40 protein-coding genes and 2 tRNA genes (2 of these 42 running past the window's edge) are annotated in these 57,671 nt (G+C 45.3%); 24 read left to right on the plus strand and 18 right to left on the minus strand.

The features are described from left to right. The 5 genes from gltB (J4N42_RS11545) to J4N42_RS11565 all read left to right on the plus strand — a co-directional run. Positions 1–1,350, plus strand: the end of a protein-coding gene (gene gltB, locus J4N42_RS11545; RefSeq protein ID WP_252028101.1) for a glutamate synthase large subunit. It extends 3,198 nt beyond the left edge of the window; only the last 1,350 of its 4,548 coding nucleotides appear in the window; the start codon falls outside the window, past its left edge; it ends in the stop codon at positions 1,348–1,350. Beyond that, a complete protein-coding gene (locus J4N42_RS11550; protein WP_252028102.1) occupies positions 1,350–2,819 on the plus strand; it encodes a glutamate synthase subunit beta in 1,470 nt (489 codons plus the stop codon). The genes gltB (J4N42_RS11545) and J4N42_RS11550 overlap by 1 nt, the downstream gene beginning before the upstream one ends. Before the next feature lie 348 nt (positions 2,820–3,167). After that, on the plus strand, positions 3,168–7,631 hold the full coding sequence (gene gltB, locus J4N42_RS11555; RefSeq protein ID WP_252028103.1) for a glutamate synthase large subunit: 4,464 nt from the start codon (positions 3,168–3,170) through the stop codon (positions 7,629–7,631). 19 nt (positions 7,632–7,650) lie between these two features. Continuing rightward, the gene (locus J4N42_RS11560) at positions 7,651–9,063 is read left to right on the plus strand and encodes a glutamate synthase small subunit GltD family protein (RefSeq protein ID WP_252028105.1); all 1,413 of its coding nucleotides are present in this window, start codon (positions 7,651–7,653) and stop codon (positions 9,061–9,063) included. 125 nt (positions 9,064–9,188) lie between these two features. Then, positions 9,189–9,617: a DUF1499 domain-containing protein gene (locus J4N42_RS11565; protein ID WP_252028106.1), complete on the plus strand. Its 429-nt coding sequence runs from the start codon at positions 9,189–9,191 to the stop codon at positions 9,615–9,617. Positions 9,618–9,692: 75 nt separating this feature from the next. Here the strand turns inward: J4N42_RS11565 and truB are convergent, their stop codons facing one another. The 12 genes from truB to rlmE all read right to left on the minus strand — a co-directional run bounded on the left by truB (position 9,693) and on the right by rlmE (position 21,909). Continuing rightward, entirely contained in the window at positions 9,693–10,640 is a 948-nt protein-coding gene (gene truB, locus J4N42_RS11570) for a tRNA pseudouridine(55) synthase TruB (protein ID WP_252028108.1), read from the minus strand. Next, positions 10,640–11,053, minus strand: a complete 414-nt coding sequence (rbfA, locus tag J4N42_RS11575) for a 30S ribosome-binding factor RbfA (RefSeq protein WP_252028110.1) — start codon at positions 11,051–11,053, stop codon at positions 10,640–10,642. Before rbfA ends, truB begins: the two co-directional genes overlap by 1 nt. Before the next feature lie 104 nt (positions 11,054–11,157). Beyond that, positions 11,158–13,842: a translation initiation factor IF-2 gene (infB, locus tag J4N42_RS11580; RefSeq protein ID WP_252028112.1), complete on the minus strand. Its 2,685-nt coding sequence runs from the start codon at positions 13,840–13,842 to the stop codon at positions 11,158–11,160. Between the two features lie 21 nt (positions 13,843–13,863). Then, on the minus strand, positions 13,864–15,351 hold the full coding sequence (gene nusA / locus J4N42_RS11585; protein ID WP_252028114.1) for a transcription termination factor NusA: 1,488 nt from the start codon (positions 15,349–15,351) through the stop codon (positions 13,864–13,866). Between the two features lie 50 nt (positions 15,352–15,401). Further along, positions 15,402–15,857, minus strand: a complete 456-nt coding sequence (gene rimP, locus J4N42_RS11590; protein ID WP_252028116.1) for a ribosome maturation factor RimP — start codon at positions 15,855–15,857, stop codon at positions 15,402–15,404. A 210-nt stretch (positions 15,858–16,067) separates the two neighbouring features. Then, positions 16,068–16,144, minus strand: a tRNA-Met gene (locus J4N42_RS11595). Positions 16,145–16,198: 54 nt separating this feature from the next. Further along, positions 16,199–16,282, minus strand: a tRNA-Leu gene (locus J4N42_RS11600). Between the two features lie 33 nt (positions 16,283–16,315). Next, positions 16,316–16,648 carry a preprotein translocase subunit SecG gene (gene secG, locus J4N42_RS11605; RefSeq protein ID WP_252028118.1) on the minus strand — a complete coding sequence of 111 codons (333 nt, stop codon included), beginning with the start codon at positions 16,646–16,648 and terminating at the stop codon, positions 16,316–16,318. A gap of 262 nt (positions 16,649–16,910) precedes the next feature. Beyond that, complete coding sequence (gene glmM / locus J4N42_RS11610) at positions 16,911–18,251, minus strand: phosphoglucosamine mutase (protein WP_252028120.1); 1,341 nt, start codon at positions 18,249–18,251, stop codon at positions 16,911–16,913. Between the two features lie 41 nt (positions 18,252–18,292). Further along, positions 18,293–19,123, minus strand: a complete 831-nt coding sequence (gene folP / locus J4N42_RS11615) for a dihydropteroate synthase (RefSeq protein ID WP_252028122.1) — start codon at positions 19,121–19,123, stop codon at positions 18,293–18,295. A gap of 68 nt (positions 19,124–19,191) precedes the next feature. Next, positions 19,192–21,171 carry an ATP-dependent zinc metalloprotease FtsH gene (gene ftsH, locus J4N42_RS11620; RefSeq protein WP_252028124.1) on the minus strand — a complete coding sequence of 660 codons (1,980 nt, stop codon included), beginning with the start codon at positions 21,169–21,171 and terminating at the stop codon, positions 19,192–19,194. 108 nt (positions 21,172–21,279) lie between these two features. Continuing rightward, complete coding sequence (rlmE, locus tag J4N42_RS11625) at positions 21,280–21,909, minus strand: 23S rRNA (uridine(2552)-2'-O)-methyltransferase RlmE (RefSeq protein ID WP_252028126.1); 630 nt, start codon at positions 21,907–21,909, stop codon at positions 21,280–21,282. A 119-nt stretch (positions 21,910–22,028) separates the two neighbouring features. On the opposite strand from rlmE, the gene yhbY reads away from it, so the two are divergent. Continuing rightward, a complete protein-coding gene (gene yhbY, locus J4N42_RS11630; RefSeq protein WP_252028128.1) occupies positions 22,029–22,325 on the plus strand; it encodes a ribosome assembly RNA-binding protein YhbY in 297 nt (98 codons plus the stop codon). 92 nt (positions 22,326–22,417) lie between these two features. On the opposite strand, the gene greA is transcribed toward yhbY, so the two are convergent. Beyond that, the gene (gene greA / locus J4N42_RS11635; RefSeq protein WP_252028130.1) at positions 22,418–22,891 is read right to left on the minus strand and encodes a transcription elongation factor GreA; all 474 of its coding nucleotides are present in this window, start codon (positions 22,889–22,891) and stop codon (positions 22,418–22,420) included. Between the two features lie 569 nt (positions 22,892–23,460). On the opposite strand from greA, the gene J4N42_RS11640 reads away from it, so the two are divergent. Both J4N42_RS11640 and dacB read left to right on the plus strand, forming a co-directional pair. Then, complete coding sequence (locus tag J4N42_RS11640; RefSeq protein ID WP_252028132.1) at positions 23,461–24,453, plus strand: porin; 993 nt, start codon at positions 23,461–23,463, stop codon at positions 24,451–24,453. Positions 24,454–24,632: 179 nt separating this feature from the next. After that, entirely contained in the window at positions 24,633–26,048 is a 1,416-nt protein-coding gene (gene dacB, locus J4N42_RS11645; protein WP_252028134.1) for a serine-type D-Ala-D-Ala carboxypeptidase, read from the plus strand. Here the strand turns inward: dacB and J4N42_RS11650 are convergent. Then, positions 26,027–26,872, minus strand: coding sequence for a magnesium transporter (locus J4N42_RS11650; protein ID WP_252028136.1), 846 nt, complete (start codon positions 26,870–26,872; stop codon positions 26,027–26,029). The genes dacB and J4N42_RS11650 overlap by 22 nt on opposite strands. Positions 26,873–27,287: 415 nt before the next feature. On the opposite strand from J4N42_RS11650, the gene J4N42_RS11655 reads away from it, so the two are divergent. Continuing rightward, the gene (locus tag J4N42_RS11655; protein ID WP_252028138.1) at positions 27,288–27,689 is read left to right on the plus strand and encodes a YbaN family protein; all 402 of its coding nucleotides are present in this window, start codon (positions 27,288–27,290) and stop codon (positions 27,687–27,689) included. Positions 27,690–27,715: 26 nt separating this feature from the next. Here J4N42_RS11655 and tyrS read toward each other — a convergent pair whose 3' ends face one another. Further along, positions 27,716–28,903, minus strand: a complete 1,188-nt coding sequence (gene tyrS / locus J4N42_RS11660; RefSeq protein WP_252028139.1) for a tyrosine--tRNA ligase — start codon at positions 28,901–28,903, stop codon at positions 27,716–27,718. Positions 28,904–29,032: 129 nt separating this feature from the next. Between tyrS and shyC the strand changes: the two genes are divergently transcribed. Beyond that, entirely contained in the window at positions 29,033–30,325 is a 1,293-nt protein-coding gene (shyC, locus tag J4N42_RS11665; RefSeq protein WP_252028141.1) for a peptidoglycan DD-endopeptidase ShyC, read from the plus strand. 57 nt (positions 30,326–30,382) lie between these two features. Here shyC and J4N42_RS11670 read toward each other — a convergent pair whose 3' ends face one another. The 3 genes from J4N42_RS11670 to erpA all read right to left on the minus strand — a co-directional run bounded on the left by J4N42_RS11670 (position 30,383) and on the right by erpA (position 35,034). Next, positions 30,383–33,499 (minus strand): efflux RND transporter permease subunit, encoded by a 3,117-nt coding sequence (locus J4N42_RS11670; protein ID WP_252028143.1) that lies wholly within the window; start codon positions 33,497–33,499, stop codon positions 30,383–30,385. Between the two features lie 8 nt (positions 33,500–33,507). Beyond that, positions 33,508–34,602, minus strand: coding sequence for an efflux RND transporter periplasmic adaptor subunit (locus J4N42_RS11675; protein WP_252028145.1), 1,095 nt, complete (start codon positions 34,600–34,602; stop codon positions 33,508–33,510). Positions 34,603–34,692: 90 nt separating this feature from the next. Then, the gene (erpA, locus tag J4N42_RS11680) at positions 34,693–35,034 is read right to left on the minus strand and encodes an iron-sulfur cluster insertion protein ErpA (protein ID WP_252028147.1); all 342 of its coding nucleotides are present in this window, start codon (positions 35,032–35,034) and stop codon (positions 34,693–34,695) included. A gap of 280 nt (positions 35,035–35,314) precedes the next feature. Here erpA and hemL point away from each other — a divergent pair, with 280 nt between their 5' ends. From hemL to J4N42_RS11750, 14 genes are all read left to right on the plus strand, one after another. Continuing rightward, complete coding sequence (hemL, locus tag J4N42_RS11685; RefSeq protein ID WP_252028149.1) at positions 35,315–36,607, plus strand: glutamate-1-semialdehyde 2,1-aminomutase; 1,293 nt, start codon at positions 35,315–35,317, stop codon at positions 36,605–36,607. Positions 36,608–36,857: 250 nt separating this feature from the next. Then, positions 36,858–37,943, plus strand: coding sequence for an AI-2E family transporter (locus J4N42_RS11690; protein ID WP_252028151.1), 1,086 nt, complete (start codon positions 36,858–36,860; stop codon positions 37,941–37,943). Positions 37,944–38,032: 89 nt separating this feature from the next. Beyond that, the gene (rsmC, locus tag J4N42_RS11695) at positions 38,033–39,058 is read left to right on the plus strand and encodes a 16S rRNA (guanine(1207)-N(2))-methyltransferase RsmC (protein WP_252028153.1); all 1,026 of its coding nucleotides are present in this window, start codon (positions 38,033–38,035) and stop codon (positions 39,056–39,058) included. Between the two features lie 191 nt (positions 39,059–39,249). Then, positions 39,250–42,636 (plus strand): response regulator, encoded by a 3,387-nt coding sequence (locus J4N42_RS11700; protein WP_252028155.1) that lies wholly within the window; start codon positions 39,250–39,252, stop codon positions 42,634–42,636. 767 nt (positions 42,637–43,403) lie between these two features. Continuing rightward, the gene (locus J4N42_RS11705; protein ID WP_252028157.1) at positions 43,404–45,077 is read left to right on the plus strand and encodes an ABC transporter substrate-binding protein; all 1,674 of its coding nucleotides are present in this window, start codon (positions 43,404–43,406) and stop codon (positions 45,075–45,077) included. 167 nt (positions 45,078–45,244) lie between these two features. Further along, on the plus strand, positions 45,245–46,231 hold the full coding sequence (locus J4N42_RS11710) for an ABC transporter permease (protein WP_252028159.1): 987 nt from the start codon (positions 45,245–45,247) through the stop codon (positions 46,229–46,231). Between the two features lie 2 nt (positions 46,232–46,233). Then, entirely contained in the window at positions 46,234–47,259 is a 1,026-nt protein-coding gene (locus J4N42_RS11715; RefSeq protein WP_252028160.1) for an ABC transporter permease, read from the plus strand. Positions 47,260–47,261: 2 nt separating this feature from the next. After that, the gene (locus J4N42_RS11720; RefSeq protein ID WP_252028162.1) at positions 47,262–48,245 is read left to right on the plus strand and encodes an ABC transporter ATP-binding protein; all 984 of its coding nucleotides are present in this window, start codon (positions 47,262–47,264) and stop codon (positions 48,243–48,245) included. Between the two features lie 45 nt (positions 48,246–48,290). Then, positions 48,291–49,286 carry an ABC transporter ATP-binding protein gene (locus J4N42_RS11725; protein WP_252028164.1) on the plus strand — a complete coding sequence of 332 codons (996 nt, stop codon included), beginning with the start codon at positions 48,291–48,293 and terminating at the stop codon, positions 49,284–49,286. 86 nt (positions 49,287–49,372) lie between these two features. Further along, a complete protein-coding gene (locus J4N42_RS11730; protein WP_252028165.1) occupies positions 49,373–51,097 on the plus strand; it encodes a glycoside hydrolase family 9 protein in 1,725 nt (574 codons plus the stop codon). Positions 51,098–51,099: 2 nt separating this feature from the next. Beyond that, positions 51,100–51,975, plus strand: a complete 876-nt coding sequence (locus J4N42_RS11735) for a glucosamine kinase nucleotide-binding domain-containing protein (RefSeq protein WP_252028167.1) — start codon at positions 51,100–51,102, stop codon at positions 51,973–51,975. Positions 51,976–51,982: 7 nt separating this feature from the next. Then, positions 51,983–53,896 (plus strand): beta-N-acetylhexosaminidase, encoded by a 1,914-nt coding sequence (locus J4N42_RS11740; RefSeq protein ID WP_252028169.1) that lies wholly within the window; start codon positions 51,983–51,985, stop codon positions 53,894–53,896. 91 nt (positions 53,897–53,987) lie between these two features. Then, on the plus strand, positions 53,988–56,393 hold the full coding sequence (locus tag J4N42_RS11745) for a glycoside hydrolase family 94 protein (RefSeq protein WP_252028171.1): 2,406 nt from the start codon (positions 53,988–53,990) through the stop codon (positions 56,391–56,393). A gap of 50 nt (positions 56,394–56,443) precedes the next feature. After that, positions 56,444–57,671: the 5' portion of a phosphoglucomutase/phosphomannomutase family protein gene (locus J4N42_RS11750; RefSeq protein ID WP_252028173.1), read on the plus strand. Its footprint extends 185 nt past the window's final position; the window shows 1,228 of its 1,413 coding nt (coding positions 1–1,228); it begins with the start codon at positions 56,444–56,446; its stop codon lies beyond the right edge, outside the window.

Here is a 57,671-nt window from a genome sequence, read left to right on the forward strand (position 1 = left end):
TCCTCTATCCGTCACACAGGTCTGCCTTGGGAGCTTGGTCTAGCAGAAACACACCAAACGCTTCTTAAGAACGGCCTACGTAACCGTATCGTGGTTCAATCTGATGGTCAGATGAAAACTCCTCGCGACCTTGCAGTAGCAACACTTCTGGGTGCAGAGGAATGGGGTGTAGCAACAGCAGCTCTGGTTGTTGAAGGTTGTATCATGATGCGTAAGTGTCATAAGAACACCTGTCCTGTTGGTATCGCAACACAGAATAAGACTCTACGTGAGCGTTTTGACGGCCGCGTAGAAGACGTAGTGACATTCTTCCAATACATGGCTGAAGGTCTACGTGAAGTAATGGCTGAACTTGGTTACCGCACTATCGATGAGATGGTTGGTCAATCGCACAAACTGAAAGTGCGTGAAGACATCCAACACTGGAAATACAAGAACCTAGATCTGTCTCCTGTGCTTCACATCGAGCAAGCTCGTGAAGAAGATGGCGTTTACAACCAAACACAGCAAAACCACAACCTAGAAGAGGTTCTAGACCGTAAGTTGATTCAAGCGGCTATCCCAGCACTTGAGAAAGGCGAAGCAGTCAACGCTGAATTCCCTATCATCAACACGGACCGCTCTGCAGGTACCATGCTGTCGAACGAAATCTCTAAGGTTTATAAAGACGCGGGTCTACCACAGCCAATGAACGTGAAGTTCAACGGCTCAGCAGGTCAATCATTCGGTGCCTTCCTAGCTAAGGGCGTGAAGTTCGAAGTAGAAGGTGATGCGAACGACTACTGGGGTAAAGGCCTATCTGGCGGTACGCTAGTGCTTTACCCTGATGCGAAGTCAACCATCGTTGCTGAAGATAACATCGTTGTAGGTAACGTATGTTTCTACGGTGCGACCTCTGGTGAATCATACATCCGCGGTATGGCGGGTGAGCGTTTCTGTGTACGTAACTCAGGCGCGAAAGTAGTTGTAGAGGGGGTTGGTGACCATGGTTGTGAATACATGACTGGTGGTGTCGCTGTAATCCTTGGCTCAACAGGTCGTAACTTTGCAGCAGGTATGAGTGGCGGTGTGGCTTATGTTTGGGATACTGCTGGTGACTTTGAAACTAAGCTGAACCCAGAACTAGTCGACCTAGACCCAATCGAAGCAGAAGATCGCGAACTACTGAAAGAGATGCTAACTAAGCAAGTAGAGTTCACAGGAAGTGAAGTTGCTCAGTCTTTCCTAGACAATTTTGAAGCTAGCCTAGAGACCATGGTCAAGGTTATGCCGCGTGATTACAAAGCGGTACTTCAAAAGCGCAAAGCTATCGCTGAGCAAGCACAAACGGAAGAAGTGGAGGCAGTATAATGGGTAAGCCTACTGGATTTTTAGAGCATGGTCGTGAGCTTCCAAAGAAGCTCGATCCATCGGTTCGTATCGAAGACAACAAAGAGTTCGTACTCAACGAAGAGTTTGGTGACAAAATCAATACTCAGGCTTCTCGTTGTATGGATTGTGGTGTCCCTTTCTGTCACAGCGGTTGTCCGATTGGTAACATCATTCCAGAATTTAACGATGCGGTTTACCGTGACAGCTGGGAAGAAGCTTGGAATATTCTAAGCTCAACCAATAACTTCCCAGAATTTACAGGCCGTGTATGCCCATCACCTTGTGAGAGCGCATGTGTTCTTGGTATCAACCAAGATCCAATCACCATCTGTAACATCGAGAAAACTATTGTAGAAACTGCGTACCGTGAAGGGTACGCCAAACCTAAAACACCTCGTTCACGCACAGGTAAAACAGTTGCAATCGTTGGTTCTGGCCCTGCTGGTCTTGCTGCAGCTGAGCAGCTAAACAGCGCAGGCCATTCAGTCACTGTATTTGAGCGCGACGAGAAAGTTGGCGGCTTACTGCGCTTCGGTATTCCAGACTTTAAGCTGGGTATGGACGTGATTGATCGTAAGATCAACCTGATGGCTGAAGCAGGCGTTGAGTTCAAAGTAAACCAACACATCGGTGTTGATGTGAACGCTCAGCAGCTTCGTCAAGAGTTCGATGTAGTACTACTAACAGGTGGCTCAACGGTTCCGCGTGATCTGCCAGTTCCTGGTCGTGAGCTAAAAGGCGTTCACTTCGCAATGGAATTCCTAGGTCAAAACAACCGCCGCGCAAACGACATGGATCTTAAGGGTGAAGAAATTCACGCGAAAGACAAGCATGTTGTGGTTATCGGTGGTGGTGATACAGGCTCGGACTGTGTTGGTACCTCTAACCGTCATAAAGCAGCAAGTGTTACTCAGGTTGAGATCATGCCGATCCCACCAGAGAAACGCCCAGCAAACATGCCTTGGCCTCAATACCCAATGATCATGAAGACAACAACTTCTCACGAGGAAGGCTGTGATCGTCATTGGAACATCCTGACTAAAGAGTTCATCGGTAACGATGAAGGTCAGGTAACAGGTCTACGCATCGCTGACATCGTATGGAAAGATGCAGCACCAGGTGAACGCCCTACTTTTGAAGAAGTTGCGAACTCTGAGCGTGTTATCCCATGTGATATGGCATTTCTGGCTATGGGCTTCCTACACCCAGAACCAACAGGCGTGCTCGCTCAACTAGATATCAAGTTAGACGAGCGTGGTAACGTAGCAACTGCAGGCTTTGCAACCAACCAAAAAGGTGTGTTCGCAGCAGGTGATATGCGCACTGGCCAATCTCTAGTGGTACGTTGTATCAACGAAGGTCGTGAATGTGCGATTGAAATCGACCAATACCTAATGGGCGGTTCCAACTTAGAAGCGAAAGCCGATTCACTGATGCTATCCGCTTAATAAACAACAATTCCTTCCTTTATATTTTGGCCAGCAATTCATTGCTGGCCTTTTTTATCTTCAATTTTTATTGTTAAAAATATGTAACAATAAGAATCCTATATGTTTGATATTAAATAGCATTTCCAGTGTAATACGTGGTAAATCGCATACCAGCGTGATTATTCACCAAGAACTTGACCTTTTTCATAATAACCTATACGTTGTGAAGTCGATGAAAAATAAAACCATCTAATTTGTTAAATATTCAAAGAGTTTTTATAAGCTAATACGTAAAGAAAATAATAAGAATAACAAATAGTTAGTCATTTACTGTCTGGACGACAGCGAAGCAAAGGGAGAATTGCAATGGCTCTATATGATCCAAGTTTAGAAAAAGATAACTGTGGATTCGGCCTGATCGCGCATATGGAAGGCGAGCCGAGCCACAAGCTAGTTCGCACCGCAATATCAGCACTCGATCGAATGACCCACCGTGGCGGTATTGCAGCCGACGGAAAAACGGGCGACGGTTGTGGACTACTACTTCAAAAGCCAGATACTTATCTGCGTCTTATCGCCGAAGAAAACGATTTCAAACTCGGAAAACAGTATGCGATCGGCATGGTGTTTTTCAGCAGAGACCCCGTCAAAGCACAATCGGCTAAAGACATAATCAATAAAGAACTAGCACAAGAGACACTGACAGTTTCGGGCTGGCGGACAGTCCCTACTAATTCAGATGTTCTTGGCCCGATAGCTCTAGACTCAGTACCCGATATCCAGCAAGTTTTCATTTCTGCTCCAGCAGGTTGGAGAGAAAGAGACATCGAGCGCCGTTTGTACATTGCTCGCCGTAGAATTGAAAAACAGATTACTGACGATAGTGATTTTTATATCTGTAGCCTATCGACACAGGTTATCGTCTACAAAGGCCTATGTATGCCAGCCGATCTGCCAAGATTCTATTTAGACTTAGCAGACTTACGCATGGAATCTGCCATTTGCTTGTTCCACCAGCGTTTTTCCACCAATACGCAACCACGCTGGCCACTGGCTCAACCATTCCGCTACCTAGCGCATAATGGCGAAATTAATACCATTGAAGGTAACCGCCAATGGGCGCGCGCGAGAGCCTATAAGTTTGCCTCTCCATTGTTACCCGACCTGCAAACCGCTGCTCCATTTGTGAACGAAGTCGGTTCGGATTCTTCCAGCTTGGACAATATGCTCGATCTGTTTCTGGCGGGAGGCATGGACGTATTCAGAGCGATGCGTATGCTTGTGCCACCAGCATGGCAAAACCACCCAGATATGGATCCAGATTTACGCGCTTTCTACGACTTTAACTCTAAGCACATGGAACCTTGGGATGGCCCAGCTGGTATCGTCTTATCCGATGGTCGTTATGCTGCCTGTAACCTTGATAGAAACGGGCTTCGCCCAGCGCGCTACGTCATAACCAAAGACAAGCTCATCACACTAGCCTCTGAAGTCGGGATTTGGGATTACGCACCTGACGAAGTCTCAGAGAAAGGCCGAGTTGGTCCAGGCGAACTACTGGTGGTCGACACTCGTCGCGGTAAACTATGGCAATCGAGCGAGATCGACAATGATCTAAAATCTCGTCACCCTTATAAAGAATGGATGGAAGACAACGTTCATAAACTCACGCCATTTTCGCAAATGAGTGAAGAGCTCGTTGGACAACGCAGTTTCGATGAAGATCAACTCAAGACTTATCAAAAACAATTTGCGATGAGCAACGAGGAAGTCGATCAAGTGCTGCGTGTTCTTGGTGATATGGGTCAAGAAGCTGTAGGCTCTATGGGTGACGATACGCCAATGGCAGTATTGTCTTCCAAAGAGAGGCTAGTTACGGATTACTTCCGCCAGAAATTTGCTCAAGTGACGAACCCACCGATCGATCCATTACGTGAAAAACACGTGATGTCTTTGGCAACCAGTGTGGGCCAAGAAATGAATGTGTTCTGCGAAACGGATGGTCACGCCTATCGAGTCACGTTCGACTCTCCTGTATTGCTATATTCCGACATGCAGCAGTTGCTCGAACTCAGTGACAAACACTACCGAAATACGATCTTAGATATTAACTACGATCCAGAGCACACAGACTTAAAACAAGCCATCCTTGATTTGTGTGATAAAGCGGAACAAGTTGTTCGAGAAGGCACTGTTTTAGTTGTACTTTCAGATAGAGCACTGACCAAAGGGAAGCTTCCAATTCCCGCCGCTATGGCAGTGGGGGCAGTACAAACACGCTTAGCCGATGCAAGCTTGCGTTGTGATGCCAACATTATTGTCGAAACCGCGACAGCTCGAGATCCACACCAATTTGCTGTTCTACTCGGGTTTGGTGCGACCGCTGTCTACCCATATCTAGCCTATGAAGCTTTGGGTAAGGTCATCGATGATGGCGCCATTGATAAAACATATCGTGAAGTGATGCAGAACTACCAATACGGCATCAACAAAGGTCTGTATAAGATCATGTCGAAAATGGGGATCTCGACCATCGCTTCTTACCGTTGCTCTCAATTGTTTGAAGCTGTTGGCCTTAATTCCGATGTGGTTGAACTGTGTTTCAAAGGTGTGACAACACGTATTCAAGGGGCCGACTTCTCCGATTTCCAGCAAGATATCTATAATCTTTCACGTAAAGCATGGGCTAAGCGTAAACCGATCGAGCACGGTGGTCTTCTTAAATATGTCCATGGCGGTGAATACCACGCTTACAATCCGGACGTGGTCGGCACTCTGCAAACCGCCGTCAAATCAGGTGATACTTCAGACTATAAATCTTTCGCTAAACAGGTGAACTCACGCCCTGTCGCGATGCTACGTGATTTGATGCAATTGAAAAAAGCGGACTTTCCTCTTAGCTTAGATAAAGTCGAACCTAACAGTGAACTGTACAAACGCTTTGATTCCGCTGCTATGTCTATCGGTGCACTCAGTCCAGAAGCGCACGAAGCGTTAGCAACGGCAATGAACAAGCTAGGGGGTTACTCTAATTCCGGTGAAGGTGGTGAAGATCCTCGTCGATTCGGTACAGAGCGTAACTCTCGTATTAAACAGATTGCTTCAGGTCGTTTTGGTGTAACACCACACTACCTGACCAATGCTGATGTACTGCAAATCAAAGTGGCGCAAGGTGCAAAACCAGGTGAAGGCGGGCAACTTCCGGGTCACAAGGTAACGGCAGAGATCGCTAAGCTGCGCTATTCCGTGCAAGGTGTCACCTTAATTTCACCTCCACCACATCATGATATTTATTCGATTGAAGATTTAGCGCAATTGATCTTCGACCTCAAACAAGTCAACCCGAACGCTCTCGTTTCGGTCAAACTGGTCTCAGAGCCAGGAGTAGGTACGATAGCAACGGGGGTTGCCAAAGCTTACGCTGATTTGATCACCATATCCGGTTACGATGGCGGCACGGCAGCGAGCCCGCTGACTTCAGTCAAATATGCAGGTTGCCCGTGGGAACTAGGCCTAGCTGAAACTCAACAAGCACTGGTTGCCAATGGACTGCGCCATAAGATCCGACTTCAAGTTGATGGCGGATTAAAAACCGGTTTAGACGTGGTAAAAGCGGCAATTTTAGGTGCGGAGAGTTTTGGTTTTGGTACTGCTCCAATGGTTGCAATGGGTTGTAAATTCCTACGCATCTGTCACTTGAACAACTGCGCGACTGGTGTTGCGACCCAGGACGAAACACTGCGTAAAGAGTACTTTAAAGGCTTACCTGAGATGGTAATGAACTACTTTATCGGCTTAGCTGATGAGGTAAGGGAGCACTTAGCAGAGCTTGGCGTTGAGAAACTAACCGACTTGATTGGCCGAACGGATTTACTACAAACCGTAGAAGGCATGACCGCCAAGCAAAGTAAGCTTGATCTCTCTGGCATTTTGGAAGCACCAATCTCGCCAGAAGGTCATCCGCTCTATTGGACCGAGCCAAACGCACCGTTTGACAAAGCGCAGCTAAACCAAACGATTCTCGATGATGCCATCGCCGCTATCGAAGCCAAACAAAGTACAAACCTTTACTACGATGTCATCAATACCGATCGTTCGATTGGCGCTCGCCTATCAGGAGAAATAGCGAAACGTTACGGCAACCAAGGAATGGCAAGTTCGCCAATCAAGTTGCATTTGAACGGCACAGCAGGGCAATCCTTTGGTGTTTGGAACGCTGGCGGAGTTGAACTCTACCTGACTGGTGATGCAAATGACTATGTTGGTAAAGGCATGGCGGGCGGAAAAATCGTTATCAAGCCGCATCTAGGTACAGCATTTAGCTGTAACGAAGCAACCATTGTAGGTAACACCTGTCTGTATGGCGCAACGGGCGGTAAGATCTTTGCGGCTGGTACTGCCGGTGAACGCTTCGGTGTTCGTAACTCAGGTACTATCGCGGTTATTGAAGGCGCCGGTGACAACGCTTGTGAATACATGACAGGTGGCATTGTCGCTATCTTGGGCGCTACAGGGGTTAACTTTGGTGCGGGTATGACAGGCGGATTTGCTTATGTGCTCGACCAAAATGACGACTTTAATGGCCGAGTGAATACCGAGTCAGTCGAAGCAATTTCTCTTTCTGACTTAGCCATTCACCAAGAGCACCTTCGTGGGCTTATTGCCGAGCACCTCGACGAAACAGGCTCAGCCCACGCAGAAAATATCCTAGCGAACTTTGATGAATGGATTCCAAAGTTCTACTTAGTTAAACCTCAAGCAGCAGATTTACGCACCCTACTTGGCCACCAAAGCCGTAGCGCCGCTGAACTGCGCGTTCAAGCACAATAAATTGGAAGGAGCCTAAATTATGAGCCAGAACGTTTACCAATTTATTGATGTTAACCGTGTCGACCCAGCGAAGAAGCCGGTTAAGATTAGAAAGATTGAGTTCGTAGAAATCTATGAACCGTTTACCAAGCAGCAAGCGACAGCGCAAGCCGACCGCTGCTTAGACTGCGGTAACCCATATTGTGAATGGAAATGCCCAGTACACAACTATATTCCTCAGTGGTTAAAACTCGCCAATGAAGGGCGAATCATCGAAGCTGTGGAGCTCTCCCATCAAACCAACAGCCTGCCAGAGGTATGTGGGCGTGTGTGTCCACAAGACAGACTATGTGAAGGTTCTTGTACTCTAAACGATGATTTTGGCGCGGTTACTATTGGTAACATCGAAAAGTACATTACTGACAAAGCGTTTGAGATGGGCTGGAAGCCTGATATGTCCAAAGTAGAGTGGACAGATAAGAAAGTCGCGATTATTGGCGCTGGCCCTGCCGGATTAGCGGCGGCTGATATTCTGGTGCGCAACGGCGTTAAGCCAGTTGTTTATGACCGTTATCCTGAAATAGGTGGTCTGCTCACATTTGGTATCCCCTCTTTTAAACTCGAAAAAGGCGTCATGGAAAACCGTCGTCGAGTCTTCAGTGAAATGGGTGTTGAGTTCCAGCTGAACATCGAAGTAGGTAAAGATATTCAAATGCAGCAATTAGTCGATGACTATGATGCTGTTTTCTTAGGCGTTGGTACCTACAAAAACATGCGAGCTGGGCTTGAGAATGAAGATGCAACAGGCGTTTATGACGCACTTCCTTTCCTCATTTCAAATACCTACAAAGTTATGGAGCTAGAAACCAGCGAACCATTTATCGATATGGCTGGGAAAAAAGTTGTCGTTCTTGGTGGTGGTGATACAGCAATGGACTGTGTACGTACTTCTATTCGTCAAGGCGCTGACAACGTAATTTGTGCCTATCGACGCGATGAAGCCAACATGCCTGGTTCAGTACGTGAAGTTAAAAATGCCAAAGAAGAAGGCGTAAACTTCATGTTTAACCTCCAACCTTTAGGTATTGAAGTTGACGCTGCAGGCAACGTAACCGGAGTAACGGTTGTAAAAACCGCGCTGGGTGAGCCGGATGAAGCAGGACGTCGCCGCCCTGAACCAGTTACAGGAAGCGAACATACGCTTGAAGCAGATGCTGTCATTATGGCGTTTGGTTTCCAGCCACACACCATGTCATGGCTAGAGCCATTCGGGGTTGAACTAGACCAATGGGGCCGAATCAAAGCGCCATCAAAGCAAGAGTTTATGTACCAAACGAGTAACGCTAAGATCTTCGCGGGCGGTGATGCTGTTCGTGGCTCAGATCTCGTGGTTACCGCTATTGATGAGGGACGCAAAGCGGCTGAAGGTATTCTTGATTACTTAGAAGTCTAATACGCCCTAGCGCCTAAAATAAAAAAGGTTGATGTTTTACATCAACCTTTTTTTGTTTCAACATCACAAGCAACTTTGTCTTCTCTTCGAATATAATAAACAAAATAATGATAAGGAAATCACTCATGACCAGACTCTCCATAATCGCTACTTTCCTGTTTACGCTCACCGCTTGCAGTCAAAACTCGGTGAACATTCCCGATAGAACCAATGAACCATGCGGCGATAAGCCAAATTGCGTCTCAACACAGGACAAAAGAACAGATTTCAATATAGCTCGCTATCAACTTGCAGATAACGCCAATTTGAACGCTATCGAGCAAGTCGCGCTTACTCTTCCGGGAGCCGAAAGTGCCACTGTTCAAGGGAATTATCTGCGTATTGAATGCACGTCTACGGTACTTAGATTTGTTGACGATTTGGAATTGAAAATATCTGGGTCTCAACTCATTGTACGCTCTGAGTCACGTGTTGGTTATTCAGATTTTGGTGTCAACCGAGAACGGACTGAGCTATTACGTCAGAAGCTAAAAGACAATGGGCTGATAGAATAAATCACTTAACTGAATCGAATCACACTAAAAATAAAAAAGCCGAAGCAAACGCTTCGGCTTTTGCGATCTTAACACTTACTCAGCATCTTCACGGAAGACAACTAGGCGCTTTGGTGCCACCTTGCCATCATCATTCACTTCAGCAACACCGATGAATAGCTTCTCTTCGCCAGAAGTCATACGCAGCGGCGTGCCCTCTGGTGCGCCAAACACTTGCACTGGCATGCCATGTTGAACCAAATTGGTCAGTTCAGCATTGAGGTTCACTTCTGGTAAATCTTCTACAGCGGTATCCATAGGCAACAACAGAGGATCAAGTAGCTCTTTCGGTGCGACTTCATCACGATGTGCTTGCTCTAAAAGCTCGTTAAGTTGCTCTAGAGTGACCATCTTCTCGTACGGATATTTAGCAACCCCTGTACGACGCAACATGGTGACATGAGCTCCACAGCCGAGCATTTCACCGAGATCATCAACGATAGTACGGATGTAAGTCCCTTTTGAACAGTGGACCTCCATCTCGACTTCATCACCTTCAAAGCGATGCAGTACGATTTCATAAACCGTAATTTTTCGTGATTCTCGTGGTACTTCAATACCTTTTCGCGCATATTCATACAAAGGCTTACCTTGGTATTTCAATGCCGAAAACATTGAAGGTACTTGATCAGATTCACCGCGGAACTTATCAATGCACTCCTCAAGCTTGTCGAGAGAAACGTCTACCGGACGAGTCTCAACCACTTCTCCATCAGAATCCGAAGTATCCGTACGCTCACCTAACTTGGCGATCACTCGGTAGCGTTTGTCAGAATCCAACAAGAACTGAGAAAACTTGGTTGCTTCACCAAGGCAAATTGGCAGCATTCCTGTCGCAAGCGGATCAAGAGCTCCGGTATGACCGGCTTTTTCCGCAAAGTAAATACGTTTTACTTTTTGCAGAGCATCGTTTGACGAAATGCCCGTTGGCTTGTCGAGTAAGATAACTCCGTTAATTGGGCGACCTTTACGACGACGAGCCATTATTCACCGCCCTCTTGCGATTGTTCGTCTTCACGACCCGCTTCGTTTTGCTTGCGCTTATCTTCGCTAACAACTTCGCTTACAAGGTTTGACATACGCATACCTTCAACCAAAGTGTTATCGTATTCGAAACGGATTTCAGGCGTTAGACGTAGACGAATACGCTTACCAAGCATCATGCGGATATGAACTTCGTGTTCACGAAGTGCTTTTAAACATGATTCTGGCGTTTGCTCACCTACACATAGGAAAGTCACAAATACTTTTGCGTATGCAAGGTCACGTGACACTTCCACATCTGAAATGGTCACCATGCCCAAACGCGAGTCACGGACTTCACGTTGTAGGATCATGGCTAGTTCTTTTTGCAACTGCTGCGATACACGCTGTGTGCGGCTAAATTCTTTTGACATATCTTTTCTCTTATTAGAAAGAATGGGGGGATGGATAAATTCCAGCCCCCCATGGCGTATTCAACAACCAATCACCGACAGCTTCTGCCGGTCATTTTAGTCAATTAGTCTAGAGTACGTTTAACTTCAACAATCTCGAAGACTTCGATTTGGTCACCAACGCGAACATCATTGTAGTTCTTAACGCCGATACCACACTCGTAGCCGTTCTTAACTTCTTGAACGTCGTCTTTAAAGCGACGTAGTGACTCTAGTTCGCCTTCGTAGATAACAACGTTATCACGTAGAACGCGAATAGGGTTATTACGCTTGATTGTACCTTCAGTAACCATACAACCAGCGATTGCGCCAAGTTTTGGTGACTTAAATACATCACGTACTTCAGCAAGACCGATGATTTCCTGCTTGAACTCAGGAGCAAGCATACCGCCCATTGCTTGTTTCACTTCATCAATCAATTGGTAAATGATTGAGTAGTAACGAAGATCTAGGTTCTCAGTTTCAACTGCACGGCGAGCTGTTGCATCTGCACGAACGTTGAAGCCAAGAATGATAGCGTTAGACGCTGCTGCAAGTACTGCATCAGTTTCTGTAATACCACCAACACCAGAACCAACGATGTTCACTTTAACTTCGTCAGTTGAAAGTTTCAGTAGTGAGTCAGCAATTGCTTCAACAGAACCCTGTACGTCAGCTTTAAGAACAACGTTAAGCTCAGCGACTTCACCAGCAGCCATGTTCGAGAACATGTTCTCAAGCTTAGCTTTTTGCTGACGAGCTAGTTTAACATCGCGGAATTTACCTTGACGGTAGTTAGCAACTTCACGAGCTTTACGCTCATCACGAACTACTGTTGCTTCATCACCAGACGCTGGAACACCAGAAAGACCGATGATTTCCACAGGAATCGAAGGACCTGCAGTAAAGATTTCTTTGCCGTTTTCGTCGCGCATAGCACGCACACGGCCGTATTCTTGACCACAAAGAAGGATATCACCTTTGTTTAGCGTACCAGACTGAACTAGAACGGTTGCAACAGGACCACGACCTTTATCTAGACGCGATTCAACAACAACGCCCGATGCCATGCCTTCTTCTACAGCTGTAAGCTCTAGTACTTCTGATTGCAGAAGAATAGTTTCTAGTAGGCCATCGATGTTTGTACCCTGTTTCGCAGAGATGTGAACGAACATGTTCTCACCGCCCCACTCCTCAGGAATAACGTCGTATTGAGCAAGCTCGTTCTTAACGTTATCTGGGTTTGCATCTTCTTTATCGATCTTATTCACAGCAACAATCAGAGGAACACCAGCCGCTTTCGCGTGTTGGATCGCTTCGATTGTTTGTGGCATTACGCCATCGTCTGCAGCAACTACAAGAACAACGATATCTGTCGCTTGAGCACCACGAGCACGCATAGCTGTAAACGCCGCGTGTCCAGGAGTATCAAGGAAAGTGATCATACCGTTTTCAGTTTCTACGTGGTATGCACCAATGTGCTGAGTAATACCACCCGCTTCGCCTGAAGCAACGTGCGCTTTACGGATGTAGTCAAGAGTCGACGTTTTACCATGGTCAACGTGGCCCATGATAGTAACAACTGGTGCGCGAGGCACTGATTCAGCACTGTTATCACGATCAGATAGTACAGCTTCTTCAAGCTCGTTCTCTTTACGTAGGATAACTTTGTGGCCCATTTCTTCAGCAACAAGCTGTGCAGTCTCTTGGTCGATAACCTGGTTGATTGTCGCCATTGCACCCATTTTCATCATTACTTTGATGACTTCAGTGCCTTTCACAGACATCTTGCTTGCTAGCTCAGAAACAACAATCGTTTCGCCGATAACAACATCAGACTTAGCAACAGTCGCTGTCTTATCAAAGCCATGTTGCATTGAAGTTGGTTTAGCAAGCTTACCTTTGTTGCGACCTTTACCACGTTGGTTACGACCACCGCGCTCTTGATCGTTAGACTTGTTGCCTGCTTTCTTCTTCTTGCGACGACCGCCTTCTTCTTTGCGGTCTGCTGCGTCTTCAGCTTCGCGAGCGTAAGTAGAAGTCGTTACATGGTAGTCAGAGTTTTCTAACTCTTTCTTCTTCTTCTCTTCTTCACTCCAGCGAGCTTCGTTTTCTTCAGCAAGTTTACGTGCTTCTTCAACAAGCTTTGCAGCTTCTTGTTCAGCTTTACGCTGCGCTTCTTCTTCCTGACGACGTTTTAACTCATCAGCTTCTTTTTTCGCTTGTTCGTTAACGTCTGCATTTTTCGCATTCATTTCTTTCTTAGCCTTTTCAGCTTGTGCGCGTTTAGCCTTTTCTTCAGCGTCACGTTTTGCATCCGCTTCTCGTTTCGCTTTTTCATCGGCTTCGCGCTGTGCTTTCTCTGCAGCTTCACGTTTCGCTAGCTCTTCCGCTTCGCGTTTTGCTAACTCTTCCGCTTCACGCTGTGCTGCTTCCTCAGCTTCACGCTTGGCTTCTTCTTCGATAGTGCTGCGCTTCACATAAGTGCGCTTCTTACGCACTTCTACTTGAACATCTTTACTCTTACCACCACCAGCTGCAACACTTAGAGTGCTACGAGTCTTACGTTGAAGTGTTAATCGAGTAGGTTCAGATTCGCCCGACGTATCGCCGTGCTCCTTTTTCAGGTGAGTAAGAAGCTTTTGCTTCTCTTCATCTGAAACTTGGTCGTTACTTGCTTTGTTCATGCCTGCATCAGCAAGTTGTTCAATCAAGCGGTCAACTGGTGTACCAATCTCTTCACTTAGAGCTTTTACCGTTAATTCTGTCATTCCGCTTCCTCCTTGCTGATATTATTCTTCGTCGCCAAACCAACAGATGTTACGTGCAGCCATGATTAGCTCACCTGCGCGTTCTTCTGTTAAACCTTCGATGCCTTCAAGCTCATCGATGCCTTGGTCTGCTAGGTCTTCTAGAGTTGCTACGCCTTTCGCCGCTAGTTTAAATGCCATTTCACGCTCTAGACCTTCTAGGCCTAGTAGGTCGTCAGCTGGCTCAACACCTTCAAAAGACTCTTCTTGAGCAAGTGCTAGCGTAGTCAATGCGTCTTTCGCGCGGCTACGTAGTTCTTCAACTAGCTCTTCGTTTAGGCCGTCAACTTCTAGAAGTTCATTTACTGGTACGTAAGCCACTTCTTCTAGCGTAGAGAAACCTTCTTCAACTAGCATTTCAGCAAAGTCTTGCTCGATATCTAGGTGCTTCATGAAGTTTTCAATCGAAGCTTGAGACTCTTCTTGGTGTTTCTTCTGTAGATCAGCAACTGTCATTACGTTCAGTTCCCAGCCTGTTAGCTGAGACGCAAGACGTACGTTTTGACCACTACGGCCAATCGCTTGTGCTAGGTTATCTGCTTCTACCGCGATATCCATAGAGTGTGCATCTTCATCAACGATGATCGACGCTACGTCTGCTGGTGCCATTGCATTAATAACGAATTGCGCTGGGTTATCATCCCAAAGCACAATATCAATACGCTCACCGCCTAGTTCACCAGAAACCGCTTGTACACGTGCACCACGCATACCAACACATGCACCAACAGGGTCGATACGACGGTCATTTGTCTTCACTGCGATTTTCGCGCGAGAACCAGGATCACGAGCAGCACCTTTCAGTTCAATTAGCTCTTCACCAATTTCAGGTACTTCGACACGGAATAGCTCAGCCAGCATTTCAGGCTTAGAGCGGGTGATGAATAGTTGGAAACCACGCGCTTCTGGTGCAACTTTGTATAGCAAACCACGTACGCGGTCGCCTGGACGGAAGTTTTCACGTGGAAGTTGGTCATCACGTAAGATAACTGCTTCAGCGTTGTTACCTAGATCTAGGATAACCGTATCGCGGTTAACTTTCTTAACCACACCTGTCACTAGCTCACCTTCGTTATCGATGAACTGCTCTACAATTTGTGCGCGCTCAGCTTCACGTACTTTCTGTACGATAACTTGCTTAGCCGTTTGAGTCGTAATACGGTCAAACGTTACTGAATCAATATCGTCTTCTACGAAGTCACCAACAGTCAGTGTTTCATCTTCGTATTGTGCCGCTTCTAAAGAAATTTCTTTAGTTGGGTTCTCAACTTCTTCAACCACTTCCCAACGACGGAATGTGTCGAACTCACCAGTTTTACGGTCGATAGCAACACGAACATCGATTTCGATTTCGTGTTTTTTCTTAGTTGAGGTTGCTAGTGCAATTTCAAGCGCCTCAAAAATACGCTCACGAGGAACAGCTTTTTCGTTAGAAACTGCCTCTACTACCGCTAAAATTTCTTTACTCATTTTAATCTAGCCTCTTAAGCTTTTTTCTCTAGAGTTGCGTCTCTAGAAAATTAAAATTTAGGGATCAGGTTAGCCTTTGAAATGTTGCTAAGAACAAACGTTTCTTCTTGTCCATCAACAACTACTGTGATGTTTTCACCGTCTACAGAATGGATATCACCTTTCCATTTACGACGGTTGCCCACAGCCATTTTCAAAACGATGCTTACCTCGTGACCAATAAATTGCTCATAGTGTGCTGCTTTGAAAAGTGGTCTCTCAAGACCTGGTGAAGACACTTCTAAGTTGTACGCCACAGAGATTGGATCTTCTACATCCATTACTGCACTCACTTGATGACTCACTTCTGCACAATCATCAACGTTAATGCCATTTTCATGGTCGATGTAGATACGTAGCGTTGAATGCTCGCCTGCACGAATAAATTCTAATCCAACTAACTCGTAGCCAGATGCTGCTACAGGCGCATCAAGCATTTCAGTAAGTTGTCTTTCTAAACCAGTCATTTAAACCACTCCAGAAACAAAAAAAGGGCATAGAGCCCAATTTAAATTCCAAGCAAACACCTAAACCTTTCAAATGAAAAATTCAGATAACAAAAAACCCCGATAGTCGGGGTTTTTTGTTGCTGGACCCTTATATGTTAAACACCCAATGATGCTTAACTCACAGTGAAGAGTCACTGTGCAAACTTGTCCACGAATCCTGTAAGGATTTGGTTGCGGGAGCCGGATTTGAACCGACGACCTTCGGGTTATGAGCCCGACGAGCTACCAAGCTGCTCCACCCCGCGTCCGACTTGTGAGCATTATACGCTCAACAAGGTGATTTACAAGTTTGTAAATAATGGTGCCGAGAGAGGGACTCGAACCCTCACACCTAAGGCACTAGCACCTCATGCTAGCGTGTCTACCAATTTCACCATCTCGGCAGCTAAATCTATTTAATCGCTATAGAAAATAGCTTATTGAGGAATTTCGTCACCCGTTGGGGCAGGAATTTCACTCGCATCATCAGCTTGCTGGATAATTTGACCTTGAGAAGGGTCTACCCACTGTGACTCGGTTTTATGCGTAGACATATTACCTAACACTAAGCTAAGGATGAAAAATACAGTTGCAAAAATTGCAGTCATTCGGGTTAGGAAGTTTCCTGAGCCACTCGCACCAAAAACAGTGTTTGAAGCGCCAGCACCGAATGAGGCTCCCATATCTGCGCCTTTACCTTGTTGAATCAACACAAGGCCAATTACACCAAGCGCTGCCAACAGGTAAATCACAAGTAGAACTGTAAACATAATTTCCACCTATGTTCCAAATTGTTGAGCCAGCGCCGTTCTGCTTCTTTGCCGAGGCAAATATTAAGAACAAGGCTAGCGACCTCCTAACTGAAGGCCGAGCAATACTAGCGAAAGCCAGTTACTCTGACAAGCGGAATTTAATAAAAAACACCAACTTCACAACCAAACGGTCAAAAAAGGGGCAAAAGTGCAAATCACCCTCTATAAGCAAACGAAAAGAGCCCTGTAGGGCTCTCAAGCGCAATTACAGTGAAAAAGCTTAACAATTAGCTCTAACTGCATCAGCAATTTTGGTTGCGGATGATTGTACCAGTTCAGCGTCTTCACCTTCTACCATCACGCGCAGTAGTGGTTCAGTACCAGACTTGCGCAGTAGAACGCGCCCCTTCTCTCCCAGCACAGCTTCAACTTCGGTTACCGATGCTTTTACTGCGTCGGCTTCTAGCGGGTTAGAATCACCACTGAAACGAACATTTTCTAACACCTGAGGGTAAAGAGTCATACCTTGAGACAACTCATTCAGTGTCATGTCACTGCCTACTACTGAAGCAAGAACTTGCAGCGCCGCCACAATAGCATCACCTGTAGTCACTTTATCTAGCAAAATGACGTGACCTGAGTTTTCAGCGCCAATCTTCCAGCCTTTTACTAGAAGCAGCTCCATCACGTAACGATCACCAACAGCAGCACGGACAAATGGAATTCCTAATTGCTTAAGTCCATTTTCCATACCTAGATTGGTCATTAATGTACCGACAACACCACCTTTCAGTTCACCACGACGTAGTGCATCACGCGCGATGATATAAGCGATTTGGTCACCGTCGACTTTATTGCCTAACTCATCCACCATAATGATTCGGTCACCATCCCCGTCGAAGGCTAAGCCTAAGTGCGCTTTTTCTTCAACGACTCTTTGCTGTAACGCTTTTACATCGGTAGCACCGACTTGATCATTAATGTTGGTGCCATTAGGTTCGACGCCCATCGCAATCACTTCCGCACCCAATTCACTGAATACAGCAGGTGCAATATGGTAAGTTGCACCGTGTGCACAATCCACGACGATTTTCAGACCTGCAAGGCTCAGATCGGAAGGAAAAGTACTTTTACAGAATTCAATATAACGACCAGCGGCATCATTTAAGCGAGTTGCTTTACCAAGCAAAGCTGACTCGACACACTCGATGTCTTTATCTAGTTCAGCCTCAATCGCTAGCTCGATATCATCTGGCAGCTTAGTACCCTCTGAAGAAAAGAATTTGATGCCGTTATCGTAGTAAGGGTTATGAGATGCAGAAATCACAATTCCCGCTTCAGCACGGAAAGTTTGTGTTAGATATGCCACTGCAGGTGTTGGCATAGGCCCAGTAAATGTCGCTTTTAGGCCCGCTGCTGCGAGTCCAGCTTCCAGCGCAGACTCCAGCATGTAACCTGAGATGCGGGTGTCTTTACCAATAATAACTTTCTTCGTCCCCTGCTTAGCTAATACTCGCCCTGCAGCCCAACCAAGCTTAAGTACAAAATCTGGTGTAATTGGATATTGGCCTACTTTGCCTCGTACACCATCTGTACCAAAATAACGTCTTTTATCAGACATAATGTATTTCCTTCTTATTTAGCGAGAACTTCAGTCCTGCGTTAAAGGTTATTCTGAGTTGTTTGTATTATTTTCATCGCTTCCAACGTTTCTTCTACGTCGTGAACACGAATAATCTGTGCGCCTTTCATCGCAGCAATGGTAGCGCAGGTAACACTCGCCACCATACATTCAGCAGGAGCCTTATCGAGCAACTTAAAAATCATTGATTTACGTGACATACCAGCTAACAGCGGAAAGCCTAATTGATGGAATTTTTCAAAATGCGCGAGTAAATGATAGTTATGCTCAAGTGTTTTACCAAAACCAAACCCTGGGTCGAGGATCAACTGACTTTTCTTGATTCCTACACTTTCACATGCCGCTACCCTATCCTCAAGGAACACTGCAATATCATTCATGATGTCTTGATATTCAGGGTTGGACTGCATGGTTCTTGGTTGCCCCTGCATATGCATTAAACACACAGGTACACCAGTATCAGCAGCGACTTGCAATGCACCTGGCTCTTGCAAAGCACGTACATCATTGATGATATCGGCGCCAGCTTCAATAGCTTGGCGCATTACTTCCGCTTTACTGGTATCAATAGAGATCCAAACACCATGCTTTTCTCGAATTGCTTTAATGATGGGTACGACACGCTGTAGCTCTTCCTCAAGGCTAACATCAGGTGCGCCTGGGCGAGTCGATTCACCACCAATGTCAATGATACTAACGCCAGCTTCTATCATATTCTCTGCTTGAGTGAGTGCGTTCTCAAGTGAGTTATATTTGCCACCATCAGAAAATGAATCAGGCGTAACATTCAAAATACCCATGACATGTGGGTGAGATAAGTCTAATTGTTTTTTGTTGGATTCGATAATCATGGTTCTTCCCCTAAACCAAAACACAAAAACCCCGAGTCGCCTCGGGGTTTTATTGGTTAAGCTAGCGTTTACTCAGCGTCTTTCTTGTCCGCTGCTTCTTCAGAGCTTACTTCTGCCTTTTGTTCAGCTTGCTCAGCTTTAGGCTCCGCTTTTTTCTCGTCAGACTGTTTCGATTCTACAGAATCAGATTCCGGCTTCGCTTCTTCCGCTTTCGGTTGAGATTGCTCTCCCCAGCCGGCTGGCTCGCGAATGTCCGTTTTACGTTCCATCAGGTCATCAATCTGACCAGCATCGATGGTTTCGTACTTCATTAACGCATCTTTCATCGCGTGCATGATATCCATGTTATCTTCAAGGATCTGCTTAGCACGGTCGTAGTTGCGGTCAATGATCTTACGGACTTCATCATCAATCAACTTAGCTGTGTCATCAGACATATGTTTAGTCTGAGTCACGCTACGGCCTAGGAATACTTCACCTTCTTCTTCTGCATACAAAAGAGGACCAAGTTTTTCAGAGAAGCCCCACTGAGTAACCATCTTACGCGCAATATCAGTTGCACGTTCAATATCGTTAGATGCACCAGTCGACACTTTATCAGCACCGTAGATAAGCTCTTCAGCTAAACGGCCGCCGTAAAGGCTTGAAACCATAGATTCAAGGTGTTGGCGAGACATACTCACACGGTCTTGCTCTGGCAAGTACATAGTCACACCTAGCGCACGGCCACGTGGAATGATAGACACTTTATACACTGGATCATGCTCAGGCACCAAACGACCAACAATCGCGTGACCCGCTTCATGGTACGCCGTCGATTCTTTGGTCTCTTCAGACATAACCATAGAGCGACGTTCTGCACCCATCATGATCTTGTCTTTCGCCAGTTCGAACTCAACCATAGAAACGTTGCGCTTGTTGCCACGAGCAGCAAATAGTGCGGCTTCGTTTACTAAGTTTGCAAGATCAGCACCAGAGAAGCCTGGAGTACCACGAGCAATTAGAGAAGGCTCTACATCACCTGCAAGAGGCACTTTGCGCATGTGTACTTTAAGAATCTGTTCACGACCACGCACATCTGGTAGACCAACAACAACTTGGCGGTCAAAACGGCCCGGACGCAATAGAGCAGGGTCAAGTACATCTGGACGGTTAGTTGCAGCGATAACGATAATACCTTCATTACCTTCAAAACCATCCATTTCAACGAGCATTTGGTTAAGGGTTTGCTCACGTTCGTCGTGACCACCACCAACACCAGCACCACGCTGACGACCTACTGCATCAATCTCATCGATAAAGATGATACAAGGCGCTGCTTTTTTCGCTTGTTCGAACATGTCACGTACACGAGATGCACCAACACCTACAAACATTTCTACGAAGTCAGAACCCGAGATTGTGAAAAACGGTACTTTTGCTTCACCAGCGATCGCCTTAGCAAGTAACGTTTTACCAGTACCAGGTGGACCAACCATAAGAACACCAGTTGGGATCTTACCGCCAAGCTTTTGGAAACGGCTAGGGTCACGTAGGTAATCCACCAGCTCTTTCACATCTTCTTTAGCTTCATCACAACCCGCTACATCTGCAAACGTGGTTTTGATTTGTTCTTCGCTCATCATACGAGCTTTGCTCTTACCGAAAGACATAGCGCCTTTACCGCCACCGCCTTGCATCTGACGCATGAAGAAAATCCACACACCGATCAGTAAGATCATTGGGAACCACGAAATGAAGATAGTGCCTAGCAGGCTTTGTTCTTCAGGTGGTGTACCTTGAACTTTTACATTCTGGTTGATCAGATCATCAAGTAGCTTCTGATCATAAACAGGCATGTAAGTGACTGCCTTGGCGCCACCGCCACGACGGATAAAAGTGATTTCCTCACCTTTAAACGTTGCTTCTTGAATCTGGCCGTTGCCAACTTCCTGTACAAACGTGGTGTAATCAACTGCTCTGCCGTTGTTTTCTCCAGGGCCAAAGCTCTGGAAAACTGACATCAAAACTACAGCGATAACAAGCCACAGAATTAAATTTTTTGCCATGTCACTCAAGGTGTAAGCCTCGCGATAACTAATTGTAATTAAAGGTAGGGTACTACAGTTTGTAACCTGTAGCTATAGTGTTAACTTTTGCTATTTACAGCAAAATAGTTAGCCTTTGTAACCAGAGGCTACAATGAAAACTTCTCTTGAGCGAGCCCTTGAGGAGTCTGGTTTTCTAATTTTCACGACTTTAAACATGTCACGTACTTCTTTGACATATTGGTCGAAGCCTTCACCTTGGAAAACTTTAACCACAAAGCTACCATTAGGTGCCAGAACTTGTCGACACATATCTAATGCTAGTTCAACCAAGTACATAGCACGAGGTTGGTCTACCGAAGAGTTACCTGCAATGTTAGGCGCCATGTCTGACATCACAACATCGACCATGTTTGGTTGGATTCGCTCAAGTAATGCATCAAGAACCGATTCTTCACGAAAATCCCCTTGCAAGAAACTGACTCCAGCAATCGGGTCCATCGGCAGTAAATCACACGCGATGATTTGTCCGCTTTCCCCTATTACTTTAGCAGCATATTGAGACCATCCCCCTGGCGCAGCTCCCAAATCGACAACTGTCATTCCTGGAGCTAACAGTTTGTCTTTACTTTGGATTTCTTCCATTTTGAAATAAGCACGTGAACGATAGCCTTTCTTTCTCGCTTCATTCGCGTATTTATCATCAAAATGTTCTTTCAACCAGCGTCCAGAGCTGGCCGAGTGTTTCTGTTTACTCATTCGATTCCTAACTAAAACGCCTCTACCCGATAAAGTATGGTAGAAAATATAGTCTTCCGAGATAGATGGCGTTAAAATGGTATTTTTCAACCCTAATAGTAAATAAAATTGGCCGCGTAATGAACCTAAGCACCAAACAAAAGCAGCATCTAAAAGGCCTAGCGCACAGTTTAAAACCTGTAGTGCTTATGGGCGCAAATGGACTAACTGAAGCTGTTCTAGCGGAAATCGAAATCGCACTCGATCACCATGAGCTAATCAAAATCAAAGTCGCATCTGAAGATCGCGAAACTAAGCTATTGATTATTGATGCTATTGTTCGTGAAACTAAAGCAGAGAAAGTGCAAACCATCGGAAAAGTACTGGTACTATACCGCCAGTCTGAGCAACGTAAGATCGAGCTTCCACGCAAGTAAGCTTTCGCTTTCCAAATGGTAAAAAAGGTCGCAATAGCGACCTTTTTAATTTCTAACAACACCGAATGGCTGATTTAGCAGCCTGCTTTCGATTACTTGTATTCTACTTTGTCGATTTCAAAGTCTTTGTCACCGCCAGGGGTAGAAATAACGACTTCGTCACCTTCCATTTTTCCGATCAAGCCACGTGCAATTGGTGAGCTCACCGAAATACGACCAGACTTAATGTCAGCTTCATCGTCGCCAACGATTTGGTAAGTTTTTTCTTCATCAGTATCGACATCGATCAGGGTCACTGTAGTACCGAAGATAACTTTACCTGAGTTTTCCATTTGGCTAACGTCGATGATCTGAGCTACAGAAAGCTTGTATTCGATATCACGGATTTGCGCTTCACAAATACCTTGCTCTTCACGCGCTGCGTGATATTCCGCATTCTCTTTTAAGTCACCCAGTTCACGCGCTTCAGCAATAGCTTCTGAGATTTGTGGGCGAAGTTTTAGTAGTCGGTCTAATTCATCACGCAACAGTTGTGCGCCACGAACAGTCATTGGAACTTTTTCCATTTTATACCTCTATGCCAACGTTCCACTTTCAATATTGGAACGATTTGGACAATATAAAACCACCCAATACTCAGATTAGGTAGCTTATTCGCTTATCGATTTGGTTTAGTGTAAACAATGTTGGCGTCTAAATCACTCAAATTAATCTCACGTGATCTTAATTCAAAATATTCCGACCTAAAAACCGCCTCTGACTACAAAGCAAACAGTACCCTAGGAGCACAAGTACGATAAGAAACATATTTCACCTAAAAAAAGATAAACCTTGCGCTATTACCCCTATTATCAACAATGAATACAAGCCATTTAAAATCAAACACTTGATATTTTTACCCACCCAATAAAACACTGTTCATAAGTCTGATTTATATCATTTTACTAACTCATTAGTGAACTTTACGGTAGAAATTGAATGGCTAACATCACCGAAATTAGTCTTATAAATCATAGTTCTGACATAAATCTTACATATGAAACTTGATTAATTCGTGTGATGAGAAGAGGATAGCGCCTGCAAAGGAGATATCCCTCGCAAAACTATTTATGGACAGTAAATTAGGACTTATAAAATGAACAACAAAACTCTGATCGCTCTAGCAGTGGCAGCTGCAGCAGTATCAACTGGTGCAAGCGCAGCGAACGTATACAGCCAAGACGGCACAGAACTAAACGTCGGCGGTCGTGCGGAATTCCGTGGTGACTTCATCGGTAACGGTGGCGAAGAGATCGAAGGTACAATGGCTAATAACAGCCGTTTCCGTCTAAACATCGGTGGTACTACTCAAATCAACGATTCACTAAGCGGTTTCGGTTTCTACGAAGCTGAACAAGGTGTTGTTTCTAATGGTAGCAACGATCCTGAAACTGATTTCAAACAGCGCTACATGTTTGCAGGTCTACAAGGTGACTTCGGTGCAGTTTCATTCGGTCGTCAAGATACTGCAGCAGTACAAATCTCACAAATGTCTGACGTAACTACCTTTACTGGTGCTCAAAAAGAGTTCATCGATGCAGGTAACGAGCAGATCAACAATACTATTCTTTACACTGGTGACTTCGACGCTTTAACTGTTAAAGCTAACTACGTTGCTGGCACTTCAGATAGCTCAGACAGCTACGGTATTTCTGGTATCTACACACTACCTATGGGTCTAGGCTTCGGTCTTGGTTACTCTGCAGGTGACAATGTCGACAACGACGGCTCAAGCAACGCAATCATTGCTGGTATTAACTACACACTTGATTCTCTATACCTAGCAGGTACTTACACTACTGGTGAAACTGATGACCGTTACAGCTCAGATTTCAACGGTATGGAATTTGCAGCAACCTACGGCTTCGGTAACGGCTTCACTCTAATGGGTGCTTACCAAAAAACTGAGTACGATGTAGTTGGCCAAACTGTAGACCAAAGCGATTTCTTCGAAGTTACTGGTGACTACGCGTTCAACAAGAACATCAACGCATACGTTGCATACATGCTAAACAACATGGATGAAAGCTCTGTAGGCGCTAAAGACGCAGAAGACACTCTACGTTTCGGTCTAAAATACTCTTTCTAATCAGTTGACGAACCTCTGTTCTTAACTTGATGACTAAAGGTCTAGCGATTGCTAGACCTTTTTGTTTTCTGCAATAAAATGCATTGCTGACTAGCCCGATTGAGCTTCGCTCTTTATACTGAGTTCACAGTTTCATAATGAGCTCGCAACGCCTTGCCGCTCCCCTTACGGATTCTTCTATGCACAAGCTACTTGTTTCTCTGGCAGCGCTATTTTCTAGTGTAAGTTTCGCCTATTCACCTTTAGATACTCTGCCAACTGGAACGAGAAGTAGCCTGATCCTAGAAAGCCTGTCATCCCCGCAGCCAGAGCAACAACCCGAGCTTTCTCAGCAGCTGTTTCCACCAGCCAGCACACTAAAACTGGTCACTGCACTTGCAGCAAAATTAGAGTTGGGTGATGAGTTTCAGTTTGAGACCTCTATAGAGGCAGCCGGCAAAGATTTAGTAATACGCTTTAATGGTGACCCTACTCTGAAAACTAAAGATCTAGAGCTGCTATTGTCGCAAGCCAAGCAGAAAGGCGTGAGTCATATTGATGGGGATTTATGGCTTGATAACAGCCAGTTCACTGGCTACGACAGAGGTGTGGGCTGGCCTTGGGACATTTTAGGAGTGTGTTACAGTGCACCAGCCAGCGCGATCACGTTGGACGAAAACTGCGTACAAGCGTCTATTTATACTCAAACAGACGGTCATACCCGGGTATACGTGCCAGAGCAGTACCCAATTCATGTGTCCACTCAAGCTCGTACCGTTACCGAAACCGAGCAAGAGAGCACTCAATGTGATTTAGAGCTACTGACGTCACCAAATAACCACTACCAGCTTAATGGCTGCCTAAGAGAACGTAGCAAGCCGCTGCCGCTCAAATTCGCGGTACAAGACCCTGCACAATACAGCACGCGTATGGTGTATAAGTTATTGAACAAACTTGATATTGCTTTAAAGGGGGAAGTAAAGGTTGGTTCACCAGAATCTTCAGATAATCAAGTTTTAGCTACCCATTACTCACCTAAACTTCCTCAACTACTTGAGACGATGTTGAAAAAATCGGATAACTTGATTGCCGATAATCTAACCAAAACGCTTGGTGCACATTTTTATATTCAAGCGGGAAGTTTTAGCAATGGCACAGAAGCGATCAAACAGATCATCTTCTCCAATACAGCAATCAATCTTGAACATAGCCAAATGGCTGATGGTTCAGGGCTATCACGTAATAACCGCTTAACGCCTCAAGACATGGCTCATGTACTGCGCTATATCTGGCAACATGATAAGGAACTTGGCTTGATTAAACTGATGCCAACATCAGGTGAATCTGGCACTTTGCAATACCGACGCAGCATGCGCAAGGCGCCAATTAAAGGCCAAATCATTGCCAAAAGTGGATCGCTATACGGTAGCTATAACATGGCTGGTTACGGGTTAGATAAAAATGGCCAACCACAGTCTCTGTTTGTTCAATTTGTTACTGACTACTACCCAATCAAAAAGAGCGACGGCCCTGCGGTCGTCGCTCCTATTACTCAATTTGAAACCTTGTTCTACCAAGATGTGGTTCAGTTTAGTCAGGCTAAGCCTAAGAAGTAATTCACTACTGTAAAATAGATCCACATACCCGATATATCGACAATAGATGCGAGCACTGGACTCACAAGCACTGCTGGGTCCAATTTGCATGCACGAGCCAGTATAGGTAGCACTCCCCCAAGTGTGGTTGAAATTGTTACTTGAATGAACAGTGCCACCGCAATCGCCAGCGCAATCGTATCAATATCAAAACCACCAGCGGAGCTTGAATCGCTAAACATTAGAATGCGCGCCACCATCACAACGGCGATCGCAAACGCTAAGCAGATTGCTACTCGGCTCTCTTTCCATAACACCAGCATCCATTGCCGTTTTTTCAGTTCCCCGGTAGCAAGCGCTCGAATTACAAGCGTTGCTGCCTGAGTCCCCGTATTCCCCCCAGCTGCTGCAATTACAGGCATGTATACAGCTAGCAAAACCAACTGGCTGAGGGTGTCTTCGTACTGAGCGATGATCAGTCCAGAAACAATCCCCAATAACGCTAGCGCTATGATCCAACCAATTCTCTGTTTAACGTGTTCAATAACACTGGTCGTAAGATAGCCCTGCGCTGTTTCTACTTCCGAGTGAATCAAACCTAGCTGGTGCGCATAGTGACGAGCGCGCTTGTCATGGCCTTCACTTTCCAAGTGACTGATCAATTGCTGCACATAACCCACCGAGCAGTGGTGTAAGATTGCCACCGCCTCTTCAATTGGCATGACTGTCAGAAGTTGAATTTGTTTTTCGTGTTCGTATTGCAAAAATGCATTACGCGCCGCACCGATCTCTTCTTGAGAAAAGTGAGGCGTATTTTCAATGTAGTTATTGCTCATTACCGTCATGGCGAATCTCCCGATTGGCAAAGGTAACGACCATCAAACAGCAAGAAATAGACACTATAACGCACCAAAAACTTACGTAATCACTACGTAGCCTTGCTGTCAAAATCTAGAATTTTAAAGGAGAAAAAGAATAGAAAGGGAAAACTAAAGAAGATGCCCTACCGCAATGGTAGGAGCGGAGATCGCCAATACCGAAGCGGATTATTTTTCTCCCTTCATACTAGGGGGATGGTCGGTATTGTTCATAGTTATCTCCAAAAACACTGCTCAAATAGCAGCGCGCGTATTCTAACAAAAGCGCCAAGTTAGAACAGCTAAAATGTGTTTAGTTTTGTTAATAATTTGCCAATTCGAGTAATGCTAGCCAATACTTGAGTAGTCACTCTCTGTTTGGCTAGAGATAACACCCCACATTATGAATACAAAAAGAACACGACAAGAAATAAAACGTAAAGGCTATATGTGCGTTGGGTGGACCTGTGTCATTCTTGGGTCTATTGGTATTACAGTGCCGCTGCTTCCAACCGTTCCCTTTATTCTACTCGCTCTATACTGCTTCGGCTGTGGATCACCAAAGTTTCAGCTTTGGCTATTAGAGCATCCAAGACTTGGCCCAATTGCAACACGGCTTAAAAATAATGACGGATTAACACGAAGAGAGAAAATACAATCTTTGGTGCTCATTTGGCTATCAATGGGCAGCGTATTTTATTTCATCGCCTATGGCTCTCATTGGCAATATGCCATCGCAGCCCTACTTTTATTCGAAACTTGGTTTATCCTTCGCTTTAAAACAAGCGAAAAAAAAGCGCCATAACGGCGCTTTTTCTTTTTATATTTAAATTACTTAATCGTAATTCGAGCAAACTTACGTTTACCCACTTGGAATACATATGTGCCGGCTTCAGGAGTAAACTTCGAGTCAGCGACTTTCTCACCTTCAATCTTAGCTGCGCCTTGCTTAACCATACGCATCGCTTCTGAAGTAGAAGAGCATAGGCCTGCTTCTTTTAGAAGATTACTCACCGGTAGACCTGCATCAAACTCAAATTCAGGCATTTCGTCTGGGATCTGGTTCTTCGCAAAACGGTTAACGAACTCTTGTTCAGCAGCATCTGCATCGGCTTCAGAGTGGAAGCGAGCGATGATCTCTTTCGCTAGCGCAACTTTCACGTCACGTGGGTTCTTACCCGCTTCAACACCAGCTTTAAGCTCTGCAATCTCTTCTAGCGGACGGAAAGATAACAGCTCGTAGTAGCTCCACATAAGATCATCAGAAATAGACATGATCTTACCGAACATTTCGCTCGGTGCTTCACTTACACCAATGTAGTTGTGTGCAGACTTAGACATCTTCTTCTCGCCATCAAGGCCAACAAGAAGAGGCATAGTAAGCACAACCTGAGGTTTCTGACCGTGAGCTTTTTGCAGTTCACGCCCCATTAGTAGGTTGAATTTCTGATCCGTACCACCAAGCTCTACGTCTGTTTCCATTGCTACTGAGTCATAACCTTGTAGGAGTGGATACATAAACTCATGGATAGCAATTGGCTGGCCGCCTGTGTAACGCTTTTTAAAGTCATCACGTTCAAGCATACGAGCAACAGTTTGGTTAGCAGCAAGACGAATCATACCTTCTGCGCCAAGCTCAGAAAGCCACTCAGAGTTGAATTGAATCTTTGTTTTTGCTGGATCAAGAATTTTGAACACTTGCTCTTTATACGTTTCAGCATTACGCAAAACGTCTTCACGAGTCAGTGGTGGACGAGTAGTGTTCTTACCTGTTGGGTCACCAACCATACCGGTGAAATCACCGATTAGGAAAGTCACATCATGGCCTAGCTCTTGGAAAGCACGTAGCTTGTTCAAGATAACCGTATGACCTAGGTGAATATCTGGTGCTGTTGGATCGGCACCTAGTTTGATGCGAAGAGGACGTCCCTCTTTCAGCTTAGCAATCAGTTCTTCTTCAGGAATTAGCTCGTCTACACCGCGCTTAATTTCAGCCAGTGCTGCTTCAATGCTCGCCATTCTTGTTCACTCCCACAGATTTGGCAAAAATATGATAATGGCCCATCTTACTTGAATAGCGATGTTTTTTGAAACCAGTTAGACTAAACAGTTAGCTATTTTATTAATATTTTCAGAACGAAGTTTAAGATGTTGTCTATTTTCGCCCGACTGCCTTGGGTCCACAGAGCATTTATCGCCTTTTTCAGTGCGATAATTGTCATTGCACTGTTTTTCCTACCCGACCCCAAAGATCTTCGACCAGATAAAAAACGCTTCGAAGTTGGGCGCCATTACCCTTTAACCATCAATGCAGAAGCTTTGTCACCCGGAACCTCTATTTCTCCAACGGCTGCTTTGCGCTGGGAAAAGCATACCGTTGGCTCTGGTGAAAGTGCTGCGATTTTGTTCCAGCGCCTTGGGCTTTCTTCTCGATTGCTTTATCAACTCACCAGCACAAATAACGACATCGAACGCCAACTGACGCGTCTGCGCCCAGGTGATGTGTTGGAATTCGGTTTTGATGAAAATGACGATTTAATCCAGCTAAAACGTAAGTTGAGCGCATTCGAAACCTTTGTCGTGTCTAAGACAGCCAAAGGGTTTAGCTCCAAGCTGGATAAAAAAGAGCTGTTTTTTCAGTACAACTACGCCGAAGCAGAGATTACATCTAACTTCTGGAATGCTGGTGTCAACGCTGGTTTAACGGCTAACCAAATTATGGAACTGGCTGGGATCTTTGGTTGGGATATCGACTTTGCTTTGGACATACGCAGCGGCGATCAATTTAAGATGTTGTACCAAGAACAAGTCGTTGAGGGTGAAGTGATTGGGCGGGGCAAAATTATCGCTGCTACCTTCGTTAACCAAGGTGATACCTTTACCGCAATTCTTGATGACAATACGGGCAACTATTTTGATGAAAATGGCCGAGCGATGAAAAAGGCTTTCTTGCGCTCTCCGGTTGATTTTCGTCGTGTAACATCAAACTTCAATCCACGCCGTAGGCACCCAGTAACAGGTAAAATTCGTGCGCATCGAGGGACTGACTACGCTGCCCCTGTTGGCACCCCTATTTGGGCTGCGGGTGATGGTGTGGTTCAAAAGTCGAGTTATAACCAATTTAACGGTAACTATGTCTTCATCAGACACAGTAATACCTACGTGACCAAGTACCTGCACTTACAGCGCCGCATGGTGAAAACAGGTCAACGAGTTAAGCAAGGGCAAACCATCGGTACATTGGGAGGCACTGGTCGTGTAACGGGCCCTCACTTGCATTATGAATTCCTAGTTAACGGAGTACATAAAAATGCTCGCACGGTCAAACTACCTCAGTCGAAATCACTAACAGGTAAAGCTAAGGCCACCTTCATTGCTAACGCAAAAATACGCTTAGCCAAGCTAGAGCGCTACGGCGAATTACTTTACGCTCGTAACTAGCATCCATATACGAAAAAGCCCACGATTCTCATCGTGGGCTTTTTTCTGCTCTTCGACCTAACTGGTTTCAATAGCTTCGCCATTGTTTTCTTCGAGCTTATGTCGTTTAGTCAGCATCAGTAAACATGGTGTCAGCACTAACGTCAGTACGGTCGCAAATGCAAGCCCGCCAGCAACAGCCGTTGCCAATTGAGACCACCACTGTGTACTTGGTGCCCCAAACTCGATTTTTTGGTTAATCAAATCGATGTTCATTTCCAATACCATTGGCATTAAACCCAAAATAGTGGTCACTGTTGTCAGTAGTACTGGCCTCAGACGCTGAACACCAGTTCGAAGAATAGCCTCACGACGATCTAATCCTCGCTTGAGCAGCTGGTTATACGTGTCGATCAATACAATGTTGTTATTTACGACAATCCCCGCTAACGCAATCACGCCAATACCAGACATCACTATGCCAAACGGTTTTTGGAACACTAACAAACCAGCGAAAACGCCAACAGTAGAGAACAGTACCGCACTCAATATTAAGAAAGCTTGATAGAAGCTATTGAACTGAGTAATGAGGATAAGCGCCATGACCGCCAAAGCAACAATGAAAGCATTTTGCAAGAATGCAGATGAGTTTTGCTGCTCTTCATTTTGACCACGGATTTTAAACTCAACTCCTGAAGGTAAGCCCAGCTCAGACAAAGCTTGCTCAATCTTTGGCAATTCTAAGGCTAAGTTATAACCTTCTTCCATATCAGCCTTAATGTTAATCACTCGGTGACCATCAATACGCTTGATCGTATCTTGCTTATGATCGGGAGTGATTCGGGCAAAATTGGTTATTGGTACTAAGCCCGCCGGCGTTTTAACTCTAAGCTGATCAAATCGGCCTATATCACGTTTGTCTTCAGGATAGCGGACCAAGATATCCACTTCTTCATTAGCATCATCAGGCAGGTAATCACCAATTTTTAAGCCATTGGTTACGAACTGAACCGTGTTTCCAACCAAAGTAGCATCGGCAGAAAAACGAGAAGCATCATCACGACGAATATCAATCTGCCAATCGATCCCCTCTTTACTCGAAGTGTCACTGATGTTGGTAAAGGCGGGGTTATTATCCGCCCAATGTCGCACCATTTTAGACGCTGAATCCAGCTGTTCCGGTACGCGAGCAGACATCTCTATCACTAAATCATGCTCGACCGGAGGGCCCGCATCTGGGAATTTATACTCAATTTCAACCCCAGCAAACTTGTTGGTTTCCTGCTTTAATTCCTCAATGATCTCTTTTACTTTACGGCGGTACTGCCAATCGACCGGTGTAATTTGAATTTGACCAATTTCATCGTCGCCCCCCGTACGGGTATAAACACTTTCAAACTCATCATGGCCGAGCATCACCTGTTCGATGTCACTCATAATGACGTCTTTTTCATTAATCGAAAGGTCACCGTAGGAGCGAACTTTTACAGTGAAGAACGGTGGGTCTACCTCAGGGAAGAACTCAGCCCCTAACCCTGCTTTTGCGTAGGTAAAGCCAACGCCCACAGCAAGCAAAATTGCCCCTAACAGTATTTTGAGCGGGTGTTTAATCGCAACCGATAAAGTCTGATAGTACAGCTTGGTCAGGCCCGTCGCCTTATCAAAATCCCCATCGTGCAGAGCCACCATTTGCGCGCGACTTTGAGGAGTCACATTCTGTGGCTTACCAATCATCCCCCCCAATACCGGAACAAACAGTAGTGCCATGACCAAAGAAGCACTCAGGGTCGCTATCAGCGTCAGCGGCAAATACTTCATAAATTCGCCGGTAATATCCGGCCAAAACAACAATGGAGCGAATGCGGCTAGTGTCGTTGCTGTCGACGCTGTGATAGGCCATGCCATGCGTTTCGCAGCATCTCTATACGCTTGTCGGCGTGGGGTACCTTCTTGCATTCGCCTGTCGGCAAACTCTGTAACTACAATAGCTCCATCTACCAGCATACCCACCGCCATAATCAGTGAGAACAACACTACAATATTGACGGTTAACCCGAATAGAGACAGAACAAGCAAACCGGTTAAGAACGAGCCAGGGATAGAAATGCCGACTAGTAAAGCTGTTCGTACGCCTAAGATGGCGATAATGACAATGACCACCAAAATAATTGCAGACAAGATATTGTTTTGCAGGTCATTGAGCATGATCTTAACGTCTTTCGACTGATCATAAGTGTATTTAACTAGCAGATTATTTGGCCATTCAGGGCGTTTTTGCGCCTCCGCCAATACCGCTTTGACCAACTCAACGGTTTCAATGATGTTTTCGCCAGCACGCTTTTTAACATCCAGCACCACTGCCGATTTACCATCTAAACGAGCAAAGCTATCTGGATCGCGAAATGCACGACGTACCGTTGCGACATCCCCAAAGGTAATCACTTGCTTGCCATCCACTTTGACGGGCAATTCAAGTACATCTTTGAGCGAGTCAAAAACCGAAGGAACTTTGACCGAGAACCGGCCATAGCCCGTATCGACAAAACCCGCTGCGACGACTCGGTTATTTAGTGCGATCAGGTTGTAGATATCTCCTTGATCAAGGCCGTAGCTCTCCATCAGTAATGGATCGACAATGATCTCAACAATGTCTTCTCGATCACCAGCAATATCGACTTCCAATACTTGGCGGTAACTTTCTAATTTATCGCGCAGCTGGCGAGCAATTTGAACAATCGTTCTTTCTGGCACAGTACCGTACAAAACGACCGATAAAGCAGGCTCTTCCGATGCCAACGTCACTTCATTCACCGTTGGTTCATCACTGTCTGCCGGCAGTTTCGGTTTTGCCAGATCAACCGCATCTCGCACATCAGCCATTGCACGACTAAGGTCCATTCCGACACTAAACTCCAACATCACCGAGGCATGCCCTTCAGCAGCCGTCGATGTCATCTCTTTTACACCTTCAATAGAGCGAAGTTCTTGCTCGATTGGGCGCACTAAAAGACGCTCCGCGTCGCTAGGCGAAATACCTTGGTGCCCTACCGAAACATAGATGATTGGGATAGTAATATCAGGGCTGGACTCTTTCGGTATGGTCAGATAAGTACCGACTCCGGCAATTAAAATCAATATCAGTAAGCTGATCATCGTACGAGTACGAGACAGCGCTGCATCAATGATTGAATACATACTGCCTCCTATTTGTCAGACTGCTGAGACTGGTTCACCGCTATTACCGAGTCGCCATCGCGAACAAAGCCTTGGCCCACGGTGATGATGTCGACCTGCTCACCTAAACCAGATAACCAAACCCCATCTTTTTCCGCTTTAACTAGCTGAATAGGAACGAAACTAACCTTGTTGTCCTTGAGAGTTTTCACCCCGAGGTTGCCCACTTCATCCAAAGCCAACATCGCAGGAGTAACCTTTACCGCAAGCTGGCTTTTCAAGCTAAGCTCAACCTCCGCACTGATCCCAGCAGGGATTTTTTGGTTTGGGTTGTTGATTTCGATTTCAATTGGAAAAGTATTGGTAGAAATCGACGACACACGAGATATATAACGCAGCTTACCGCTTACCTCTTCACCATCGATAAAACGAATTACTGCCACTTGATTTGGCGTTAAGTATTGAATATGCCTTTCACTGACATCGGCTTCAATCACCAGTTTATTGAGGTCAAGTACAGTCGCAACGGGATCGCCAATCCCCACAAAATCGCCAGTTTCAATAAATAAGTGATCAACAATACCGGTAAATGGCGCAGTCACCTCAGTATTACGCAGAGCCACTTTTACATTGCTGACCATCGCTTTCGCTTCTACCAAAGATGCTTCAGCCGAGGCAAATGCCACTTCCCCCTGAAGACCTTTATTTTTTAAAGATTGCGCCGCTTTGAACTCTTTCTCACGAACCTTCAACATAGCTTCAGCACGTTGAAGTTGAATGTTTAGGTCACCTTTATCTATATAGGCAATGACTTGGCCTTTTTTAATCGATGAGCCTTTACGCACAGCAAGGCGCTCAATTTTTCCAGCGATTTCTGCACCAATCCGAGCCTTTTTGTCTGGAGCTGTACGACCATAAAGGTCAATTTTCTTTTCGGTACTTTGGGCGATAAAGGTCTGAAACACCACTTTGGCAAGCGGTATCGATTCTTGATTGTTTTTTGGAAGAGATTCTTCAGCTTTGAGACTACCTAGCCCAAGCCACATGATAAGAACAAGAAGGAGAAACAGAGAAACAAGCCATGGCCGCTGAGCAGCGAAACCAACTACGCGTAATCTTGGCATATAACATCCTTATATTTTACTTACGTAACATCCTAATACGTAAGTTTATGCAGTTAGATCAATGATCTAACTGCATGTCATGCATTCATATTAAACACTAAATGAAGCACCACACCCACAAGTTGTTGTTGCATTCGGGTTGTTTACAAAGAAGCGAGCGCCTTCAAGGCCTTCTGTGTAATCAACCATGCCACCCATTAGGTATTGCAGGCTCATTGGATCAACAACCAAAGTAACGCCACTGTTTTCAATTTCAGTATCGCCTTCGTTCACGCTCTCATCGAACGTAAAACCATATTGGAAACCGCTGCAGCCACCGCCCGTGATGTAAACTCGTAGTTTTAGTGCTGGATTTTCTTCTTCAGCGATAAGCGCTTTTACGCGTGTTGCTGCTGCGTCAGAAAAGGATAATGGTACATTTACTTCGCTCACGACGACCTCTCTCACTCGTGTAAATATCCACTCGCTCGATTATGGAGTAAATCAAAATTCGGTGGATGTATCTTTTTTGATAATAGAGTGATTATCCAATACCTGACTTAACCGTTCAAGTATTCACCATCATGAATCGCTGTTTCCGTTACTTTACAGCTCAAAAGCGCTTGGAAGATGTGAAAAAGAGCAGAAAATTCAGCAAAAGATTTCTAGTTCAACCGACGATAGGTACAATGCGAGGCAAATTGGTCCTAAATAATCAAAAGAGGATGTATCCATGACCAAATCATCAGAGTTATATCAAAAAGCACAGCAAACCATTCCAGGCGGCGTTAACTCCCCTGTTCGTGCTTTTAATGGCGTCGGTGGTTCACCAATCTTTGTAGAACGAGCTGATGGCCCGTTGATTTTTGATGCTGATGGTAAAGCGTACATCGACTATGTAGGTTCATGGGGGCCAATGATTTTAGGCCATAACCACGCAGTAATTCGCGACGCTGTTATTGAAGCAGCTCAGCGTGGTTTGAGCTTCGGTGCTCCAACTGAAATGGAAATCAAGATGGCTGAGCTCGTTTCTGAGCTGGTACCATCTATGGAACAACTGCGCATGGTGAGCTCTGGTACAGAAGCAACGATGAGTGCAATCCGTCTGGCTCGTGGTTTCACAGGCCGAGACAAAATCCTTAAGTTTGAAGGTTGTTACCACGGCCATGCTGATAGCTTACTGGTAAAAGCAGGTTCTGGCGCACTGACCTTAGGCCAGCCAAGTTCTCCTGGTGTACCAACTGACTTTGCAAAACACACTCTAACAGCAACGTTCAACGACCTAGACTCTGTCCGTGAGCTTTTCGCCGCAAACAAAGACGAAATCGCTTGTATTATCGTTGAACCTGTAGCTGGCAACATGAACTGTATCCCACCGGTTGAAGGCTTCCATGAAGGCCTACGAGAAATCTGTGACCAAGAAGGTGCTCTACTGATCTTTGATGAAGTTATGACAGGTTTCCGCGTAGCATTAGGTGGCGCACAAGCGCACTACAACATCACACCAGACCTAACAACACTAGGTAAAGTAATTGGTGGCGGTATGCCAGTAGGTGCGTTCGGTGGTCGTAAAGAAGTGATGCAGCATATAGCACCAACAGGTCCTGTCTACCAAGCTGGTACTTTATCAGGCAACCCTGTTGCGATGGCCGCAGGCTTTGCATGCTTGAACTTACTAAAAGAAGAAGGCAACGAAAAACGCTTGGCAGCAAAGACAAAGCAGCTAGCTGATGGCTTTAAATCTCTTGCTGATAAGCACGGCATTCCATTAGCGGTTAACCAAGTGGGTGGCATGTTCGGCTTCTTCTTTACAGAGCAAACAGAGATTACTTGTTACGAAGACGTCACGAAGTGTGATTTGGAGCGATTCAAGCGTTTCTTCCACTTGATGATCGATCACGGTGTATACCTAGCTCCTTCGGCATTTGAGGCTAGCTTCCTATCTTTGGCTCATGGTTCTAAAGAACTAGAAGCAACTCTAGAAGCAGCGGACCGCTGTTTTGCAATTATCGCGCAAGAAGCATAACCAGCGAGATTGTAAAAAGGCTGCCAACTGGCAGCCTTTTTGTTTTTGTAACATCTATCGCCAGTAAACAACTACCAAACCAATAAGCCCAATTAATACTAAACGAAACCACGGTATTTTCTTGATATGCTTCGTCTGCTTTTCTGAGCAGTTTTCATTATTGCAGCACCCCATTCGCCTAACTCTCCATTGATAACGCACTGTTTTGCGGTCATTATATCCCCATATGCATAAACCTTGGACTGTAATCGTGCCAAATAAAGCCAAAATAACGTCTAATCATTGGGTACTGGTCGTCGCCCTGATCGCCGCCGCGTTCGCCTGCTATTTACTTATTGCTCCGTACGTGAACTCAATTGTAATGGCATTTATCATCTCGTTGCTCATGTTCCCGATCCACGAATGGCTCGAAACAAAAATGCCCAAGCATAGAAACTTCGTCTCGTTTTTATCTTGCCTTATTCTTACTTTCATCATCGTCATCCCTTTACTGTTCGTCTTTACCGCTATCGTTCAACAAGGGTCAGTCTTCTCACAAAATGTCTATCAATGGGGTACGCATGGCGGTATTCAAACCGTCCTAGACCATCCTCTAGTAGTAAAAGCACTTGCATTCGCCAATAGCTATCTACCATTCGAAGAAATCACCCCGCAGGAAATCGCACAAAAAGTGGGACAGTTCGCCACATCATTCGGCGCAAACATCGTCAGCATCAGTGCCAAAATCCTGGGTGATGCCACCAGCTTTTTGATGAACTTCTTCTTGATGCTATTTGTGTTGTTTTTCCTACTAAGAGATCACGACAAAATCATCTCCTCTATTCGCCATATCCTGCCCCTATCTCGCAGCCAAGAAGACCGCCTTCTAAATGAGATCGAGCAAGTGTCTAAATCCGCAGTAATGGGCTCATTTTTGACGGCTATCGCCCAAGGTTTTGCCGGCGGTATTGGTATGTGGTTAGCCGGTTTCCCCGGGTTATTCTGGGGCACGATGATGGGCTTTGCCTCATTTATTCCTGTCGTCGGTACCGCGTTAATATGGATTCCAGCAACGATTTATCTGTTCTTAATCGGTGATACAACTTGGGCTATCTTCCTCGCTGTATGGTGTATCGCGATTGTTGGTTCAATTGACAACATCTTACGACCTCTGTTGATGCAAGGTAGCGCTGGCATGAACACCCTCATGATTTTCTTCTCACTACTTGGGGGCATCCAGTTCTTCGGTTTGATTGGTTTGATCTATGGCCCACTGATCTTTGCGGTAACCATGGTACTGTTCAATATCTACGAAGAAGACTTTAAAGGCTTCCTAGATAGGCAAGATAATAGCTAGCCATATTAGCGCAATATTAACTACTTCAAGCTGAGGGCAGATTATGAGAAAATCCGCCCTCTTTTTTCATCTCTAATATCGAGTATCTAATGTCTGCTTATATCGCACCGAGTCAAATTGCTGAACGCCAACTTGCTTACTTCGCTGGAAAGCACGTATTAGTAGCAGGAGAAGCTGAAGATTTATTCCCAGTCGAGCTGGCAAAGTCTTGTGAATCGGTCACGGTATACACCACAAACTATGGGTATTACCGCCAACTTAACAAGAATTCAGCGGTGAACTGTTACTTTGGTGCGGAGTTTGATCAAGACACTAACGCCGACATGATTTTACTCTACTGGCCGAAAGCTAAAGCGGAAGCTCAGTATTTACTAGCTATGTTGCTGGCTAAATTAGGCACTGATACTGAAATTGTTGTCGTAGGTGAAAACCGCTCTGGTGTAAAAAGCATTGAAAAAATGTTCATGCCATACGGACCTATTAACAAGTATGATTCAGCGAGACGTTGCTCCTTCTACTGGGGGCAAGTCTCTCAAACTGTCGAACCTTTCAACATTCAAGATTGGTTCAAAACATATCAAGTTAGCTACAACGACGTCCCATTAACCATAAAAAGTTTACCAGGCGTATTTAGCCACGGTGAATTTGACATAGGCAGTAAGCTACTACTAGATACGCTTCCCACGCTAACCGGAAAGGTATTGGATTTTGGCTGTGGCGCGGGAGTATTAGGCGCAGTAATGGCGTCAACCAATGCCGACATCGAGTTGGAAATGTGTGATATCAGTGCACTTGCGGTAGCTTCAAGCCAAGCAACTTTAGCCGCCAATGGTTTGACTGGCCGAGTCTTCGCTAGTGATGTCTATTCAGATACAAGCGAAGACTACCAATTTATCATTAGTAATCCACCGTTTCACGCAGGGTTAGATACTAGCTACAGCGCAACGGAAACGCTACTGGCACATGCTCCGTCAAAACTGAAAGCAAAAGGGAACATGTATATCGTCGCAAATAGTTTTCTAAAATACCCACCAATCATCGAGCAAGCATTTCATAATTGTGAGACGCTAAATAAGACCAATAAATTCGCTATATACCACGCTAGCAAAGCCTAAACGGTGATTATATCGGCAACAAATTAGGCGCAATTTAATAAAATTGCGCCTACGCCCACGAATTCCTTAGGACTTACTTGTCAAAGTAAAAAAACTCGTTAATTTCGTAAGGTTGAAGACCTTTTAGTTTATTAACGTTGTTTTGCGCCGCTCTTCCGGCAAAAACGTTTGATGGAAAGTAACGTTCTATTATGTTCAAGTTTTATCGTAAACAAAGATTTAAACGCCTACAAAATACTCTCATGTTGGCGTTTCTTGCATTGAGCATCACCCCTCTCACGATCGTCGCACTGTTTTTCCTAAACTCTCACAGTAAAGATTTGCAGGAACAGAGTACTTCTCACCTGATATCTGTAAGGGATACCAAGCAGCAACAGGTCATCGATTACTTATACTCCAAAGAGTCTGAAGTGATGGGCTTTGTTCGCTCGGAGCTGGCGTATGCGAGTGGTGGCCGATTTTATGGCTTAGTCAACGCGTTCCAAAATTTAGGTTTAGACATCGAACAGGCTCGTTCCAACGCGCAACAGCGCTACATTCTTGGATCAGGCGACCAGATTAAAACGTCAATTTTGCCGCAATCTAAAGTGTACACGGGCAGTGAACGTTACCGTCTATTGCACAAGCGTTACCACTGGGCCTATTTAGAGTTACTTAAACGTTCCGATTTTGACGATATCTTATTGGTCGACATCACGGGTAACGTCACCTACTCCATCTACAAACACGATTACTACGGTACCAACCTCGTTTCGGGTAAATACAAAGACGAGAACCTAGGCAAAACCTTTCAGCAGCTCAAACAACTGGTCACGGAGAAGCGCCGGACTAATGAAGAATTTACTCCTGTCATTATCTCCGACTTTTCAGAATCAAATGGTAAGCAGGTCGCATGGCTAGGCGCACCTATTATTCAACAAGGCTACCTACACAGTTACGCTCTTTTCCGTTTACCTAACAATGGCATTACTAAACTAATAGCCGATACCAACGCTAAATCAGGCATGAGAACACTGCTAGTTGGTAAAGATCACATCACACGTTCGATGGCCTTTAAACAAGAAGATATCGATAAAAGTACTGAAGTTATCGATTTAGCTCTGCAAGGACTCTCGTCGGTAGGTACTTACACCAATACGCTCGGTGAAAAAACCATCGCGGCTTATAGCCCAATCTCTCTCAAAGGAGTGAATTGGGCAATAGTAGTAGAAGTGCCCGAAAGTGAAGCTTTTGCACGCGTGCACAGCTTAGAGAAACTGTTCGTGATAGCAATGCTCGCGGCTATTATCTTAGTAGTAATCGCTTCACACTATCTCTCGAATTTCATTACCTCCCCTCTACTCAAATTAACTTGGGCAGCGGAGAAAGTATCGGCAGGTGACCTCGATGAAAACGTCATCAATACAGAGCGAAAAGATGAGATAGGCCGCCTAGCGGTGAGCTTCGAAAGAATGCAGCGCTCGATTCGCGAAAAAATGCAGCTCATTAAATCGCAGAATGAGGAGCTTGAAAGTAATATCCATCTCATCCAGAAGCAAAATGATGAGTTGCAACTTGCCAATAAACTAAAAGATGAATTCCTAGCCACAACATCTCACGAGCTAAGAACGCCATTACATGGCATGGTTGGTATCGCAGAGGCTCTGGTTTCAGGTGCTAACGGACCAATCACTTCCGATCATAAATACCAACTAGATATCATTATTAGTAGCGGCCAACGCCTAGCAACACTGGTTGATGACCTACTCGATTACCACAAAATGCGCTATGGCAGCTTAGACATTCAAACCAGTGCAGTTGATGTTTCTACTGCTACTCGATTAGTACTAGAACTGTCAAATCACCTGTTGGGCAACAAACCAATCAGAATCATTAACCAAGTTCCAGACGAAAGTATTTGGGTTTCAGCAGACCCTCAACGTTTGGAACAGGTGCTTTATAACCTCATCGGCAATGCGATTAAGTACACTTCTGAAGGTAAGATTGTTATCTCCACCACTATCGTCGATGAAAAACTACGTGTACAAGTGGTTGATACCGGACAAGGCATCCCAGCCGACCAACTAGAACACATTTTCGAACCACTCATTCAAGCGGGAAGCGACTCAAGTCGATATCGCCAAGGTGCTGGACTCGGTTTATCTATCAGTCGCCAGCTGATTGAACTTATGCAAGGTTCACTCTATGTCAGCAGCCAGCCGATGGTTGGTACGACCTTCAGCTTCACCTTGCCTCTGGCTTCCGAAGCGGAAGTTAATGAGGCTAGCCTACATGAACCTTCACACTTCCAAGCGCCAGATTCATCTGAAATAGAACTACCTAGCCAAGGTTCGCTCCCTGAAAACCCACAAGGCCCATTACTGCTTGTCGCAGACGACGAGCCAGTTAACTTAAGGGTACTCGATAGCTTCTTACGTTTAGAAGGCTACCGCGTCAGGACAGCAAAAGACGGTTACGAAGCGCTTGAGTTGGTCGAGAAAGAAAAACCAGAACTGCTGCTGTTAGATATTATGATGCCTGGCATGAGCGGTTATAGCGTATGTGAGAAACTGCGCGAACAGTATGATCATGCAAGTCTGCCGATCATCATGCTAACAGCGCTAAATCAAACTGATGACCGGATTCGAGGTTTTGATGCCGGAGCCAATGACTATTTATCTAAACCATTTAACAAGCATGAACTTGCGGCTCGAATCGTCGCGCACTTAACAGCAAGTAAAGCCGAGCAAAGGCGTATCGAAAACGACCAACTACAGTTGGAGCTAAAACATCGAGCCATGGTCGAAGCAAGCTTACTCGAGACACAGGGAAGGCTGCTGGAACAACTAGAATCAGCACCTGAGGCCATTATCTGTGTTCGAGACGACCATAAGGTTAAGTTTGCTAATGATGCAGCCTCTAAGCTGTTTAAACGTAGCCATGAACAGCTTAAGCGCTCAAGTGCAGAAGAGCTTATTGCACCCAAATACCTTACCGTCGAACAAGAGCATTACTGTGGTGATATCGATATCTATGTAGAAGACATTCGCCAACATATCTCGACCGATATTCTAAAGCTGCCAGAAGCTTCAGGACTGAAAGCTATGTATATCTTCAACGTTGGTGGGAGCGTTAATGCGGCACGCATTAATAATCTAGAAACCGCGATTGAAGCGCTCTCTAGCTACGCATTTGAAGGAGATAAAGGGAAACTGCAGCAGCTAAAAGAGCTTGGTGGCGAATTCACTCGTATTGCAGATAAAGCTACCGACGAGAATAAATCTAAGCAAGACATCATGCGAGAAGTACTAGTCGATGCCATGACAAGTGCGATTTCATACTGGGAGAGAACCACCGGTCAGAGCAAATTTAACTTCGCCGAACAAAGTGGATTGTGGCGCGTTTACTTAGATAGAAGTACGCTCCAAACTCGTACACTGGATAAGTACCTACGTATTGAAACACTGCCGAAAACTCCGCGCTGGCGAACCGTTTTGAGCTCACTCGAGTACATCCTAGAGCACTGCCAAGAACAGAGCCCTGAACGCTCTCACATCATCGCTTTAAGGGACAAACTACAACACCTACTAACTACCTAGATAACTCGCCAAGATTCACTCTCTAAAAGCCAGCTCTATGCTGGCTTTTTTGTGTTTTGAGGCCAACATGCTCTAAGGCCCCCAATTAAGTGCCTATCGCTTAGCTTCTCTTTTTTGTATGTAAATCACTCAATACACTTGCTGCTACGTACTCATCAAAGCATCACCTTATTGACTCCAATTGCTGTCTAATAGCGTTGTTTTACGCCGTAAATTAACCCTCTAATTAGGCCTCCAACACTCGCTGTAATTCAGCAGAATTCGATTTATTTGGATAATATAGCTATCCAAAAACTACTATTAGGCTCATATTGCGAACCGAATCACAACAATACGGCAGATATAATTTCCACCTTTAAATTAACGTCACAACGTACAAGTGAGCGCGATCTCATTAAGTAAAAGAAAACATAAAACACAAGGTAAATAAAAGGACAAGTAGTTAGCAACCACTTACAAACAAAGGCAGAAAGCTTTTAAAATGAGAGCTAGATCGTTAACGTAATTTTGAGCTCAAAGCACTCATTAAGCCATTTTTTAACGTTTATGACGACGCGCTAAGTGTTTTTAACGTTTTTAACGGGAATTGAAATTGCTTAATTGGCGGATTAGGTGTTTTCTTACTCATGCCGAAGGCCTACAGGCCACTCTAGCAGCTCAATTCCTCCGATTGATTTTGTGAAAAGAGGTAGGCCTTGGGAGAGTGTTAATCAATTGATGACATTCATATCCATTAGTGAAATGAAAGCAAATAGTAAGGAACAGCTATGCTTGCCAATATTAAAAAGACAGCACTAGCAGCAGCGGTAATTGCAGCTGCAGCAACAAGTGTTTCAGCGCCAGCCGCAGCACGTAGTGAACTAACAATCGTACCGGATTTTTACCCTACAATGGTACGCAACTTTAACCCGTACCTAGCAACTAACCTACGTACTACTACAGACTTCATCTATGAGCCGCTAGTAGTATTTAACGAGATGCACGGTAACACTCCAGTGATGCGTCTTGCAGAAGACTTCCGTATGTCTGACGACCTAATGAGTGTTACTTTTGACATTCGTAAAGGCGTTAAGTGGTCTGATGGCGAAAGCTTCACTGCTGACGACGTTGTATATTCATACAACCTTCTAAAAGACAAGCCAGAACTTGATCAACGCGGTATCAACAAGTGGGTCACTAGCGTTGAGAAGCTAAACGATTACCAAGTTCGTTTCCGTCTAACTGAAGCAAACTCAAACGTACCATACGAAATCTCTCTAGTTCCAATCGTAGCTGAGCACGTATGGAAAGACGTAAAAGATCCAACAACCTTTACTAACGAAAACCCTGTAGGTACTGGTCCTTTCACAGAGATTGACACGTTCACTCCTCAGCTTTACATCCAGTGTGAAAACCCTAACTACTGGGATGCAGCAAACCTAGACGTAGACTGTCTACGTGTTCCTCAGATTGCTAACAACGACCAACTACTGGGTAAGATTGTAAACTCTGAACTAGACTGGACTTCTTCTTTCGTACCAGATATCGATCGTACTTACGCAGCAGCAAGTCCTAAGCACCACTACTGGTACCCACCAGCAGGTACTCAAGCATTCGTAGTAAACTTCAAGAACCCAGATTCTGCTAAAAACGAAGCGCTAACTAACGTAGACTTCCGTCGTGCGTTCTCAATGGCACTTGACCGTCAAACTATCATCGATATTGCGTTCTACGGTGGTGGTACTGTGAATGATTTCGCATCTGGTCTTGGCTACGCATTCGAAGCTTGGTCTGATGAGAAAACTCACAACGAATACAAAGGTTTCAACACTTACAACGCTGAAGGCGCTAAAGCTCTACTAGCTAAAGCAGGCTTCAAAGACGTAAATGGCGATGGCTTTGTTGACACTCCATCAGGTAAAACGTTTGAGCTATCAATTCAATCTCCAAACGGTTGGACTGACTTCAACAACACTGTACAGCTAGCAGTAGAACAGCTAACTGAAGTAGGTATCAAAGCGAAAGCGGCAACTCCAGACTTCGCTGTATACAACGAAGCAATGCTGAAAGGTACTTACGACGTTGCATACACTAACTACTTCCACGGTGCTGATCCACACCTATACTGGAACAGTGCATACAACTCTTCACTACAAGGTGGTGAAGGTATGCCTCGCTTCGCGATGCACTTCTACAAGAACGAGAAACTAGACAACCTTCTAGACAGCTTCTACAAAACAGCTGACAAGAACGAACAGCTAGCTATCGCTCACGGTATTCAGAAAATCATCGCAGCTGACCAAGTAACAATCCCTGTAATGTCTGGTGCTTACATGTACCAATACAATACAACACGATTCACTGGTTGGTGGAACGAAGAAAATCCTAAGGGCCGTCCAAACATCTGGGCTGGTATCCCTGAGCGTCTACTACACGTACTGGACCTAAAACCAGTTAAGTAAGTAGAAGTTCATTCCTCGCGGCATACATTCCGTATGCCGCAATTAAAATCCCCTGCTGATATTCGTTATGTGGCGCTCGTCGTCAGGGGATTTTTCGCTCTAAATTTTCGCTAGGGGCGACCTGAAACCAGAAACAGGGAAAAATCTGGGTGAGTAAGGTGTGAGTTATGGGTTATTTTTTAAGACGTTTGTCATTTTATTTGGTTGCGCTTTTAGTTGCTGCAACGCTTAACTTTATTATTCCGCGCGCAATGCCCGGGGATCCAGTTACCATGATGTTCGCAAACGCGACTACTCAGGTAACTCCAGAACGTATTGAAGCAATGAAACAACTACTTGGTTTCGTTGATGGCCCTATTTGGGTTCAATACTTAACATACATGAAAAGTATTCTGAGTTGGGAACTTGGTATTTCAATCAAGTTTTATCCACTGACTGTAAACGAGCTACTTGGTAGTGCGTTTGGTTGGTCGCTATTTTTAGCGGGTACAGCAGTAATTCTTTCTTTCTCTCTTGGCTCAATATTAGGCATTTTTGCTGCTTGGAAACGTGGCAGTCAATACGATGCCTTTGTAACGCCAGGCATGCTTATTCTCCAAGCGGTTCCTCAAGTAGTAATCGCTATGATCGCGCTATTTACCTTTGCCATTGGGCTGAAATGGTTCCCAACGGGTTATGCATATACGGCAGGTACTACTCCAGATTGGACAAGTTGGGAGTTCATCAAAGACGTCGCTTACCACGCAATTCTACCTTTAATCTGTGCATCGATTGTTCAAGTCGGTGGCTTTTTGGTGAACATGCGTAACAACATGATCAACTTACTCGCTGAAGATTACATCACTATGGCGAAAGGCAAAGGCCTAAGCGAAAACCGAGTTGTCTTCAACTACGCAGCACGTAATGCTCTACTACCAAGTGTTACCGCTCTTTCTATGTCACTAGGTATGGCTATTGGTGGTCAGCTGATTATCGAAATCATCTTTAACTACCCTGGTTTAGGCAGTGTTCTATTCAACGCGATAAACGCTCGTGACTACCAAGTACTTCAAGGTCAACTACTAATCATGACGCTATTCATGCTGTTCTTTAACCTAGTTGCCGACATGCTTTATGTTGTTCTAGACCCTCGCCTACGTAAGGGAGGTAAATAATCATGAAAGATTTTCTTAAACTAATTTGGCGTAACCCAATGGCACTAACGGGCGTTGTCATCTTATCGGTATTCATCTTTATAGCACTGGCTGCTCCACTGATTACTAAACACGCTCCAGACAAACGTACGGGCAACCCGCATGAATATCCAGCCTTCGTAACTAAGGCTGCTAAGGACAACCCAAATGGGTTCATCGCTGAAAACTTGGCAACGGACCGTCGTACTTTGATCATGTCTAAGAAACAAGATCACGTATTGGGTACAACTCGTATGGGTCGCGATGTATGGTCACAGGTAGCTTACGGAGCACGCGTTTCATTAGCCGTAGGCTTTGGTGCGGGTATCACGGTATGTTTCCTAGCAACAGTAATCGGTGTTTCTGCGGGGTACTTTGGTGGCCGAGTCGATGATGTGTTGACCGCAGCCATGAACATCATGCTGGTTATTCCGCAGTACCCTCTCCTATTCGTCGTAGCGGCATTTATCGGTGAGGCAGGGCCACTCACTATAACCTTGGTCATAGGCTTTATGTCCTGGGCTTGGGGCGCACGTGTAGTTCGTTCGCAAACCTTAGCTCTACGTGAAAAAGAGTTTGTTAAAGCAGCTGAAGTGCTTGGTGAATCTTCATTCCGTATCATTTTCGTAGAGATTTTGCCAAACCTGATTTCTATTGTGGGCGCAAGTTTCATCGGCTCGGTAATGTACGCAATCATGATGGAAGCAACTTTGTCATTCCTTGGCCTAGGTAATCCGAACACTATTAGCTGGGGCATCATGCTGTACAACGTACAAACCTCATCATCAATGCTTATTGGCGCTTGGTGGGAATTACTGGCTCCTTGTCTAGCCCTAACTATTCTCGTGACAGGTCTTGCACTACTTAACTTTGCGGTCGATGAAATCGCTAACCCGCAGCTTCGTTCTCACAAAGGTATGAAGCGTTGGAAAAAGCTAGCATCACAAGACAAAGCTGAGCGTGAACCAGAACTAGCACCTCAAAATGCACTTTGGAGCGGAGATAAATAACCATGACTGAACCACTAATTTCTATCCGCAACCTATGTGTTGACTACATTACAGACGCGGGCGATGTCCGCGCATGTAACAACGTGAGTTTCGATCTAGCGCCAGGTGAAGTTTTTGGCCTTGCTGGTGAGTCAGGTTGTGGTAAATCCACTGTCGCATTCTCACTAATGCGTCTACATAAGCCGCCTGCGTTTATTACCGGTGGTGAGGTTATCTTCAATGGTGAAGATATCCTTAAATACAGCGATGAACGCATGCAAGCGTTTCGCTGGAGCGAAATGTCGATGGTATTCCAGAGTGCGATGAACGCTCTGAACCCAGTACTGACAATGGAAGAGCAATTTTGTGACGTAATTATGCGCCACACCAGTATGACGCGTGAACAAGCTAAACGTCGCGCTGAAGGCTTGTTAGAAATTGTTGATATTCACCCAAGCCGCTTGAATGACTACCCACACCAGTTCTCTGGTGGTATGCGTCAGCGCCTAGTGATCGCAATTGCATTGGCTCTAAACCCGAAAATGATCATTATGGATGAGCCAACTACGGCACTAGATGTAGTCGTACAGCGTGAAATTCTACAAAAAATTTATGCGCTAAAAGAAGAGTTTGGCTTCTCGATCTTATTCATCACTCACGATTTATCGTTGATGGTCGAGTTCTCAGACCGAATCGGCATTATGTACTCAGGTGAGTTAATTGAAGTCGCTCCATCGAAAGAGATTCTACAAAGCCCATACCACCCTTACACCAAAGGGTTGGGTAGCTCTTTCCCTCCACTAACCGGCCCGAAAACTAAGCTAACTGGTATTCCAGGTAATCCACTGAACTTACTTGAAATCCCGCAAGGCTGTCGCTTCCAAGCGCGTTGTGACCGAGTACATGAAGCCTGTACCAAAGTACCAACTAGCCTGCGTCAAATCGAGCCAAACCGTTTATCCAACTGCCACCTTTACGGTGAGCCAATTGCTCAAGCAAAAGTGTAAACAGCAATAAGAAAGATAACGAAGCAATAGTTTCTGGAGACAATTATGAGCAAACAGTATGGCGAGTTACTTATCGAAGGGAAAAATGTCGTAAAAGACTTTCCTCTAAACAGTAACTCAATTAAACAAAGTAAGATGCGTGCAATCAACGACGTGTCGTTCAAAATGTACAAAGGCCGTGGCCTGTCTGTAGTGGGTGAATCTGGTTCTGGTAAATCCACCACTGCAAAAATGATTGCAAAGATGTACGCCCCAACAGATGGCGTCATTGAGTACAAAGGACGTGATATCCAAGATATCACGGCTAAAAAAGACCTAATGCACTACCGTGAAGGCGTGCAAATGGTATGGCAAGACCCGTTTGGTTCACTCAACCCAACGCACAATATCTTCCACCATATTGCGAGACCACTTCTTATCCATAAGAAGGTGTCTCCTGGCAACAAAAAAGAGCTAGAAGAACGCGTATATGACCTTCTTGAACAAGTCGGCCTAATCCCACCAAAAGAGACTGCTGCAAAGTTCCCTCACCAACTATCAGGTGGCCAGCGTCAACGTGTCAATTTAGCGCGTAACATCGCTGTGGGAGCAGAGGTCGTACTGGCTGACGAACCAACCTCGATGCTAGATGTATCGATTCGTGCTGGCGTACTCAACTTGATGGAAGAGATGAAGTTTGAGAAGCAAATGTCGTTACTTTACATCACACACGACATCGCAACCGCTCGTTATATCGCAGAAGATCTTGCCGTCATGTACGTCGGCCACATGGTCGAATGGGGGGACACTGAAGAGATCATCCACGATCCTCAGCATCCTTATACCCAACTTCTTGTCTCTGCTGTGCCTGATCCAAGTAAGTCTATTCATGAAAAGCTAAAAGGTAATAAAGGTGAGATTCCGTTGTGGACACCTGAATCAGTAGGCTGCCCATTTGCCGGCCGATGTACGCATGCAACAGATAAATGTCGTGAGCGTTTACCTGGGGTTACTCAGCTATCTGACAACCACTTTGTGCGTTGTTATTTATACGAAAACTAAGCAATACCAAACTTAAAGTCACAAAAACTGGAGCCAGCGAACCTGGCTCCAAAACAAAAATAATAATAGATTCCCGGAGAACGTTGATGCTGCTACTCACTAACCACATAGGTTATGAAACCCAAGGCCCCAAACAAGCGATTATCATGACGAAAAAGCCTCGTCTTTCGTCTTACAGCGCTTTGCTGGTATGTGCTAATAGCCATCAAACGGTTTCTAATATCGATGTCGAGAAGCATGGCACTGTGGCCGAGTGGCACCAAGGAAACTTCTATACCGCCGACTTTTCAACGTTCCACCAACCCGGGCAATACTATATTCGCTTCGATAACATTCGTTCTGAAGTCTTTGAAATCAGCAACGGGCTATTGATGCACAACACTTTCTCAGATGTTTTACATTACTTTAAGTCCCAACGTTGTGGCGGGATTTTTGACCAACAAGATAAGCAAGTACCGCTGCTAGGCACAAATACCACTGCCGATGTGCGTGGCGGCTGGTACGATGCTTCTGGTGACGTGAGCAAGTACCTCAGTCACCTCTCTTATTCTAATTTTCTTAACCCTCAGCAAACACCAATGGTGGTGTGGAACATGCTTGCGGGATTAGAGCTTTTACAAAACCACTCAGATTTTGCACCGTTTTCTCGCACCCGCCTTAAGGAAGAGGCTTTGTTTGGTGCTGACTTCTTAGTGCGGATGCAAAATTCTGAGGGTTTTTTCTACATGACAGTCTTTGACAAATGGAGCAAAGACATAAAGCAACGGGAGATCTGTGCCTACGCTACCCAAGATGGCCATAAGTCTGATGATTTTCAGGCTGGTTTTCGACAAGGTGGCGGCGTATCAATTGCAGCCCTAGCCTCTGCTGCACGATTAGATGTTCATGGCGATTTTACTCAGCTGGAATATCTCTCTGCGGCCGAACTGGGTTACTGGCACTTAAAGGAGTACAACACACATTACCTCAATGATAATCAAGAAAATATCATTGATGAATATTGCGCATTATTGGCAGCGGTAGAACTGTACCGTAGCACCTCACATCAAAAATATTTAGCTGAATCTAGAGAGTGGGCTATACGACTAATATCGCGCCAACAGTCGGACGAGCAATTTGAAGGATTCTGGTCGGCCACCAGTGATGGTAGCCGACCGTACTACCATGCAGCTGAAGCTGGCCTTCCTGTTATCGCACTCATTCAGTACTTAAACATTGAAACCGACAGTGAACTATCAGCGCAGACACAACGCGCCATTGAGTCAGCCTGCCAGTTTGAACTGACCATTTCTCAAAAAGTCACTAACCCATTTGGCTACCCTCGCCAGTACATCAAGCCAGTTGACGGGCCCAAGCAAGATGCTTTCTTTATCGCTCACAACAACGAAAGTGGCTACTGGTGGCAGGGTGAAAATGCTCGCATTGCATCATTAGCAAGCATGGCATACATGGCACAAACGGTAATATCAGATAACGCACTCAAGCAACAGCTAGCAATATTTGCACAAAACTCTCTGAACTGGATTGTCGGGTTAAACCCATATGATATGTGCATGCTAGATGGCCATGGACATAACAACCCAGATTATCTACCACAGCTAGGGTTCTTCAATGCTAAAGGTGGTGTATGTAATGGTATTACGGCCGGATTCGCCAACGAAGCCGACATCGCCTTTAACCCACCAGCGCAAAAAGATGACATGTTACAAAACTGGCGTTGGGGAGAGCAATGGATTCCTCATGGAGCCTGGTACCTACTAGCCATTATGGCTCAATACCAGCATGTCTCGACACCACAAGAGGAGCTGTAATTATGGCGACTTATTATGTTGGAATAGACGGTGGCGGCACTTCTTGCCGAGCAAGAATACGAGATGAAAATGGTGTGCTAATCGGTGAAGCGAAGAGTGGCAGCGCTAACATTCTGCTTGGTGTTGATACCGCAATGGCTTCAATTCAAGAGGCCATCATTCAAGCAGCACAAAAAGGCGGGTTATCAGATAAAGATTTCTGCGCGATGCACCTTGGATTAGTCTTAGCTGGCGCAGAACAGAAGTCGGCATGGCAAGACTTCATGTCACAAGCACACCCTTTTGCGAGCATGACACTCAATACCGATGCTTACGGCGCCTGTATTGGAGCTCACAACGGTGATGATGGCGCGATCATGATTGCTGGTACAGGTTCATGCGGCATCTACCTCAATTCAGGGCAGCAGCATGTGGTTGGGGGACGAGAATTCCCAATTTCAGATCAAGGTGGTGGCGCAGTAATGGGGCTACGCCTAATTCAGAAAGTGTTACTGATTCAAGACGGAATTGGTGAGCCCTGCCAGCTATCTCAGTATGTCATGAAGCACTTTTCAGATGATGTAGACAATATCGTCGCTTGGTCTAAAACGGCAATTCCGAAAGACTACGGACAATTTTCACCAGCCATTTTTGAGCATGCCCAAAATGGAGACTACCTTGCTATCGATATGCTGCAGCAAACGGCAGCGGACATCGAGATGTTCCTAGTCGCTTTACATCGTAAAGGCGCTAACCGCATCTGCCTAATGGGCAGTATCGCTGAGCGTATACTTGCTTGGCTTTCCCCACCAGTTCAACAGTGGATTGTTTCCCCTCAGTTCGATGCAATTGAAGGTGGAATAATGATCGCTGGTAAACCTGAACACAATTTGTATTGAGGTTGATATGAGTTTCCGAGTTGATTTGGCCGTAGTATCAGAACAAAAGCAATTTTGTCGCTTTGGCCTAACCGTCCATAACTTAAGTGATCAGGACATCCATAACTGGTCACTGACATTTGTCATTGATCGCTTCATCTCTCCAGATAGTGTTACGAATGCCGCACTTTCTCAAGTTGGCAGCTTCTGTACTCTTGAGCCAAACAACACACATCTAAAGGCCAATGCACATTTTTACTGCGAATTTAGCATTACAACCGCACCGCTTCGTTTCTACACCGATGGAATCAAAGATGCCTTTATACAGTTCAACAACTCAAGTGCTCGCCACCCAGTAGTTGTCACTCCTATCGTATTGGCTTCGCCATACAAGGAAAGGACCCACATTACACCTGTCGATGCCGCCACTCTTAATATTATTCCCAAGCCGAATCAATACGAGATTTATGACGGGCAATATACGCTTTCAAACGACAGTCAAATCACGCTACAGGCATCAGGAGCGGAAGAAGCCGCTAACTGGTTACAGCAAGAATTGTCTTCACTGTTTGACTTTAAAATGAAGCCGATAGGTAAAGGCGACATATTATATCGAACCAACCCCACTCTGGATGAAGGTGAGTACCAGCTCATCGTCGACCGCTTTGGTGTCCGATTAGAAGCGGGGTCTGCGAGCGGTTTTGTTCACGCGAGCGCGACGTTACTCCAGGCCCTAACTCGTTGCGCTGAGCCTAACCAACTCACAATTCCCTACCTCAAGATCGTTGATTCTCCTCGGTTTAAGTACCGAGGCATGATGTTAGATTGTTCAAGACACTTTCACCCTGTAGAGCGTGTAAAGCGTTTAATCAATAACTTGGCCCATTACAAATTTAACACCTTCCACTGGCACCTAACCGATGACGAAGGTTGGCGTATCGAGATCAAAGCATTTCCGGAACTAACCCAAGTGGGTTCGACACGCTCAGTGGGTAGCCCTTTAGTTCCTCAGTTTAGTACGATCAGTGAAGAGTACAGCGGCTTCTATAGCCAAGCAGAAATCAAACAAGTCGTCGCTTATGCCGAGCAGCGTGGTATTACCATCATTCCGGAAATTGATGTACCAGGACACTGCCGCGCGGCGATTAAGTCACTGCCTCATTTATTGGTCGATGATGAAGACCACTCACAATATCGCAGTATCCAAAACTACAACGACAACGTGCTCTCTCCTGCACTTCCTGGCACTTATTTATTCCTAGATAAAGTTCTGGAAGAAGTGGCTGAATTGTTCCCATCAAAATGGGTTCATATTGGCGCTGATGAAGTGCCATCTGGGGTTTGGGAAGAAAGCCAAAAGTGCCAAGCACTTATGCAAGAACATGGCTACAGCGACACCAAAGAGCTTCAAGGACATTTACTACGTTACGCAGAGAAAAAACTGCGCTCACTCGGCAAACGAATGGTTGGCTGGGAAGAAGCTCAACATGGAGACAAAGTAAGTAAAGATACCGTGATTTACTCTTGGTTAAGTGAAGAAGCAGCTTTGAAATGCGCTAAACAAGGCTTCGATGTCATTCTTCAGCCAGGACAATACACCTACCTTGATATGGCTCAGGACTACGCACCTGAAGAACCGGGAGTTGATTGGGCTAACGTGATCCCACTAGAACATGCTTATCGGTATGAGCCACTGGCCGAACTCGATGACCAAGACCCGATAAAAAAACGCGTCCTCGGCATTCAGTGTGCTCTGTGGTGTGAAATCGTCAACAACCAACAGCGTATGGATTACATGATATTCCCAAGGCTTACAGCAATTGCTGAGGCATGTTGGACGCAGAATACTCAGCGTAATTGGGAAGATTACTTATCACGTTTGAAAGGGCATTTGTCGCTGCTTAACAAGCAAGGCATCAACTACCGTTCACCGTGGAAATAAACAACAAGCCAAAGAGTGTTTGCACTCTTAGAGGTTTTCACTAGCAAAATTTTGGTTGTGACATTCACAACTTATTTAAAAGGAAAGAACAATGAAATACGGCTATTTCGACAATGAGAATCGCGAATACGTCATCACTCGCCCAGACGTACCCGCTCCATGGACTAACTACCTAGGTACCGAGAAGTTTTGTACGGTAATTTCTCACAACGCGGGTGGCTACTCGTTCTACAATTCACCTGAATACAATCGTGTGACCAAATTTCGCCCGAATGCGACCTTTGATCGCCCTGGACACTATGTCTACTTGAGAGATGACCAAACAGGCGATTACTGGTCTATCTCTTGGCAACCTGTTGCTAAAAGCCTAGATGAAGCAAACTATGAAGTTCGTCATGGCCTGTCTTACTCTAAGTTTAAGTGTGACTACAACGGTATCACTGCGACTAAGACGCTATTTGTTCCTAAAGGCGAAGATGCGGAAGTTTGGGATGTCGTGATCAAAAACACCTCGGACAAACCACGCACTATCAGTGCATTTTCGTTTGTCGAGTTTTCATTTAGCCATATTGCCTCTGATAACCAAAACCATCAGATGTCTCTCTACTCTGCAGGCACTGAATACAAAGATGGTGTTATCGAGTATGACTTGTACTACAACACCAATGATTTCGAAGGTTTCTACTACCTAGCATCAACATTCGACCCAGACTCATACGACGGTCAACGTGACAGCTTCCTAGGTCTATACCGTGACGAAGCAAACCCAATCGCAGTTGAACAAGGTAAATGTACTAACTCTGCTCAAACTTGTTACAACCACTGTGGTTCACTGCACAAACAATTTGTTATCCAACCAGGTGAAGAAGTTCGTTTTGCTTACGTACTAGGTATTGGTAAAGGCAATGGTGCTCGCCTGCGTGAGAAATACCAAGACCTAGCCAACGTTGACGCTGCATTTGCAGGCATCAAAGCACACTGGGATGAGCGCTGTGACAAGTTCCAAGTAAAATCTCCAAACGAAGGTCTAGACACGATGATCAATGCTTGGACCCTATACCAAGCAGAAACTTGTGTGGTTTGGTCTCGCTTTGCATCATTCATTGAAGTCGGTGGACGTACTGGCCTTGGTTACCGTGATACTGCCCAAGATGCGATTTCGGTTCCTCATGCTAACCCAGAAATGACCCGAAAACGTATCGTTGACCTACTTCGTGGACAAGTAAAAGCCGGTTATGGCCTGCACTTATTCGATCCTGACTGGTTTGATCCTGAGAAAGCAGACGTTGAGCCTTCCAAGTCTCCAACGGTTGTACCTACACCATCAGATGACGATAAAATTCATGGTATTGAAGATACCTGTTCAGACGATCATCTTTGGATTGTCCCAACCATCTGTAAGTACGTAATGGAAACTGGTGAACATCACTTCTTTGACGAAGTCATTCCATACGCAGATGGTGGTGATGCGACTGTTTATGAGCACATGAAAGCAGCGCTCGATTTCTCGGCAGAGTACGTAGGACAAACAGGCATCTGTAAAGGTCTACGTGCAGACTGGAACGACTGCTTGAACTTAGGCGGCGGTGAATCTTCAATGGTGTCTTTCCTACATTTCTGGGCACTACAGGAGTTTATTGACCTAGCGAAATTCCGTGGAAACGAAGCGGACGTAACTAAATACACAGAGATGGCAGCCAACGTTCGTGAAGCGTGTGAGACTCACCTGTGGGATGACGAAGGTGGTTGGTATATCCGAGGCCTAACTAAAGATGGCGATAAGATCGGTACTGCTCAACAAACCGAAGGTCGTATTCACCTAGAGTCAAACACACTTGCTGTTTTATCAGGTGCGGTATCTCAAGAACGTGGTGAAAAAGCAATGGATGCCGTTGATGAGAACCTGTTCTCTGAGTACGGCCTACATCTAAATGCGCCTTCATTTGCAACTCCGAATGATGACATTGGTTTCGTTACTCGCGTATACCAAGGTGTGAAAGAAAATGGCGCCATCTTCTCACACCCTAACCCATGGGCGTGGGTAGCCGAAGCGAAACTAGGCCGCGGTGATCGTGCGATGAAGTTCTACGATGCACTAAACCCTTACAACCAAAACGACATCATCGAAAAGCGTATCGCTGAACCGTACTCCTACGTTCAGTTCATCATGGGACGCGATCACCAAGATCATGGTCGTGCTAACCACCCATGGTTAACTGGTACATCGGGCTGGGCATACTTTGCGGTGACCAACTTCATTCTAGGTGTACGTACTGGCTTCGAAGGTTTAACAGTCGACCCTTGTATTCCAACGAACTGGCCAGGTTTTGAAGTGACTCGTCAATGGCGTGGCGCGACATACAACATCAAAGTACAAAACCCAGACTCAGTAAGTAAGGGAGTGAAATCGATCACCGTCAACGGCGAAGCAGTGACTGGAACGATTCCTGTACTAACAGAAGGCAGCGTAAACGACGTAGTGGTTGTTCTGGGCTAAGAATCAATAAGGCGCTAATTTTAGCGCCTTTTTCTACAAGGATTAGAGAAATGATTAAATTTGGTACTGGTGGTTGGCGCGCATTCATTGGTGAGGAGTTCACTAAAGATAACGTACGCCTAGTAGCGCAGGCACTTGCCAACATCATTAACAATGAGAATGCAGCAGGCAACGGTTTTGTTATCGGTTACGACCGTCGCTTTCTTTCAGACAAAGCGGGCCAATGGTTTGCTGAAGTTCTGGCAGCGAATAGCATCACTGTCAGCTTTATCGACAAGTTTGTTCCTACCCCAATCGTAATGTTCAAAGCGAAAGAAATGGGCTGTGCATACTCTGCATGCATCACGGCTTCACATAACCCTGCAGACTATAATGGTGTAAAAATCTTCATTGAAGGTGGCCGTGACGCTGACGAAATCATTACCCAAAAGATTGAGCAGCAAATTTCTGTATTGAAACAAGAAGATGTTAAGTCTGTCGATTTTGAACAAGCGGTTAACGATCAAGCCGTTGTCATCATCAACCCAATGAACGAATTCGTTGATTCGATCATTGATTTTGTCGATATCGAAGCCATCAAAAAAGCCAACTTACGTGTGCTAATCGACCCAATGTTTGGTGTGGCTAAAAATGCTCTACAGACTGTATTGATCAATGGCCGCTGTGATGTTGATGTGATCAACGACGGCAAGAACCCCGATTTCGGTGGCTTAATGCCGTCACCAAGTGCCGCAACTCTGTACCGACTAAAACACTTAGTTGCCGCTGAAGGTTATGATATTGGTATCGGTACAGATGGTGATGCGGATAGACTTGGCATTATCGACGAAAAAGGCAACTTTATTCACCCGAACGAAGTACTTATTCTGTTGTACTACTACTTGCTAGAGTACAAAGGCTGGAAAGGCTCTGTAGTACGCAATATTGCCACTACCCATATTCTCGATAAGATTGCCGCAGATCATGGAGAGAAGAGCTTTGAAGTACCTGTTGGCTTTAAGCACATTAGCTCGCAGATGGAAGCAGACGATTCCCTCATCGGTGGGGAAAGCTCTGGCGGTCTAACCATCCGAGGCCATATTAAAGGCAAGGATGGTGTCTTCGCTTCCAGTCTATTGGTTGAGATGATTTCCGTGACAGGCAAAAAACTATCAGAGCTGCTTGGAGAGATTTACGGTAAATACGGATACGCATACACCGCAGAGGGTGACTGCACATTTAAACCAACTCAGAAACAAGCTTTGTATGACAAGATTTATGTCGAGAAGCAGCTACCAC

The organism is Vibrio sp. SCSIO 43135 (genome assembly GCF_023716665.1).
Taxonomy (GTDB): Bacteria; Pseudomonadota; Gammaproteobacteria; order Enterobacterales; family Vibrionaceae; genus Vibrio; species Vibrio paucivorans.

Bases quoted from the DNA above. Each gene is read 5' to 3' on its own strand.
- rimP (WP_252028116.1), bottom strand. From the start codon at position 15,857: ATGACTGGTTTAGAAAGACAACTTACTGAAATGCTTGATGCGCCTGTA.
- infB (WP_252028112.1), bottom strand. From the start codon at position 13,842: ATGACAGAATTAACGGTAAAAGCTCTAAGTGAAGAGATTGGTACACCA.
- J4N42_RS11675 (WP_252028145.1), bottom strand. From the start codon at position 34,602: ATGCCAAGATTACGCGTAGTTGGTTTCGCTGCTCAGCGGCCATGGCTT.
- rbfA (WP_252028110.1), bottom strand. From the start codon at position 11,053: ATGTCAAAAGAATTTAGCCGCACACAGCGTGTATCGCAGCAGTTGCAA.
- J4N42_RS11735 (WP_252028167.1), top strand. From the start codon at position 51,100: ATGGCGACTTATTATGTTGGAATAGACGGTGGCGGCACTTCTTGCCGA.
- truB (WP_252028108.1), bottom strand. From the start codon at position 10,640: ATGGCTCGTCGTCGTAAAGGTCGCCCAATTAACGGAGTTATCTTACTC.
- J4N42_RS11560 (WP_252028105.1), top strand. From the start codon at position 7,651: ATGAGCCAGAACGTTTACCAATTTATTGATGTTAACCGTGTCGACCCA.
- J4N42_RS11745 (WP_252028171.1), top strand. From the start codon at position 53,988: ATGAAATACGGCTATTTCGACAATGAGAATCGCGAATACGTCATCACT.
- rlmE (WP_252028126.1), bottom strand. From the start codon at position 21,909: ATGAGTAAACAGAAACACTCGGCCAGCTCTGGACGCTGGTTGAAAGAA.
- nusA (WP_252028114.1), bottom strand. From the start codon at position 15,351: ATGAGTAAAGAAATTTTAGCGGTAGTAGAGGCAGTTTCTAACGAAAAA.
- glmM (WP_252028120.1), bottom strand. From the start codon at position 18,251: ATGTCTGATAAAAGACGTTATTTTGGTACAGATGGTGTACGAGGCAAA.
- J4N42_RS11705 (WP_252028157.1), top strand. From the start codon at position 43,404: ATGCTTGCCAATATTAAAAAGACAGCACTAGCAGCAGCGGTAATTGCA.
- folP (WP_252028122.1), bottom strand. From the start codon at position 19,123: ATGATTATCGAATCCAACAAAAAACAATTAGACTTATCTCACCCACAT.
- dacB (WP_252028134.1), top strand. From the start codon at position 24,633: ATGCACAAGCTACTTGTTTCTCTGGCAGCGCTATTTTCTAGTGTAAGT.
- tyrS (WP_252028139.1), bottom strand. From the start codon at position 28,903: ATGGCGAGCATTGAAGCAGCACTGGCTGAAATTAAGCGCGGTGTAGAC.
- J4N42_RS11710 (WP_252028159.1), top strand. From the start codon at position 45,245: ATGGGTTATTTTTTAAGACGTTTGTCATTTTATTTGGTTGCGCTTTTA.
- gltB (WP_252028103.1), top strand. From the start codon at position 3,168: ATGGCTCTATATGATCCAAGTTTAGAAAAAGATAACTGTGGATTCGGC.
- J4N42_RS11720 (WP_252028162.1), top strand. From the start codon at position 47,262: ATGACTGAACCACTAATTTCTATCCGCAACCTATGTGTTGACTACATT.
- J4N42_RS11550 (WP_252028102.1), top strand. From the start codon at position 1,350: ATGGGTAAGCCTACTGGATTTTTAGAGCATGGTCGTGAGCTTCCAAAG.
- secG (WP_252028118.1), bottom strand. From the start codon at position 16,648: ATGTTTACAGTTCTACTTGTGATTTACCTGTTGGCAGCGCTTGGTGTA.
- J4N42_RS11725 (WP_252028164.1), top strand. From the start codon at position 48,291: ATGAGCAAACAGTATGGCGAGTTACTTATCGAAGGGAAAAATGTCGTA.
- J4N42_RS11655 (WP_252028138.1), top strand. From the start codon at position 27,288: ATGAATACAAAAAGAACACGACAAGAAATAAAACGTAAAGGCTATATG.
- J4N42_RS11715 (WP_252028160.1), top strand. From the start codon at position 46,234: ATGAAAGATTTTCTTAAACTAATTTGGCGTAACCCAATGGCACTAACG.
- J4N42_RS11700 (WP_252028155.1), top strand. From the start codon at position 39,250: ATGTTCAAGTTTTATCGTAAACAAAGATTTAAACGCCTACAAAATACT.
- yhbY (WP_252028128.1), top strand. From the start codon at position 22,029: ATGAACCTAAGCACCAAACAAAAGCAGCATCTAAAAGGCCTAGCGCAC.
- J4N42_RS11730 (WP_252028165.1), top strand. From the start codon at position 49,373: ATGCTGCTACTCACTAACCACATAGGTTATGAAACCCAAGGCCCCAAA.
- J4N42_RS11565 (WP_252028106.1), top strand. From the start codon at position 9,189: ATGACCAGACTCTCCATAATCGCTACTTTCCTGTTTACGCTCACCGCT.
- J4N42_RS11740 (WP_252028169.1), top strand. From the start codon at position 51,983: ATGAGTTTCCGAGTTGATTTGGCCGTAGTATCAGAACAAAAGCAATTT.
- shyC (WP_252028141.1), top strand. From the start codon at position 29,033: ATGTTGTCTATTTTCGCCCGACTGCCTTGGGTCCACAGAGCATTTATC.
- ftsH (WP_252028124.1), bottom strand. From the start codon at position 21,171: ATGGCAAAAAATTTAATTCTGTGGCTTGTTATCGCTGTAGTTTTGATG.
- hemL (WP_252028149.1), top strand. From the start codon at position 35,315: ATGACCAAATCATCAGAGTTATATCAAAAAGCACAGCAAACCATTCCA.
- J4N42_RS11670 (WP_252028143.1), bottom strand. From the start codon at position 33,499: ATGTATTCAATCATTGATGCAGCGCTGTCTCGTACTCGTACGATGATC.
- greA (WP_252028130.1), bottom strand. From the start codon at position 22,891: ATGGAAAAAGTTCCAATGACTGTTCGTGGCGCACAACTGTTGCGTGAT.
- rsmC (WP_252028153.1), top strand. From the start codon at position 38,033: ATGTCTGCTTATATCGCACCGAGTCAAATTGCTGAACGCCAACTTGCT.
- J4N42_RS11640 (WP_252028132.1), top strand. From the start codon at position 23,461: ATGAACAACAAAACTCTGATCGCTCTAGCAGTGGCAGCTGCAGCAGTA.
- J4N42_RS11650 (WP_252028136.1), bottom strand. From the start codon at position 26,872: ATGACGGTAATGAGCAATAACTACATTGAAAATACGCCTCACTTTTCT.